Genomic DNA, 56,699 nt, shown 5'->3' with positions numbered 1-56,699 from the left:
CGATATACTGCGTAAGCCTGGTCCGCAGGTCGTCTAATCTTGCCATCATCATCACCTCATATCTGTATTCCTTTGTTCGCTACGCCTTTCTTTCTGACCGGCGCGGCGGCCGCGGCGATTACTTCGGAGCAGTATGGTTGCATCTCGTCCAAATTTGGCTGCAGGATCTCGATTGCCGCCCGATTGTAAACCGCCAAGTCAAGCGGCTCGTTTCGGGCCCGGACCTTCACCCAAACTTGGTACGGCACGCCCATTTTTTTTCTGGTATGCAGCGCCTCCGCCGTCAGGCCTTCGAAATATTGCCGTTCATAGCCACGGTTACGCTCGGGCGTAGAGAGTGGGAAGTGGCAATACCCCCGCCGCTTATCCCCGTTTTCGTCCACCTGTGATATTTTCAAAGCGCTTGTGACTTTGGACTTCCCCTCGTCAACCCCGAGCCGTACAACGGTTGCCTTGTACCGGTTATTGGTTGATGTGCCTATAATCAGGGGCAGCCGCGTACCGTCACCGGTACCTTCGCCTTTGATGGCAAACAAGCGTCGCCCAATTCGTTCTTTGCAAAACCCATAGACTTCATTGGTAAAGTGACCGCCGGAGTCCATGCATGTAAATGCGATCGGGAACTTCCTGCCCTCGGCATCCTTCCATGTACGTTTCAGGTACTCATCCAAATCAGCCCATACCTGCGGCTGCTTTAGATCGCCGCGAATGACGTGGTACTGTATATGCCAGTTTTCATGACCAGCGCCCCAGCCTTGGACCTCAACCTCGAACCGGTCGTCCTGGGTATCTACGGCGGCCGTGAGGACTTTTACGCCCTCCGGCACATCAGCATGGTACGTTTCGCGGCGGTTCAACAGGACATCTTCGTCAAGTTTCTCGCCTTTCTCTTCCCATGATTCCGCCAGAACCGTGTTGAGAAATGTTTTAAGCAGTTCGGGTCCGCCCCGATTCGCCTTATACCAGTCGTTAACGATATCCTTCCATGTAACATTTATGGTTGCGTAAAGGGTGCTCAGTTTAAATCCGCGCACCGTCGCATGCTTTTTCTGCGGAATCCAAACTGCATTTTTTTCATAGTTCCTTTTCCACTCATGCTCTGCATGCAAAGCGCCGCAAAATCTGCAGGCGTGTTCAACCATGACGCATTGATTCGTTTCCTTGTCGTATTCAAATTTTAGTTGGGCCCATTCCAATGTCTGGAGTTCGCCGCATGAAGGGCACGGTAGATGTAATTGCTCCATGGTGCTGTCTTCATACAGTTCTTCGATCCGTGACGCGCCTTTGATAGTCGGGGTGGATACCAACACCAGTTTTTTGTTGTAAAATGTCTTGGTTCTGGCCGTAACCAGCGAAACAGGGTCACCTTCTTTGCCCGCGGACACTGGGAAACGGTCGATTTCGTCAGCGATAACCACCCGGATCGGCTTTGATGCCAACGACGCCGGAGAATTTGCCCCGGCAATGTTGATTCTCCCGCCCGGGAACGACTTATACAGGATCGTATTCCGGCTGTCCCGGCTCTTATCTCTTACTACCAGCTTTGATAATTGGGGCGAATCACGATACATCGGGGTCAAGCGGTCATTTGAAAAGTCTCGTGCAACCATTAAATCCGGCTGAATTACCATGATTGGCGCCGGATCATGGCCTGTAAAATAACCGATCGTGTTGAGTTGCAGGTCTGTTTTGCCCAATTGGCTCGCCCACATCAGGACAACTGACTCAACGTTCGGGTCAGAAATAGCTTTCATAGGCTCCCGCTGGTACGGCGCCCGTGATGTTCTCCAAGGCCCCGGCTCTGCCGATGCTTCAGCTGACAAGACCCGGTGTTCGTCTGCCCATTCATCAATGCTTAACGGCGGCGGCGGAGCAACGAGCTTTACAGTGTCACGCAGAAGCCGGAGTGTCTGGCGCTTTTGCTCTCTCATGAACTATCACTCGCCAAAGGATCGTATTTCGCCAGTTCCCGGAGGGCGTCGTCGATTTTCCCTTCAAGCAAAATCCGGATCTCTTTTTGATCCGTCATATGCGTTAATTCGCTCGCTAATTTAGGCGGCAAACTCGAAAGTCTTCCTCGGAAATCTACCAGCAGCTCTCCCCATGCGTCCTGGACATCGGCCGTAGTGTGAAGGTTATTTCGTTTTTCCTCAAGTTCCAGCATGGCGATTTCTTTTTTGACCCGCTCATGCTCCGCTTTTTCATCCCGAAAGCTGATTTTTCCGTCCGATGACTCGCCCTCGATGTGCTTTATATAAGCTTGCACCGCATCGGCGAGCGTATATTTTCCCCGGCCGACCTTTTCTAAAATACCGTCACGGGTTAATTGGCTTATCCATTGCGGAGTTTTACCGACGATTTCGGCCAGTTCAGATGTGGAAACTTCTTTTGTTTTCAATGACTCGGCCTTCGCTTTTGGTTTCACCAATTTCACCCACCTACTTTCATTTCGCCTATGAAAATTGCCGAATTGGAATTTTCAGGCTTAATTCGAAGCTAAAATAAAAATCGCCCTCTTATGACTGCCTGCCAGTAGAAAGCGAAAGTGATTTTCAAAATTAAAATCTAGCGGGTTTTCGGGCTCGCCAGCACCCGCAGTCTTCCGACCCCTCCGGAAGTACCTACGCTTTCGAGGTTGCCTCCTGTGCCATCCTATTACCTTATCCATGTATTTGCTCGTCTTATATCTTCGACGCCTATACAGTGCCTTTCTGTGCGTCTGATAGCATGCCCATCATTCGCCATCATCGATTGGTATTGCAAGTCCTTCCTTCACCATGTATTCCATCTCCAGATCGAGTATGGTTAGGATATCTTCTCGGTTGACGATGATCCCCTTCTCTACCAGCTTATCGAATATAAACTCTACCAGTTCTTGTTCGTTCACTTCTTCCACAACAATCATCCTCCCGTTCTATTCCATGCCATCCAAACACATCTCTTGCTTGGCTATCTCCAGCAGTCCTATGATCTTATATCTATCGTCTCCGCTGTAGCATAGTGTCATCTCATTGTTGTCATCAACGGTTATGAATAGCGCTGTTGTAATGTTCTCAGCAACCACGGTCGTATTAAAGTCAGCAGCTACGAGCATGGGTGTACGTATATCCCTGCGCTTCCCCCGCTCTTTCTCCAGGCTTACCAGGTTTGGCACTGGTAATATTGCAGGCGGTCTATCTCTTTCCATATGCTCACCCTCTAATTATCAGCGTAGCTATAGCTAAGAGAGCCAAGTCAAAGAATGCCCTTGGATAGTCTTTAGCCCTCATTGCTTTTTCTGATTGCCAAACAACTAAAACCCCAAGCGACACATATGCCAAGTCGAATAATAATCTCCATTCCATGCAATCACCCTTTTCTATGCAATATAAAAAGGCCACTCTGTATGAGTGACCTTGGCTTGCCGTATTCAGTTAAAACTGATCGTACATCCCTATATCAAAGCGCCTGTGTGAAGCATACAGGAACGCTATAATATTCCCATTATTCTTCTTGGAGAGAGTGTCGAAGTGATCTTTGACTTGCTCTTCCCATTGCTCATGGCTTATGTCGTATGATCTTAAATGCTCTATCTGATTGATTATCCATTCTCTCTGCTCTTCTGTGACTTCTGAGTGCTGTTTCTTCTTTTTCAGAGAGAAGTATTTCAGATAGGTTTTTATATAAGGATCATCATCTCTTTTAAGAGTGATGTATCTTTTAAATCTTTTATCATTCGTTATTATATAATCATTCGTTATTAGTGTTGGATTTTCCACAACTGGAAAACCCGATTCTGGACGTAATGACGGGGATTCGTAAATATCGAGTTCCCAGGATACTATTTTCCCCCGTTCATTTTTGACCGAATAACGATGAACATACTCCAGTCGTTCGAGCTCCTTCAGGCCGGCACGAATGCTGTCTTTGCCCTCGGTTGTGTGTTTGAGCAGCTCGTCGATGTAAAAGCGGAAATTGTCCGGCTTGGATAGCATGTAGGAGAGCAGCCCGCGGGCCTTAAATGAGAGACGTTCGTCCTGCAGCGGGTCATTCAGGATCCGGGTGAACGGCGGCGCATGCTTGCCTGATTTGTTGACTCGATATGTTGCCACCTCACTCCCCTCCGCTTGATCAAACTGCAAATAAAAAAGCCGCTTCTCAGCGACTCTTCCATTCATTCTGTATCTCATGAACGTCAATAATTTCGTAATTCCCGTGAGCTCTCGAGGCAAAAGCTGCTTCTAATTGTTCAGCGGAAATTTTACCGTCACTATTGACGACATGAAGGCTTATTTTTCTGCCTGGTTCAATCTCCAAATCATCTTTAGGTTTGAATCCCAGTGAGCTTTCATATTCACTTTCACATTCCTTAACGGCAGCAATCAGCAGGTCACGAGCAAATACAATTTTAGGCTTGATTTGGACACTAAACGATTTCAATAACTATCCCCCCTTAGCATCACACTTCGACACCAAGAGTCTGCTTCCTGCTGTTCCCAATGGGAAGGCGGTAATTATTCGGCTACCGCCAATCCGTCCGGTTCAGGCTTTTTGTTGAGGGAAAACAGCACCGACCAACGCGAAACCCTCATAGTATTAAGATGTGGACAAGGATTTGCACCTTGTATAGCAGCATTTTGTCACGGGCAGCAGCCTAACTGACTTCCCCAAATGTTTCCCCTGGCCTTGTTCCGGTTCTACGCCCTTCAGTGGGAGCTCGGCGTTCTCTCTCCGCGCCTGTCGTTTGTGCCGGGGCTCGCCGAGTCGTATCTGCCTTAGCTCTAAGCGTCTACCTATTCCGCCACCACATCATTGGAGAATCGGATCGGAGCTTTGCACCGTACGTGTATGCCGGCCTCTATCCGGCAATTTGTAGGGCGTTCACGCCCCTGCGGTGTCCTCTCTCAATTTCTCCATGGTACAAGAATATCACGGTAAAATCCTAACAACACACACGCATGCCCCATAATTCCCGCTTTTTTGCCATATTCAACCCATTCGAGTAAAAAGGCACGCAAAAGCTTTTAGAAAAACAAAAAAAAGCCCAGCACGACGGCTGGGCTTTTGGCGATGGATCGTCAGGGACTCGAACCCTGGACCAGATGATTAAGAGTCAACTGCTCTACCAACTGAGCTAACGATCCATATTATGAGATTGGTGGAGAATAGGGGGCTCGAACCCCTGACCTCTTCGCTGCCAGCGAAGCGCTCTCCCAGCTGAGCTAATTCCCCGTAAAAAAAGACTGCCTTTGTATTATATAAAAAACAAAAACTAAACGCAAGCACAAATTTATTATTTGCATTTTTTCCTGAAAGTCATTAATTTTATGGTAGTATATTCAACTTATTCGGAGGCATTTTTTATGGTACTGATGAATTCTAAAAATCCAGACATAACCAGACCTTTAAGGGTTGCTTGTTTTTATAGGGTATCTTCGAAAGGGCAACTTGATGGCGAGGATATTCCTGCACAACGAAGATCCTGTACAAATTTCTATAAACAGAAGGGCTGGGTCTTTGTTAAAGAATATGTTGAGCAGGTATCTGGATTTAGGGTCTACGCAAGCGATCGTGACAAAATTCAAGAAGCGAAACGGGATGCAGAGTCTGGATTATTTGACGTACTTTTGTGTTGGATGTTCGACCGGCTTGGGCGTAAAGAGGCCGAAACTCCATTTGTAGTTGAATGGTTTGCAAAACGGGTACAGGTATGGTCTGTGGTTGAAGGGCAACAAAAATTTGAACAGCACACCGACCACCTTATGAATTACATTCGTTTTTGGCAAGCTGAAGGAGAGAGTAAAAAAACATCCATCCGGGTTACTGAAAACTTAGAACAAATGGCTGAGGATGGTTTGTTGACTGGCGGAAGCGCGGGCTATGGATACAAGCTAGTAAAGTCTGGCGTGTTCAATAAAAAGGGCAAAGAGTTGTTTCGGCGTGTAAAAGATACGGAAACAAACAAGTACGCATATATGATGTACGATTTTGTTTATTCATATGGTTATGGTTCTAACCGCATCGCCAAATATTTTAATGATCGTAATATACTTTCCCCGACCGGAAAAAAGTGGACTTCTGGAGCTATTAATTTCATTCTCAAAAACCCACTATACAAAGGTTATCCTACTTTTGGGAAACGCAGATCAGATGACGACGGTAAGAAGAAAAACACTTCTTCGGATACATGGGTAAAATCTAAAAAGCAAGTACCCGAGCTTATTACCGTTCCTGAGCCAATGTGGGATAGAGTCCAACAAATCAGAGCTTCCAAAAATCCGGGCAACACGAATAAAGAAGACATCGAAAAAATACTCGTTACGAAAAGTCCACTTTTATTTGTTGGAATGATTAAATGCGGATATTGTGGGTCTCCACTGACAACAACATACAATGCGAAAAAATACACTCTTAAAGATGGAAAAGAGCAAAAATGGAGGCAGGCTAAATATCGCTGTAGTGGGAAGGCTCTAGGTAGGACAAGTTGTTCCGGACAAACAACCTACTCCAAAGTTAAAATTGAGGAGACAGTCTTGGAAGAAGTGTTTGAATTTCTTGATCGATTAAGACAGGTCGACTTAACATCACAACTTCAAAAAATAGAAAAAGATGTATTCATAGAGGAAGAGTCACTGCTCAAAAAAATAAAGAAGCAATTGAGCCAACTAACGGATGAATTGGACGTATTGACTGGCGAGGTCGCAAAGAGCATCAGCGGGCAAAGCTCTTTCAAGCCTGATCTGCTTAGCAAACTCATCGAGCAAAAGGAAGGAGAGATTAAAACTGCCACAGATCAGTTTGATAGCTTAAGCCAAGCAATTAAAAATAAGAAAATTGAAAAAGCTGAAATGGAAGGATTAGTAAAGTCAATCCCTGTCTGGAAGGAAGTATTTCAGGATGCACCACCTGAGAAGCAAAAAATGATGCTTAATAGTGTTATTGAGAGCATCACAGTGTTTCGGGACTTCATTGACGTCAAAATAAAGGTGAAGATTCAACAAATGATCGATTCAACAAATGGGAGTGAAGCCGACTCATTCGGGAGAGCGCATCGCTGGCAGCGATGAGGTCAGGGGTTCGATCCCCCTAGGCTCCACCAATCTCAAATTTGGATCGTTAGCTCAGTTGGTAGAGCAGTTGACTCTTAATCATCTGGTCCAGGGTTCGAGTCCCTGACGATCCATAAATTAAAGAAACGGCAGAAATGCCGTTTTTTTGTTTCTGCTTTTTGAACGCTTTCGTCTCAAAAAAAACACCGGGATCCTATCGCTTACACGATACAATCCCGGTGTTTCTATGTCCGGCTAACCCCGGTTATTTGGAAGCCGTATCGCTTTGTGATTCAATAGGAGTCAATGTGATTGCGTCCGGCTTGAAGATTGAACCGTCATCCGTAACATACTTGTATTCGTCTGAGCTCGAACTGAAAAGCTTAAACGTTCCGGTTGAATCCTCATAAAGCTCTTCCTTCACCGGGAGTCCGGTATCCTGATCCAGAAACTCGATGAGTTGCATATTAGCCTGTGTGGTGTCGCTGATATAAGACTGGTAGCTTTCCATGACCTTATTCAGAGTTTTCCCGTCAGGTGTTTGCTCGGTGCCGATGGAAGTCCAACTGCTGCCCTTGTAATAATCCTTGGTGACATTAAAATCCAAGTTGCTTTCGAGTTTTTGGAATGTTTCCGGACGGTCCGCTCTCTTGATCACTTGTCCGCTCAGCGGATTTCCATTTTCATCTCTTTGAATGATGATCAATTCGCTGCCACCGTTCACATAAAAAGTGCTTTGAAAACGCGTCAGCTTGTTATCGGTTGAATATTCTTTTAAATCCGATCTGGAGTCTTTCGTTTTCGGGTCAAACCAACGCTCCGAAGTAAAATTCTGGCTGCCGTCCGTTCTTGTGTAAACGTTCTTGCTGTATTGGATCGTGCCCTGCGCAACGTCCGATGTAACCGACGTATCCGCGATTGCTGGTGCCATGATCGCCGTATTTTTCGGAACTGCGTCGTTCCCGTTTGCGGCAAATGCAGTGATTGTACCAAGGCTTCCAATGACTAAGGCCGACGCCACGATGGTTCCAACGATTTTCTTGCGTTTTCCGTCTAAGTTAAGCTGCATGTTATTTTACCTCCGATATTGTTTTTTTCAATCAGGAATGCGCAATTCCAACTTACATACCCATTTTAAAAAAACAATATTTCATAATTATCGGCAAGTTGTAAATAAGTTGCAAATTCAAGGAAGAATAATCCTGACCATTGTTCCTTCATTCAGCCGGCTTTTTATCTCAATCCTTCCTTCATGCATCTTGACGATATCCGCACATATGGCAAGTCCCAACCCGGCTCCGTGATTGGCCCGCGAGTAAGCCTTATCTACCGTGAAAAACGGTTCGAACACGTTCGGGATATCCTGTTCAGGAATACCGATTCCCTCGTCCTCCACTTCAATGACGTAATGACGATCGTCCATTCTGTAGCCCCGGAAATAAATGAACCCCCCAGATTTTGAAGCTTTGACCGCATTGTCGATTAAATTGGTGCACAGGATTTTTATCAAGTCTCTTTCGATCATTCGCGTGGCCGGCTCGACAGATACGGACAGTTTAATATTCGAAGTTTCCATGTGCGGCTTCAATATCCGCTCAATCTCCTTAAAAACCGGCTGAATCTCCTCATTTTCCAGATGCGGCTGTCCGTTTTCGATAAGAACCAGGTCCATCAGCTTGAAAGAAAGGCTTTCCAAACGCTTTCCCTCGCTGTAAATGTAGTTTATGGACTTAAAGAACACGTCTTCGTTGTATTTCGTAGATCTCAAAAAGTCAGCGTAGCCGATGATCGAGGTAAGCGGCGTCTTCAATTCGTGCGTGAGGTAATGGATAAAATTCTCCCTGTTCCGTGCGGCGGCCTCCAGTTCATCGATCTTTTCCTCTACGGCGTCAGCCATCTTGTTGAAGTTTTCCGAAAGCATGCCGATCTCGTCTTTCGAAAAAACCCGGACTCGCTGCGAATAATCGCCTGCGGCGATCGTCTGCGTGGACGTTGTAAGCATACGGACCGAGCGCGTAAGAAACCAGATCAAACCATAAAGGCCGGCGGCCAGAACGATAGTGATGACCAGGTTAATTTTTATAAAATTTCCGATCTGGGCTGACTTATCCATGTAAATGTCCGTAATGTCTCTAACGAAGGAGAGTTTGTCATCGGTGTCATTCAAATGAAGACCGCTTGCAACAAACAAATAGCTCTTGCGGCCGAAATCTCGAATGATATATTTTCTGGTCCCGGATACCTCCAGCTTCAGCTCCTGCCTCGGGCCGGCTATGCTTTCGGCGAAATTGGAAAAGATCGTTTGATCACGCGTGTTCAAGATTTCGATATATACCTTATTGGAATCAAAGTATTTCAGGTATTTCTGAGCGTTGTTTTTAACGAAATCATCCGCATTATTTTTTGTTGCGTTCTTTAGAAAATCCAAGTTATTGATATAAGCCCAGTCGGTCTCCATTTTCGATTTCAACATCAGCTGTTCCGATAATCCCCTATCGATCTCCCTCTTCAAATTCTGATTAAAATTATGCTCAATTAAGTAAAAAGAAGCGGTGTTGAACAGCAGCTCAAACAGGATAAAGGTACCGAAAAAAACTTTCTGCCAGAGTTTCATGCATTGACCTCCAGCCTGTACCCGTATTTATAGACAGTCTTAATCTGATCTTCCCAACCCAATTTTTTTCGTATCTTTTGGATATGTATGTCAACCGTCCGTGTCTCACCGAGATAATCGTAGCCCCAGACGAGCTCAAGGATTTTTTCCCTGGACAGGGCTTTGTTTTTGTTATTCATAAGAAGAAGAAACAGCTCGTATTCCTTTATGGTGAGTTCAATCAAGGTGCCGTTTCTTTTGATCGTGCGCTCCTCAATGTTTATTTCAATGCCCTCGCAATGGATCTGATCGCTTTTGCTGTTGTAACGGCGAAGCACGACTTCTATTCTGGCCAACAGTTCCATGGCTTCAAAAGGCTTTACGATGTAGTCTTCAGCCCCCATTTTGAGTCCTTTAACTTTATCGGCAAGGCTGTTCCGGGCAGTAAGGAATATTACGGGCACTTCGTTACGCTTGAACTGAGACAACAGCTCGTAGCCCTCAACGTCAGGCAGCGAGATATCCAGCAACACCAATTGCGGATTGAAATCCTGGAGGACGATTTGAGCGTCCCTTCCGCTATAAGCTTGTCTGCATTCGTAGCCCGCAAAATCTAAATTCAGTTTGATCAGGTCGGAAATCGCCTGGTCGTCCTCTATTATCACGATTTTCTCCATTTGATTGCTCCATTGAAAAATTCGGTTTTATTTTAATAATACATACTTAGGAAAGTATAGTTTATTAAAACGTACATCGTATCTCCAAGTTGTAAACAAGTTGTAATTTTTTGTGCCGGAGATTGAAGCAACAGCCGATTCGCGGAGCGTACTCGCAAGTACTATCTTCCATCCTACTATATAACGAAAGGTGTCCCAAAGTTGCCATTTCATGGCTTTGGGGACACCTCAATTAATTAAGTGACGCCAATGCTATCCTTATTTGACGGATGCATCGTTAATCGAACCGAAAGTCAGGAAAAGCGACCCGTTCCGGCTCGAAAAGCAGTTGGGCCTTCAACATAAGATGCAGGGCGTCAGCGAATGCCTTCCAATCAAAGGAGGAACTATCCATCGAGAGAACCATCATCGCCCCGCTGCACAGCATACGAAGCTGTTGGGTCAAACCAACAGGGTCTTCGGCACCCGCCTGACGGACAAGTTCGCGGATTTCATCCCACAATTCCCGGCGAGATTCAATTGCCTTGCGGTTCGCCGGATGATCCGGATCGGGGAACTCGACCGAGGTATTCAGATACGGGCATCCGCGGTAAAAATGATCAGGGCCAAGCAGACCGTCAATGACTTTGTACAACTGCTTTAAGGGGGAGTCAGGAAACTTTGTCCTGGCCTGACTATAACTCTGTCTGTTAATGTCCCGGCGGTGTTCCAAATAAGCGACGACGAGGTCATCCTTTGTTGCGAAGCTGCGGTAAAAACTCGCTTTGGCAACGCCGGACTCCTCGATGATCCGATCGATTCCGACGGCACGAATGCCTTCGCGATAAAAAAGTTCGGACGCAGTAGCCAAAATCCGTTCCTTGGCCGTACGTTTTATCTCCATGATTGATCACTCCTGTCATAAAGAAATATATTTAGCACCATTGACATGAGACAGATTTGTCTGTATCATTCAATTCACGAGAGACAGATCTGTCTCCCTCATTCTACAAAAAATCCCCCGCTGCGTCAAATTGGTTTATAGCCAATCCTCACGGGGAGATCTGGGTAAAGGAGAGATACCATTTTATGTCCGAAGTGTTGGATTCATACGAACTTGCCGGGAGCGCCGCAGCAAGCAGGAGCAAATCGAAACCACGGCCGCGGTTGATGCTTGCCGTCATGCTGTTGTCCGTATTTATTACTGTCTCGAATGTTTTCATTGTCAGTGTTTCGACTCCCGCTATCCAGAAATCCCTTCATGCGAGCTTTTCCGGAGTCCAATTCGTCGTTTCCGGCTATACGCTGGCCTATGCCGTTTCACTCATTATCGGCGGCCGGCTCGGCGATAAATACGGGCGAAAACGTCTGCTGTTCTTGGGAATAGCCGGCTTTACAGTCACTTCGTTCCTAGGCGGAATTGCGCCAAGCATCGGAATGCTCCTAGCCGCCCGTTTCATTCAGGGCTTCAGCGCCGCGCTGCTGACCCCGCAGATCCTTTCGCTCATCCAAGTCCACTATCCGCCTGAGAAGCGCGGACCGGTCTTCGGACTCTACGGCGCGTCCATTGGGCTGTCGGCTGCGACCGGACAGCTCATCGGCGGACTGCTGATCCATTGGAATCCCGGCGGTCTGGACTGGCGGACGGTCTTTTTCTTCGCTGTACCGGTCGGTATCCTCATAATGTCGCTGCTGCCATTCATCGGAGAATCCAGAGAGCCGTCAGACAGCAAGCTCGACTGGAGCGGAGGCATTCTCGTTGCACTGGGGCTTCTCATGCTCGTTTATCCGCTCGTGCAGGGACCGAAGGAAGGCTGGCCGGCTTCTCTCGTTACCATTTTGATCCTGGCGCTGCCCGTTCTTATTGTTTTTGGCTTATTCGAACAGTCGCTTAAACGCCGGGGACGCGTTCCACTTATGAGCGTCAGCCTATTCGGGCAAAAAATGTTCATCATGGGGATGGGTGTCGTTTTCCTTCACTACCTCCTGTACGGGTCTTTCTTCTTCGTCAGCTCCTTTCTGATGCAAGTGGGTTTTGGCTTCAGCCCGTTGAAAGCCGGCTTGACCGTCTTGCCAATGGGTCTTGGGATTTTCATATCCTCCCTGTTTTCGGCTAAGGTTGCAGCCAAGATTGGCTCCCGCATCTTGCTGCTCGGCTCCATCCTTGCAGCGGTCGGATTTCTGGCACTGGCCTTGTCGGTTCACCTTGCGGGGATACAGTTTGCCGGTTACGAATGGATTCCGGCGCTTGCGGTGATTGGTGTCGGCTTAGGATTCATCGGCGCTCCCATTACCAACATCGTACTGTCCAAGGTGCGGAGTGACGATATCGGCTCCGCTTCCGGCATTCTGGCGACGGGGGTACAGGTAGGCCTGACCATGGGTATTGCCCTCATCGGCATCGTTTGGCAGAATGCGCTCGGTCAGCCCGCTCCTGCCCTGACGGCGGCGCATATGCAAATCTACGCCGATGCCTTTATGCTCTGTCTTTATTCACTCGCGGCAGCGAGCGCAATTATGCTGGTTCTCTCCCTGATATTGTCGAATAGAGTTAAAACAGGCAGCGAGCAATAAGGCTGATGTTGGACGGAGATTAAATGTTTTCGAAGGGTTACGATGCGAGGAGATGCGAATATGAACGAATTATTGGAATTGGCAGTAAAAGCACATGGGGGCTTGAAACGATGGGAGCAGCTTTCGAGTATCCGCGCTCGTATCAAAATTGGCGGAGCGTTCCTGAGCCTCAAAGGAACCCCGGGCGTATTGGATGACTGCCTGATAGAAGCCAGCCTATTCGAGCAAAACATGGCTATTACTCGTTTCTCGGCCGTTGACCGACGCAGCGTATTTACCCCGGACCGGGTTGCGATTGAGAATATCAATACCGGTGAAATTCAGATGAGCAGAGAGAATCCCCGCGATTCATTTCCCGGTAATGTCCAAAGGCAATGGGATATTGTGCATACGGCGTATTTCTTTAGCTATGGGCTTTGGGGATATCTGACCGCGCCGTTTCTTTATACGAGTCCACGTTTCGTTACGGAGGAATTGTCGCCGTGGCAAGAAAATAGCGAGACCTGGCGCCGCCTTAAAATCATATTTCCCAATGATATTGCCACCCACTCCAGGGAACAAATTTCGTATTTTGGGGAAGACGGTCTGCTGCGACGACAGGACTACAATGTCGATGTCAGCGGCGGAGCAAGTACCGGTGCGGCCGCCGCAAATTTCGCTTTTGATTACCGGGAATTTAACGGCATCATGGTTCCGACAAAACGCAGGGTCTACCCAAGACAAGATAACCATATGATTCCGGAGCCACTATTAATAACGATAGATATGAGCGAAATCTCTTTTACTTAACTCATTCAACAGAGAGTATTCTAAAATAAAAAAACGGCATCTCTGCCGTTTTTTTAATATTCATTTAGTTATCGGCCGGGTTTCTCTCATTCGATGGATGCGTCGTAAATGGCCTTGATGGATTCGGAGAGAGTTTCATCGAATTCTTCGTCGGTCTGCCCCGCCGACAGCCCTTCCGATAAGGCGCGCGAGAAGCTGGCGATCAATCCGTGATTTCGCCGGAGCCTGTCGTTGGCTTCCGCCTGACGGTAACCGCCCGACAAAGCCACGACCCGGATGACACGCGGATCCTCCATCAAATCGCGGTAAAAATCATCTTCGGACGGAATGGAAAGCTTAAGCATGATTTTGACGTCCTTGTCCAAGGTGGATATTTGTGAAAGAAGCTCGTCCTTCAGCCGTTTTTCCGACTCGCTCTTATCCTTGCTGTAAATATCAACCTCCGGTTCGATAATCGGCACCAGCCCTCGTTCTGCGATCTGCTTGCCGAATGCAAACTGCTGCTCCACTACTTTTCGAATTCCGGCAGGATTGGCCTCTTGGATAAGCGAGCGCATTTTCGTCCCGAATATATGACGCGTAATCGCCCGATCCAAAAGATCGTTCAGGTCCGGCATCGGTTTCATAAGCTGAACGCCGTCTTCCTGCTCGGCAAGCCCCTTGTCGATTTTCAGGAAAGGAACGACGCCTTTTTTCTCCCACAAATAATCGGCCGTCAGTTGCTCGTCAATTGTGCGGTCCATGGTGTTCTCGAACAAGATTGCGCCCAAAATGTAGCGGGAATCAAATGCGGGACTTTTAATAATGCGCGTCCTCATCTCGTGAACCAGCAGAAACATCTGTTCTTCGGTCGTATAGCTGTTTTCCGGAATGCCGTAATGCTGCAGAGCCTTGGGCGTGCTGCCGCCGCTTTGATCCAGAGCCGCGATAAAACCTTTTCCCTTACGAATCCGTTCCACTTGCTCGGTATTCATAAAATGATCCACCCATCCTTTCGCAAACTAAAATGGCGCCTTTATCCTTTTATTATAGCTCTTAATGGGTTTGTTAATCATCAAAGATCATTCGGCAGAAAGGGATTTTTCGGGATTACTCTCCGTTTAATTTTTGGAAGTAACGAAGGGTTTCACACTGTCTTTCAGTTTGGTAATCGGACGGTTCAACAACCGTTCCAAATCGCCGGAAGTCGATGAGCAATCGATGTTTCTCAGAAAGCCGTAAATCCAATGTTGAACGTCAGGGTCCCGGCGAAGCGTAATTGTTTTGCCCGAAAGGTCAGTGAGCACGTCCACCAATGCTTCAAATGTCCAGGGTACCGCAGCCGTAAGCTCGTATATTTGGTTCTCATGCACGTGTTCAGACAGCACGGCCGCTATCGCTTCCGCCAAATCAATCCGCGTGACGGAATTGAACTTCCATTCTCCCGGGGAAACGCGGAGTTCTCCGCTCTCTACGGCGGATTTTAAACCGAACGTTTCTATAAAATCCATATATAAGCTGCAGCGAAGAAATGTATAGGGCAGCCCGCTTGCCAGAATGCCGTATTCCGTAGCCAAATGAAGCCGGGATAGCGGAACATTGCCGCGTTCAGGAAAAGCGAAGCCCGTGTATAACAACTGCCCGGCCTTCGCCTTTTTTGCCGCCTCGATGACATGAGCATGCTGTCTGAGACGAACCGAATCGTCTTGATGTGGGCTTGATATGAGCAGCAGACGCGAAGCATCGGCAAAAGCGGGCTCGAGTGATTCCGGCTTATCGTAATCGCAAAACCGCACGTTGATCCCCCGCTCCCTATAATAGCTCGCTCGCTCCGATTCAAGATTCCGCACACACGCGACAATGAGATTGGCCGGTATTTTTTGAAGCAAATGTTCGATGACCAAACTTCCTAACTTGCCGCTGGCTCCCATAATTATCGTGTACATATATGGACTCCCTTCGTAATTTTTATATTAGTTAATCGCTTAACTAAATGGATACAAAAAAATGAAAGTAAAAATAGTTAGGCTTTTTTTAGCTTAATTAACAACGCCAGAAGCTGCTTTAACTCCGGCTCGGTTAATACCTGCATTTTTTCTGCGATGCCTTGCCGGTTCTCGGGTAAAAAATTCAGCAGGACATTTTGGCCTTCGGGGGTAATCGAAACAACCGATTTTCTGCCGTCCTTCGGATGCGAATCGCGCCGAACCAGCCCTTCGTTCTCCAGCGGACTCAGCAGCAGGCTGATGTTTGGTTTGGTTACTCCGATTTTTTGGGCCAGCATAGAGGGGAGAATTGTGCCGCCTTCCTTCATGATTTCCACCAAAATGCGGATGCGGGCTCCATTGGTTCCTTTGGACTGCCAGTATTTCTCCGACACATTGACCAGCTTCGCCGTCGCTTCCACCAACGCGAAAAAAACCTCCGAATCCAAAGGCAAATCAAGAACATATTCCTGCAGTTCCTTCATAAACCGTTCACCGCCATCAAATAGTTAAGCACTTAACAAAATATAATGTACTAAAAAACATGCCGGTTGTCAAAGTCCGTTTCCTCATCCCGCTTATTTCCAAATTAATACCTTTTCTCGCTTCGGTTCGTCCAGGCGATTAACATCATGACATTTTGTTGGGCCAACCTCGCACTCCGCCTAAGTTCTAAGTTGGTATGTACGGTACCGCTTATTGCCGCTAGCCGCGACTAACATTTGCTTGTCCACTAAATCCCGTAGAATTCGCCGAGCATGATGGTCCGTAATTTTCAGATGAACGGCAAGCTCAGACGGGTTATACGGCCGAAGCAACCGCCGCGAGAATCGAACCGTCTCCGCTTCCAGCCAAGACAAGTCGGACGGCAATTCCGTCGACAGGAATTTTCCGATAAACGTGAGAACTAGCTGTTGGCACTGCTTCGGCTCATCTTCAATCGACAAATAAGCAACGGGCAAAAACGTCCAACCATCCAGCGCCAATAGGCAGTGACGCAGGCATAAGTCCTTGAACCGCTTTACATCGAGATCCCGGGCATGAGGTCCATACCCTTGAATTTCGATTCCCCCCTTTGCCCCGCCCGGCATATAGGCCAAATCCAAATACCTATACCGATTACTAAAATCGCGCACCTCCCATTCCGGATACAAATGATCCAAATTTCCGACTGCAGGAAACCATATCTCCCGCAAGAACTCGATCGTTCCGTGCCCCAGTCCCTTCTCCAAGATCTCCAATCGCCGGGGATTGCCCTCCTGCGCTTTATTTCGCCGCATCCATTCCTCATAGATTTGATCAAAACGGTTCATGGTCCCAGCTCCTATCGCTCGAAAATTAAACTATCTCAAAAATGCAAAAGCCGCCTCCATCCCAAGCCCCAAAAGGCTAACGGATAAAAGGCGGCGTGTGCTTCACGACCGAGTAACCATAGTGTAACTTAAAACTGCATGTTCCTGCAACAATTTTCCATTTTGAGATGAAAGATGCCGGTTTATTAATTGTAACGGATCGTATAGTCCTTATTTGTGTCTTTTTGCTCCTTGCTCAATTCTAACGGACTCCAGAGACGTTATTTGCCCCAAATTAGAGTGAAACCATTAATACTGAGGCAAATAACGCCATCTGAGTCCGTTAGCGAAACAAAACGGTCATTTTGAGGCAAATAACGAATTCTGAGTCCGTTAGGACTACTTGAGACGGCGGGCAAGTCGTACGGCTTCGCCCTTCGTGCTCTTCATGCTCTTCATGCTCTTCATGCTCTTCATGCTCTTCATGCTCTTCATGCTCTTCATGCTCTTCATGCTCTTCTCCCCCCCCCCGCGCGCAACTTCACCACATCGCGCATCCCACGAATTTCACGACCTCATCCACCACCACACACGTTACGTACCCCACACACCCCGCGAGCCCCACGCTCTTCCCACATATCACGCACTTCCCCACACATCATGCTCTTCATCCGCTCCGTACACTCCCCCTATCAACTTCCATACTCCACACTTTTCACGCACTTCCAACACTTCACTCCCACTTCCTACGCCTTACGCACATTCTGAGTTTTTCGTATGGTTCGTGCACAATTCCCGTTCTCGCGTTATCCGGAAATTATGCGTAGTTCCACTCCGGTTCAAACACACCAGACCCCAATGGAATCGTTTTCTTCAAAATCAGAATAATTATTTCTTCTCCCCAGTATGTTTAACTAAACAGATGAAAGCGGATTCAGGACAGGGGCACGGTCATTCGACTTGCCCGCTGCTTGGACTCGCTCATTGTTGTCAGCCGCATTTAACTTAGGGAGGGGAAAAAATGCGATTGGGGAAAGGGAAAATCAGAATTGTTACATCGATCGTATTATGCTTGGCTTTGTTCGGCACATTGCTCATCGGTTGTTCCAGTAAAGACGGGGGGGCCGATTCGTCCAAAAAAACAACCGTCACAATTACTTATAGAGATGACGGAGCGGGCGAAACAGGATCGTTTTACAAATGGATCAAAGAGGTATCCGCCGCTTATCCGAACAAAAATATCGAAATCAAACCCACGCCGATCCAAGCTTCGGAAGGGGATTATTTTGCCAAGGTTGCCTTGGCCCTGAAATCCAAGGATACGGCCCCGGATATTGTGACGGAAGATACCTTTATTCTCAACTCGGACGCCAGCGCCGGTTACCTCGAGCCGCTCGACGAGAAGCTGAAGAACTGGGAAGACTGGACCAACGGATCTTTTATTGAAGCAATGAAGAAAGGCGTCACCGCGAGCGACGGCAAATTGTATGGCGTCCCCTATAATACGGACTCCCGCGGGCTTTGGTACAACAAAGAAATCTTCAAAAAGGCCGGGCTTCCCGAGGACTGGCAGCCCAAGAACTGGGATGAAGTGCTGGCTGCGGCAAGAACCGTCAAACAGAAGGTCCCTGAGGTGGTGCCGATTTGGATGAACATGGGCAAAGCCACCGGAGAAGCCACTTCGATGCAAACGTACGAAATGCTGCTCTATGGAACGGGAGAACGCCTTTACGACGATGCCGGCGGCAAATGGATCACGCAAAGCCAAGGCATCCTCGACGCACTGAGCTTTATTGAAACCATAAACAAAGAACAGCTTGGCCCGCCGCTCTCCAAAGTGCTCAACGGGCAAGCCGGTAACACCTCTTCCCGCGAATATCTGCCGCAGGGCAAGCTGGCGATTTCCCTCGATGGTTCCTGGATTCCGGGGAACTATCTGGAAGGCGGCGCCTCCCCTTGGCCGGAATACAAGGACGTGCTGGGTTTCGCTCCCATGCCTACGAACAAAGGGCAAGCTCCCGGCTCCATCACGCTGGCGGGAGGATGGGCTTTGTCCATCCCCAGCAATGCCAAACATAAAGACGAAGCGTGGGAGTTTATCAAATTTGCCCTGAACAAAGAGAACAGCCAAAAAGTGGTCATCGCCCAAGGCAACATCACGGTACGCGCCGATGTGGCTAAAGATCCCGGTTATACCAAAATGCCGTTTAACGAAATCGCCACCGAATATTTGAAAAACGCTGAATTCCGGCCCGCACAGGACAAATATCCGGAGGTGTCCACGCAAATTCAGACCATGGTGGAATCTGTGGCAAGCGGTACTTCACCTGCGGACGCGATGAAAAAATACGCTCAGGACGTCACCCGCATTGTCGGTGAAGATCATATCCTCGAAAAATAACGGCCCATATACCAAGCCGGCGAGAGGAGTAACATTCAATGAGCAGCTTGACGGCTACCGCGTCCTATAAAAAGAGAAAAACGTGGACCTGGCTATATTTCCTGCTTCCTTCCATTGCGATTATGCTCGTATTTTTTATATACCCGGTGTTTTTGACGTTCTTCTATTCCTTTACGAATCTTGCCTTAACCGGAGAATCCGCCAGGGAACTGAAATTCATCGGATTCGAAAATTACGTCCGAATGTTCGAGGACCCGACGGTTCGGGTCAGCATCTGGAATACGCTTATCTTCCTATTTGGCTCGGCCGTGATCGGCCAGCAAATACTCGGATTCTTCATTGCGCTCCTCATGAAGCATAAGAACAAGCTGTTCCGGCGGATTATCGGCACCATTGTGCTGGCCGGATGGGTTACGCCCGAAATCGTGTGCGCCCTGTGCCTTTACAGCTTTTTTGGCGATGAAGGCACTCTGAATTCGATTATCACCTTTTTCGGAATTCCAGCGGTGACTTGGCTGTATACAGTGCCAATGCTGACGATTGTCCTGGCCAACATCTGGCATGGTACTGCGTTCTCCATGCTGGTGTTTCAAGCGGCGCTTGACGATGTGCCAACCGAAGTCGAGGAGGCGGCCGTCGTCGACGGCGCCTCCAGATGGCAGGTGCTGACCCGGATAATTATTCCGTACATCAAGGAGACATTCACCACCAACATGATGCTGGTGACTCTGCAAACGCTTGGCGTGTTCGGACTGATCTACGCGATGACCGGCGGCGGACCGGGCAACTCGACAACAACGCTGCCGATTTTTATGTACAACCAGGCCTTCGTCAATTACCAGCTTGGCTACGGAACGGCGATATCCCTGCTTCTGCTGCTGATCGGCATCGTGCTGAGCCTGTTTTATATCCGTTCGCTGAAATAGTATATTCTTCACAAGGAGACTGACTCCGTATGAATGCTAAACAACGCAAAATCATATATCGGATTCTGCCCTATGCGATTCTTGCCTTCATCGGTATCTGCTTTGTCCTGCCGCTCTTATGGGTTGTTGTCGCTTCGGTCGATCCGAATGCGATGCAGTCGCTGAAAATGCCGCGCCAACTGACGGCGGACAATTATGTTGAGGTCATAACCAGCAGCGAAAATCAGCGCGCCTTCTTGATCGGGCTGATTATGTCCCTTGGTCAAGCCGCTCTTGTCGTTCTGATTGCGCTGCTCGCGGCGTACCCTTTGTCGCGGTATCAGATGAAATACAAGCGTCCCTTCATGCTGACAATCCTGTTTATGACTTCCCTGCCGATTACGGCCGTAATGGTCCCCGTATACCAACTGTTTCTCAGTCTGAAAATGTACGACCATATTTACGGAGTTATTTTATTTTACATCGCCTCCTCCATGCCTTACGGCATATGGATGTTGAAGAACTTCATGGACTCCGTTCCCCATGATCTGGAGGAAGCGGCATGGGTGGACGGCGCTTCGGTATTCACCGGAATTCGTAAAGTCATCGCTCCTTTGATGATTCCGGGTATTTGTACAGTCGCGATTTTTACGTTCTCGGGCAGTTGGGGGAACTTTTTTGTCCCGTACATTCTGCTCCAGTCTCCCGAAAACTTCCCGGCTTCGCTTAAGCTCTACCAGTTCTTCGGACAATACGGCATGGTCGAATACGGAAATTTGGCCGCATTCTCCATTTTATATGCGCTTCCTTCCGTGCTTTTGTACATCCTTTCCCAGCAGTTTATGTCCAAAGGATTCGGACTTCAGGGCGGAACGAAGGGATAACGCCGGAGTCATCCCATACCCGGTCGGTCATATCATAAGGCCAGGTGGCTGCTTTTTGTTGTTCGTCGAATCATTAACGACCGCGAAAAATTGCAAGCCTCTCATCCGTATTCCTGTGTGCTCCATAAAAAATCACCGGCGCGAAATGCGCCAGTGATTTTTGCAGCAAGCCCTCATATCGAGATGATTAGAATACGAAAGCCTTAGAAACAATAACCAAAAGGATGAACAACACCAAAATAACGCCTGTAGAAGTCCACAGACCTCCAACCGGTCCAACCGGACCGCCGTTTCCTACATCATATCCCGACATGGTTTCGCCTCCTTTTTGAGTATACGACATCATATTGTCGCCCTTTGTTTTCAGTCACGGCTTTAGCTCAAATTTAAACAAAATGAATGCCCGGTTGTTTTTCAGGCCACTGTAGATCCTTTGAAATTGCCTAATCAAGCTATTTATTGGCTGCATATGATACTGCAAGACGATTCGGAGTAGGTGGTGTGCTTGGCAAGGAAAAAAAATACACAGAAAATTGTGCAGCAATATGCAGATGCCGAGTTAGGTTCAGACGATTTGGCAATTATCGGTGCCGGATTTACCGTTTTGGGCGATCTCTTCGAGCTGCTCTCCCTGCTCAGACTTAAGCAAGAGGGTCTTGAAGCCACGCCCGAGGAGGAACTTGACATCGAAGACCTTTTGTCCAGATCGTATCTTACTTCCACTCGAAAAAATAAAAAAAGACGCTGAGGTAACCTTACCCGGCGTCTTTTGATTATCATCAAATCTTAATATTTCGCCACTTTCAACCGCCACTTGCGCCACTTGACGAAGAGAAAAACCGCCACTATCACGCCCAGGCCGATAAAAAAGTATTTCAAATATTTGTTGATTAACGTAAATGCAAACTGCCACTGCTCGCCAAAAACATAACCTACGCTGACAAACACAATGACCCATAAGGCAGCCCCGGTATAAGCATATAGAGCGAACGACCGGAAAGGAACCCGTATAATTCCGACAAAATAACCGAAAAACTGCCTGACGCCCGGCACAAAAAAGCTGATCAGCAGCATCCGGTTGCCGTATTTTTCATAAATGAATTTGGTCTTCTCCAAATGAGCGGGCTTTAAAAAGATCCACTTGCCGTAACGCTCGATCAGCGGCGCTCCGAGCCTGTAACCGATCAGATAGGTTACCGTAACGCCGATGATAGAGCCCGCAAGCCCGGCGAGTATCGCCGGCAGCAAGCTGAGCACACCTTTATAAGCCAAATATCCTGTATAAGTCAACGTCGTTTGCCCTGGAGGAAGCGGCAATGCGATAAAATCGACGGGCAGTCCGAACACCAGCACGAAATAACCGTAGTGCTCGAACATCCGTTCAATCCAGCCCAGCACGTTCATGATCTGTCTCCTTTTCCCTGATACCAAGGCGCTGCCATGAAGCACCTTAATTACATGTTAACAGTATAATCAAGGAAACTCCAATTCAAAAGAGGCCCAGGCCCAGTTCGTTGCCTGGACTATCGTCCAGGCAGGGATTTGGAGAACAAATTCGTCATATTTCAAGACAAGGATTAGCCGAATCTTCCGGAGATATAGTCATCCGTTCTTTTCTCCGAAGGGTTTGTAAACATTCTGCTCGTATCGTCGAATTCCACAAGTTCGCCCATGAGGAAGAAGGCGGTTTTTTCGGATATCCGGGCAGCCTGATGCATATTGTGAGTCACGATAATAATGCAGTATTCGCGTTTCAGCTCGGCGATCAGCTCTTCGATTTTGGCGCTGGACACCGGGTCGAGCGCCGATGCCGGTTCATCCATTAAAATAATGCTTGGGTTCACGGCAATCGATCTTGCTATACATAAACGCTGCTGTTGCCCACCCGACAACGAGAGGGCGGAATCGTGCAGCCGGTCTTTCGTTTCGTTCCAAAGCGCAGCCTTGATTAAGGACTCCTCCACAATCTGGTCGAGCTTTTTCCTATTGCGAATGCCGTGATAGCGCGGGCCAAACGCAATATTTTCATAAATCGATTTATGAAAAGGATTGGGGCGCTGCCAGACCATCCCGATCTTTTGGCGGAGTAAAACCACGTCCGTTTTCGGATCGTTGATATTATCCTCGCCGATCCAGATATCGCCGGTGATCCGGGCTCCGCTGATCAAGTCGTTCATGCGGTTCAAGCTGCGCAGAAACGTCGATTTTCCGCAGCCGGACGGACCGATCAGAGCCGTAACTTGACGTGACGCAAAGTCCAGAGATATATTTTTGACCGCTTGCTTCTCCCCATAGAAGACGCTTAAGTCCTTGGTCGACAATTCGATGTTTTGCACTTCCAGTCCTCCTATTTCGTAGCCGTGAATTTCTTATGCAATCTGCGTCCAAGCCAGCGGGCCAGCAAATTGAACAGCAGTACCGTAATGATCAGCACGGCGGAAGCGCCCGCGGCAATTTCCGGGGCATCCGGAGCCAGACCCTCGGAATTGATTTTCCATATATGGACTGCCAGCGTTTCTGCCGGACGGAAAGGATTTAGCGGAGACATCGGGCTAAGCGGGTTCCAGTTGGTAAAATCCAGTCTCGGACTGCTCATCCCGGCGGTAAACAGCAATGCAGCGGCTTCGCCAAATACGCGGCCGGCAGCCAGAATTGTCCCCGTCAAAATGATCGGCAGCGCGATCGGCAGCATGATCGATACGATGGTTTTCCATTTGGACAAGCCAAGCGCCAAGCTCGCTTCTTTTTGCGCCTGGGGAACGCTCGCCATCCCTTGTTCCGTAATCCGCACCATCAGAGGAAGGTTAAATACGGTCAAAGCCAATGCGCCCGAAAACAAAGAAAAACCGAAGCCGAAAATATTAACAATAACCAAAAGTCCAAACAAGCCCACCACGATGGAAGGGAAGGAGGACAACACTTCAACCACCAAACGGATAAAATCCGTAACTTTACCGGGCTTGGCATATTCGCTCATATAGATACCTGCTCCCAGACCAAGCGGAATAGTGATGATCAAAGTCAGCACCAGCAGGAAAATCGAGTTGAACAGCTGCGGGCCAATCCCGCCGCCTGCCTTGATCGTTTCCGGCGAAGAAGTCAAAAAGTGAAAACTTACATGGCCCAGTCCACGAACCAAAATAAAGCCGAGCAATCCTATCATAATGGCGACAATCAGGCTCGCGAGACCGATAATCACCGCAGTTGCAATTTTATCCGCTGTTTTAGCGCTCATCGTTTTGCTCTCCTTTCAAGCCAACGTACAACAAACACAAACACAAATGTCATCAGCATGAGAATTAGCGCAAGCGTCCACAGCACATTATTCTGCGTAGAGCCCGTAACGGTATTCCCCATGCTCAGCGTGATGACGCTGGTCAGTGTGGAGGTTGACTCAAACAGGGAGTGCGGAATATGAGGCGCGTTCCCGATCACCATTTGTACGGCGAGCGCTTCTCCGAAGGCACGGGCCATCCCGAGGACTACCCCGGTCATCAGGGAAGGCATCGTAGTAGGAAGCACGGTTCGGGATAACGTCTGCCATCTTGTCGCACCCAAAGCATAAGAGCCTTCCTTCAGGCCCGGCGGCAAAGCGGCTAAAGCATCCGTTGCAATCGAGGTAATCGTCGGCAAAATCATGATCGATAAGACTGTAGCCCCGGCGAGAATACCAAGACCTTGTCCAGGAAAAATTCCTCTGTAAAGCGGCACGATCACCGTCAAACCGACAAAGCCGTATACAACGGACGGGATACCGGCCAAAAGTTCGATAACCGGCTGCAAAAATCTTTTACCAAAGCCCGGCATAATTTCAACCATAAACAATGCGGCTGAAATTCCTAGCGGCGCAGCGATCAACGCCGCAAGGATGGATGTGCTGAACGAGCCGAAAATAAACGGAAGCGCGCCAAATACCGCGGGCTCTCCATCCGGTCTCCAATCCGTTCCCCCAAAAACCTCACGAATCGATATGCCGTCTTGTATAAACGAACTTAACCCTTTAGTTGCAACAAAATAAACCATTGAAAAAATGGTCACAATTAACAAAACAATACATAATGACGTATATATTTTCCCGGTCCATTCTTCAATAATATGCGGCTGTACTTTTTTTCTGTCGCCGGACTGAGCCAATGAAACCTCTCCCTTTACACAGCACAGAAAGAGGCAGAGAAATCCGCCTCTTATCCTGCGCGTTATGATGTTAGCGTGTTATGTGGATTACTTCGTAATAGCTCCGGAAGCATCACGTTTTACTTGCATTTTGCTGGCAGGGATGTAACCCAGGTCAACAACGTCTGCGTTTTGCACTTCATCGGAAGCCAAGTAATCAAGGAATGCTTTAACAACATCATTCGGTTCGCCCTTGGTGTACATGTGCTCATAAGCCCAAACCGGATAAGTTCCGTTTGCGATGTTGTCTACCGTTGCATCTACACCTTCATATTTCACGGTTTTAACCGTATCGTCGAGGTAAGACAGTGCCAGATAACCAATGGCTCCCGGAGTTTCGCTTACCAGTTTTTTAACGGTACCGGATGCGTCTTCTTGAATCGAACCTTGAAGGTCTTCGGTTTTTTGGCCAAGCGCATATTTTTCAAAAGTAGCGCGAGTACCGGAGCTGGAAGGACGGTTTACGATTTGAATTTTTTGATCAGGACCGCCAGCATCTTTCCAGTTTGTAATTTTGCCGGTGAAGATTTGAACCAGTTGGTCTTTAGTCAAGTTGTCAACATTTACATCCGGATTTACTACAGCAGCCATACCAACTACAGCCACTTGATGGTCAACCAATTCACCGGCAGGACCTGCATCCAATTTTTCTTCAGCGAATACGTCGGAGTTACCGATGTCGGCCTGACCGCCGGATACTTGAGTCAAACCAGTGCCGCTGCCGCCGCCTTGAACCTGTATAGAAACGTTAGGGTTTTGATCCATAAATTTTTTGGAAACTTGATCCACGAGCGGTTGAAGCGCCGTAGAACCTACCGCTAAAATTGAACCGGACAAATCAGAGCTTGCCGCATTGCCGCCGTTACCCGTTGCTTCGTTGGACGAGCCGTTGTTCGATGCGCCTTGGTTTGCCGTGTTATTAGCACTGTTATTTTGACCGCAGGCAGCCAAGGTGAATGTCAAGATGAGAGTCAAAACTAACAATAAACTTTTCTTCATGATCGGTTGTTTCCCCCTTGTTTGTTTGTACATAATGATTATAGGCACCTTTTATCAGACCTATGTTTTAGTTTTGTAAAATCTGTGTAAAATAAAAACGCTCCTGCGAGTATTCCCGCAAGAGCGTTTTTATATCCAGAAATGAAAAACCAATGCAGCTTATTGTTCCTCGCCCGTATTTTTTGACAATAGTCCTTTCAATTCCTTCATGAACATATTGATATCTTTAAATTGGCGGTACACCGAAGCGAAGCGTACATAAGCCACCTCATCCACCGGGTATAATTGTTCCATCATTAATTCCCCAATCTCTCGGCTTTCAACCTCCGCGTTGGCCGAATGCCGGATCGACCGCTCGACTTCCGATACGACGGACTCAAGCTGTTCCACGGATACGGGCCGCTTCTCGCAGGCTCTTATCAGTCCCCGAAGCATCTTTTCACGGTTGAATTCCTCACGGCTTCCATCCTTCTTAATGACGATAAGAGGCATTTCTTCGACCATTTCAAAGGTGGTAAAGCGTCGGCTGCATCTTTCGCACTCCCTGCGGCGGCGAATGGATCGATTCTCGTTAGCTGGCCTGGAATCAAGCACTTTGGTTCCCAGGTAGTCGCAGTACGGACATTTCAAGTGTAAAAGCCTCCTTTCATCCTCTGATACTCTTTTGCAATCAATTCCAATATATAACTTAAAAAATTCGTAATGAAGTTGCGGGTCCCGGTACATAATACTGTTACCAACCACAAGGAGGTGAACAACATGGCCCAAAACAGCAACTCTTCGAACAACCTAGTGGTTAAGCAAGCTTCCGGAGCTCTCGAACAAATGAAATATGAAGTAGCTCAGGAACTTGGCATTTCTTTCCCACAAGACGGATATGCTGGTAACCTGACTTCTTACGAAAACGGTTCGATCGGGGGTTACATTACAAAACGTTTGGTAACCTTAGCCGAGCAATCTTTGGCAGGTCAATTTAAATAACAACCGATCATAACCGGAGGGCATTGGCAAGCGTAACCCGTTTGTCAATGTCTTCTTTTTATGAAAAGATCAAAACTGATCGTAGATTTCGGAATATTGTTTGTAATAATGGGACACCCTCTGGACATAATGCCGAGTTTCTCCGAATGGGATATTCTTGGCGGTTTCAAGACGGCCATCCCAAACTCCGTTCTGAAGCCAATTTTTCACATTGGCCGGCCCTGCGTTATATGCGGCAATCATAGCGATCTCGTTTCCGTCAAATTGGGCAGACAACAGTTTCAAATACGACGTGCCGATTTGCAGGTTCGACCCGATTTCATTCTGGACCTGATCCAGAGTCATATCGGGAAGTTTAGCTTTGCCGATAACCCATTGTGCCGTATCCGGCATGATCTGCATAATGCCAAGCGCGCCTTTTCTAGACTGGGCCCCTGGTTTATAATTGGTCTCCACCTTAATAATAGCGGCAACCATGAAAGGATCAACGCCGTTTTTTTGCGAATGATAGCGAATTTCCTCTTTATAGTATATCGGATAAAAAAACGACAGCCACGTGGAATTAAAAAATATCATAACCGTAAATCCCAGAAGCAGCAAAAGCAGCACCCTTTTTTTCCGCAGCCACCTCATAATCCAACCATATCCCGCCAAAAACTGTCGATTTGCTTCTCCGTCTCCTCTACTCCAAGACTGTTGTCAATCAATATGTCGGCCATCTCCTTTTTCCGTTCAATATCCATTTGGGCATTCAGCCTGCTCTCCGCCGCCTCCTTGCTTAGTCCGTCCCTATGAATCAGCCTTTCCATCTGCAGTTCCCTCGGAACGTATACAACCATAATGGCTTCATACAGGCTCTCAAGTCCCGACTCGTACAAAAGCGGGATATCGGCGACAACGAGTCTGCGCGGGTCGCTCTCTTCAAGTCTGGAAAGGCGCTCGGCCATTTCCTGGCGAATGGCCGGATGTGTGATATTTTCCAGCGATTTGCGCTCCTCCGGATTCTTGAACACGATTTCACCCAATTTCTTACGGTCCAGCCTTCCATCCGGCAGCAGGATCGTCCGTCCAAACCGCTCGGTTACCTTATCCAATACCGGATGCCCCGGCTCCATGATCTCTCTTGCAATCACATCCGCGTCAATCAGAGCCGCCCCGCGCCGCACGAGCATTTGGGAAACGGTGCTTTTCCCGGTAGCGATTCCTCCGGTTAATCCGATATTCATCGCTTGAACACCTCACTGTTTGTCTTTGGGACTTTTGGCGGAGGAACCAGCCGATTTCTTCCGGACGCCGCTTGTCCCGTATGGGGGTTGGCATGAAGGACAAAAATGGGTTCCCCGCCCACCGACCACCGTTTTCTCCACCGGATGCCCGCAGTTTACGCACGGCTCGTTTTTTCGGCCATAAATGCGCAAGGAGTGCTGAAACATCCCCATCTCCCCTTGACCGTTAACATAGGATTTAACGGAAGATCCTCCCGCTTCCACCGCTTCCGCCAGCGTTTCGATAATCGCATCGTAAAGCTTGTCCAGTTGGGAAGGCGATAGACGGTTCGCCGGATGCTCCGGATGAATGCCTGCCCGGAACAAAGCTTCATCCACATAAATATTCCCCAGTCCTACGACATATTCCTGGTTCAGCAAAGTCGGCTTGATCTTGGTGGTACGTTTGGAGATGACCTCGCGAAAACTTTCGGAAGTAAAGGAAGGATCCAGCGGTTCGAGACCAAGTTGGACCAATGGCTTATGGATGAATTCCTCGCCAGGCAAAAACAGATGCATCGTCCCGAATTGCCGAACATCCTTGTAACGCAGCTCCTTGCCATCCGTAAAACGGAAAATGACATGGGTATGCTTTTCCACCGGATCTCCTTTATCGTAAACGCCGTATCGGCCTTCCATGCGCAGATGGGAAACAAGCACCAGCCCATCCAAGATAATGCGCAAAAACTTGCCCCGGCGCGCGACCTCCAATATTTGATGCCCCGCAAGTTCAGTCTCGAAACGACGAATATCGTCCGGCCGCTGAATGATCCGCGGCAGCGACACGATGACGGACTCGATCGTTTTGCCGACAATCAAACCGGTCAGCGTTTTTCTGACCGTTTCTACTTCGGGTAGTTCCGGCATGATGTCTCACCTCTTGTTCTTGAAGTCGGATTAGGACTCATAAAAATTAAAACCTGCCAATGTTACAGCAAAATGGCGGAAAATTAAGCCTCCGTCAATGATCCGGCTACACTTGGGCCATCTCAAATTACTTCGCTTCGTACCAATTTGTCCCGCTGCTGACTTCGGCTTTGAGAGGCACGGACAACGCAAGCGCCTTCTCCATCGTTTCGGGGACAAGCTTGGTCATCATCTCCAGTTCCTCCGGCGGCACCTCGAAGACCAGTTCGTCATGCACCTGCAGCAGCATGCGGCTCTTCAAGCCGTGCTTATGCAAAGTTTCGTCCATCAGCACCATCGCGAGCTTGATAATATCGGCGGCCGTGCCCTGAATCGGCGTATTCATCGCCGTACGCTCGGCGAAAGAACGCAGGTTAAAGTTGGAGGCGTTGATTTCCGGCAAATACCGCCGCCGTTCCAGCAGCGTTTTAACGTAACCGCTCTTTTTCGCTTCTTTTACGATATCGTCCATATAACGGCGAACGCCCTGGAAGGCATCGAAATATTGATCGATGAATCTTGCCGCTTCTTTTCTCGTAATGTTCAGGTTCTGAGATAAACCGTAATCGCTGATCCCGTACACGATACCGAAATTGACCGCTTTGGCGGAACGGCGCATGTTCGCGTCTACCTGATCCGGTCCGACTCCAAAGACGTCCATCGCGGTTTTCGTATGGATATCCATATTATGAAGGAAAGCTTCCTGCAAGCCTTGGTCGCCCGAAATATGGGCAAGCACCCGCAGTTCGATCTGCGAGTAGTCCGAAGCCAAGATAAACCAGCCTTCTTCCGAGGGAACGAACGCTTTACGGATCTTGCGTCCTTCTTCAAGGCGTATCGGAATGTTTTGCAGATTCGGGAATTGGCTACTGAGTCTTCCCGTCGCGGCCACTGTCTGGCGGAAATACGTATGCACTTTTCCCGTTTCCGGAGAAATTTCCTTCAATAAACCTTCGATATAAGTGGACTGAAGCTTGGAAAGCTGGCGGTATTCCAAAATGAACTGGACGATCTCGTGATAAGGCGCCAACTTCTCAAGCACTTCCGCATCGGTCGAATACCCGGTTTTGGTTTTCTTGATCACGGGCAAACTTAACTTGTCAAACAAAATTTCTCCCAATTGTTTGGGCGAATTAAGATTGAATTCCGTTCCGGCGATTTCATAAATGCGCGAAACCAGCGAATGGATCTGAGTCTCGAATTCGCTTCCGAGCTCTTTCAGCGTTTCTTGATTTACCAATACGCCCTGTTTTTCCATGTCCGCCAAAATTCGCGACAGCGGCATTTCCAGCTCATAAAACAGCCGGTTCATTTCATATTTCGCCAGATCGCTGCGCTGAAGCGGAATGATGCGCAGCAGCGCATCCGCTTTGCGAGCCATATGGCAGCTTAATATTGCCTGGTCGGGCACTTTAAATTTGGCGCCTTTTCCGTACACCTCTTCATCGGCAGGCAGATGCGGCAAGCCGTATTTATCCGCAAGACCGTTCACGGATTGGTCATTCTCCGTCGGATCGAGCAAATAGGCGGCTAGTTGAACGTCATGCTCCGCGCCCGCAAACGCGATACCATGCCAATGCAGAGCCAAATCCGCCCGATGCAGATCGTAACCCCGTTTCGGCATGGTTTCGTCTGCCAGCCAAGCGGTGACAGGAGCGGCCTCTTCAAGCTTAAGCAGTTCAAACGGCAAAAAATAATGGCGTTCAGGGTTCGAAAGCATGACTCCCATCATGCCGGCACGGTGAGGATTTTCCCCATACGATTCAACAACGATACATTCGATCGTAGGCAGCAGTCCGATCAATTCCGGCAATATCGCCGAATCCGCGATCGTTACATCAACCTCGCTCACCGCAGACGTCTGCTCTTTTTCCCCACTTTCGTTTCCGTGAACCCCGGATGCGAAAGTCAACCGATCCATAAGCGATTTGAATTCGAGCTTGCGCAGCATCGGCAGAGCTTTATCTCCCTCGATTCCCGCAAAAGTCATATTCTCCCATGACCGATCCACGGGCACCTCGCGAAAAATCGTTGCGAGCCGTTTGCTCATCCGGGCGTCCTCGGCATGGTTAACGAGATTTTCTTTCATCTTCCCTTTCAGTTCATCCGTGTGAGCGAGTACTTCTTCCACAGAACCGTATTGATGGAGCAATTTAAGCGCCGTCTTCTCCCCGATTCCCGGCACGCCCGGAATATTGTCGGAGGTATCGCCCATCAGTCCTTTCAGGTCGATGATTTGCTCCGGCTTCAGACCATACCGCTCTTCGATTTCTTTCGGGCCATACGGCTCCACTTCACTGACGCCTTTCCGGGTTAACGCCACCTTGACGCGATCCGTAACAACTTGAAGCATGTCTTTGTCACCCGTGACTACAAGCACCTCGCGTCCGGAATCCTCCGCCTGCTTGCTCATGGTTCCGATAATGTCATCGGCCTCGTAACCTGACAGTTCAAACCAAGCGATGCCGAAGCTTTCTAGCAGTTCACGCAGAAGGGGAAATTGTTCCGACAATTCGGGCGGTGTCTTGTCCCGTCCGCCTTTATATTCCTGATAGCCCTCATGGCGGAATGTAATTTTCCCTGCGTCAAACGCCACCATAATATGACTTGGATTCTCTTCCTGAATTAACTTAAGCAGCATATTTGTAAATCCGAAAACGGCATTGGTATGCAGACCGCTTGAATTTGTCAGCGGCGGCATGGCAAAAAAAGCACGGTAAATAATGCTGTTTCCGTCTATTAGAATCAATTTATCCATACGGCACCTCGTCCCCCGCGTCTTTTCTTCCTTTTAATAATGATAACACAGGCGTCCACGTATTACACAACCGGCCTAAATTTCCTAAATCGTGCAAAAGATTGAACCTGATCTATTGTCGCATAATTCAACCTGTGTGTTAAGGAAAAAATAAACCGTCCCTGCTTGCCGGCATGCAAACAGGGACGGTATGCGAAAAATTAAGGGGTTGGTTAAGGGATTATTGATTCAAATCCGGGCGTTCACCGGTTACGAGGTATACGGCGCTTTCACCGATATTCGTAGCATGGTCGGCGATCCGCTCAATATAGCGGCCCACCAGTGTCAGCAGCATCGCTTGCTGCAGAGAGTCCGGATGCTCAATCATAAATTGATACAGCTCATGGATCGTTTGACTGTAAAGGTGATCCACTTCGTCGTCGTCTTTGGCCATTTTAAAAGCCAAATCCGTGTTTTCATCCAAATAAGATTGAAGCGACTCTTTGATCATCGTAATGACCAAATCCGTCATTTTCGGGATATCAACGAGCGGTTTAATCAACGAATGTCCTTCCAGACGCATTGTGACCTTCGCGATATCTACGGCCAAATCGCCCATACGCTCCAAGTCGCTGGAAATTTTGAAAGCAACGATAATCCGGCGCAGGTCCTTAGCCACCGGCTGTTGGGTCACGATCAAACGAGAACCGATCTCCATAATTTCTTCTTCCATCCGGTTCAGTTCAATGTCGCGCTCCACAACTTCCTTAGCTTTATTGGAATTGAGCATTTGCAGGGCCACGATAGCTCCCTTAAGCTGCTGTTCCACCTGCTCACCCATTTGTCTAAGCAGCTGACGAAGCTCCTCTAGATGCTGATCGAATTCTCTTCTTTGAATCATTAACCAAGTGCCTCCTTGTATTATCCGAAACGGCCGGAAATGTAATCTTCGGTACGTGCATCCTGCGGCGTCGAGAACAGCTTTTTGGTGTCGTCCGCCTCTACGATTTCGCCATTTAGGAAAAAGACGGTACGCCCGGAAATACGAGCCGCTTGATGCATGTTATGCGTAACCATAACAATGGTATACCTGTCTTTTAACTGTTGCACCAATTCTTCAATTTTAAGTGTCGAAATCGGATCCAGCGCCGAAGTCGCTTCGTCCATAAGCAGGATGTCCGGCTGCACGGCAATCGCCCGAGCAATACACAAACGTTGCTGCTGTCCGCCCGACAAGCTAAGTGCCGAACGTTTTAGAAAATCCTTCACTTCGTCCCAAAGGACCGCCTGACGCAAGCTTTGTTCTACGATCTCATCCAGTTTCGCTTTGCTTTTGATCCCATGCAAGCGAGGACCGTACGCTACGTTGTCGTAAATCGATTTAGGGAACGGGTTTGGCTGTTGGAATACCATGCCAACCTGTTTGCGCAGCGCTTCAACCTGAACGTCTTCCCCATAGATTTCCGTTCCGGCGATTTGCACGGAGCCTTCGATCCGCGTGCCGGGGATCATATCGTTCATCCGGTTAAGCGTCCGCAGCAGCGTCGATTTCCCGCAACCGGACGGTCCGATAAAAGCGGTGATAGCCTTCTCGGGAATTTCAAGCGATACGTCTTTCAACGCATGGAATTGATTATAGAACAAATTCAATTTTTCAATATGAATGATTGAGCTCATGTCAGTTCTCCTTCACTAATAAGTATCCTTCCTGAAATCACCGGGATACTATTCAAAACGGGCTGTATAACCATAAACAATATTTTATCTTTATTATGTAAAACCAATTGGGCAGTAATGTTAACGCAATGTAAAAATTGAATTTCTATAAATCAATTCGTTTCGGCCAAACGGCTCAGTTCATGCAATACAAGCGTGGTTCTGCGAGCCGCAATGTCGGACGATTGATACATTTCATTCCCTCTTTGCTCTACCGAATGGGCGGATTCCACCAAGGATTCAAACGTATGATCGGCCTTGCCTACCCGGACATGGCTGTCCTCCATTTCCGAGGCGGTGGACGAAGCCGTACCGGCCGTTTGCTTGACCAGACTGTTCACGACTTTCAGCGTCGAGCCGATCTCTTCCGAAAACTTTTTCGTCTGCATGGCCAACTTTCTGACTTCATTCGCCACCACTGCAAATCCGCGTCCGTGCTCGCCTGCATGGGCCGCTTCGATGGAAGCGTTCATGGCCAGCATGCCGCTTTGATCCGCCAGCGTTTGGATTTGTCCGGCAAACGACGAAATGTCTCCGGCACGCGCCAGCAGCTCCGCTACTTGTTTTTCTTGGGAACGTGTCATTTCAAGCACACGCGCAAAAGAGGCTTTTACTTCTTCAAGCTCAAGTCTCCCCGCCGCAGCCAGTCCGGTCATTGTTTCGGACTCGCGCAAATTGCGCTCGGCCGCCATGGAAACCTCGGAAACCGCATTTTCGATTTCAACCACACGGTCACGGCTCTCTCGTACGGTCCCTCTGCGCGATTCATCCGCTTCCCGCTGTAAATCCCGGGACATAAGCATTAAATCCTGCACCGTCAAAATACCGTGAAATTGTCCTTCAACGGTAATTACCAACGAATCATAGAAATGAGCTTCCTCCCGTCCCAGCGCGGCATCCAGCAATTCACGCGCCGGCGTGGACAATTCGCATACGAGCGGCTTCTCGCTCGCGAATCTTTGCGCCGACTGCTCATAAAACAAATCGGCGGCAAATCTTCCCGCCAGTTGGCGATAGAAAGCGTCTCTCATCAAAAGGCCAACAGGAATGTTATTTTTGTCACATACCACGATACAAGGCAGATCCCGTTCCTTTTGAAACATCTGCAAAACAATGCGGCAAGACTCTTCAGGGCTAATCACGGAAACCGTTCTGCTGTATAAATTCGTATGTACTGTACTTTCGGCTTCCTCATTCCGGGAGGTCTCCTGCACCATTTCAATTTTCTCTGTGTCCACGGCAGGATTGCCCTCCGTTAAGGGCCGTTCTAGAACGGCGATTGCCTGTTCACTCACCAATACCACTCCCCGATCGAAATATGCCTGTCTCTGTTAAAATCATAGAGTGGATGTATTCGATTAATGTTTTCCGCAATGGCGGACTGTGTAAAATTTATTTTACGAAATAGAAAAACGCCCATCATCTCAAGATATATGATGGACGCTTTTTTTCTTGTTAACGACCAGTTTGTACCCAACACCGCGAATGGAATCGATATGGACCGACTGAGGGTCGAGCTCAAGCTTTTTGCGCAATGAGCTGACATGCACATCCACCGTCCGCTGGCCTCCGATATAATCGAACCCCCATACGGCGTTCATGAGGTCATCTCTCGTCATAACCACTCCGGGCTTGCGGGCAAGATAGAGCAGCACCTCAAACTCTTTCGGACGCAGCGTGATCGACTCTCCGCTCAGAGTAACTTCATATTTCTCAGGAAATATCGTTAATGCACCCAGAGAAATCTGAGTGTTTTCTTGCGGAGCGACAACTTCCCGGTCATCTTGTCCACTGGATCTTCGAAGTACCGCAGCCACCCGGGCAAGCAGCTCGGCTACGCCAAACGGTTTGGTGATATAATCGTCCGCGCCGGATTTCAACCCTTGAACCACTTCTTCCTCCGCATTTTTGGCCGTAAGGATAATTACCGGCGTTTTAACGCCTTCGGTTCGAAGCTTGGACATAATTTCAAAACCATTCATTCCCGGCAGCATCAAATCGAGCAGAATCAGATCAAACTCTTGCTTGAGCGCCGTATCGCAGCCGCTTTGTCCATGCTCTTCCACAACCACTTCGTATCCTTCGCTCGAAAGATTGTAAGATAGAAGTCTGGACAATGTTGGCTCATCCTCAATTACCAATAAACGCTGTGTCATAGAACCCCCCATTTTTTGTAACGTACGAACTCAAACATGGAACCGTTACATCATGACATGCACAGCATAGCACTATTTTGTTAACGGTGTGTAAAAAATTCAAAAGTATATCTTCGCTCCGTCAAGAAAAAGTCTATTCATCCATATTATGCATAAGTGGAAGCTCTAATATAAATGATGTTCCCTCGCCGACTTTGCTCTCGACGCGGATGGTACCGTGGTGCAGATCCACAAGATGCTTCACGATGGAAAGGCCGAGTCCGGTTCCGCCCGAACTGCGCGATCTCGCTTTATCAACCCTGTAAAAACGCTCGAAAATTCGCGGCAAATCTTTTTTGGGAATGCCAATTCCCGTGTCGCTCACAATAAAGCGAACCCGCTCATCTTCCCCTCCCTCATTGACGATGTCGGCATCGACCCGCACCTTTCCGCCTTCAAGCGTATAGCTGATGGCATTGGAGAGCAGGTTCATAAAAATTTGCCGCAGCCGGTCTTCATCGCCTTCGATAAACATGTGCTCGGGAATTTCATGCGCCATCGTAATCGATTTATTATCCGCCGCGGAATGGAGCACCTCGAAAATTCTGTCGAACAGCTCTTTCAACTGCACCGGGGCATATTCGAGCGGAATCCGCTTCGATTCGATTTTGGACAATTCCAGAATATCGCCGATCAGCCGATTCAACCGGTCGCCCTCATCATAAATGATTTGCAGAAAAGAACGCGTAGTTTCCTCATCATTGACACCACCATTCAAAAGCGTTTCCGCGAACCCCTTGACTGCGGCAATCGGTGTCTTTAATTCATGGGAGACGTTTGCCACAAATTCGCTCCGCATGACCTCCAGACGCCTGATGTCGGTCACGTCCTGTATGAGAAAAAGCATTCCCCTGTAGCTTCCGTCATCTTCAAACATCGGCACTCCGTCAAAAGATAAAATTTTCTCCTCGGGATCGTATACATTACGCTCTTCCTGCATGGATTCCTTACGCGAAATGCCCTCTTCAACGAACTTCGTAAACTCGTAGTTTCGTTTCAGGTTCTGGTATGATTTTCCAAGTAGCAATCTCGCTTTCATGCGCAAAATCCGTTCCGCCCCGCGGTTCATCAAAGCGACGTTGCCGGAGGCATCCACCATCAAAATGCCGCCGATCATGTTGGCCAGAACGCTTTGCATCAAATCCTCATTGTCCCGAATCAGCTTGAGCTGCCGCTGCAGGCTGTCCGCCATGCCGTTGATGGCATACCCCAATTGTCCGATCTCATCGCCGCGGTTCAGCTTGACCCGCGCATCGTAATCAAGATTGGAGATCCGATTCGCAACCCGGGTGATTCGCTCCAGCGGTTTCGTCAATCCCGCCGCAACGCGATAGCTGATCAGCGCGGCAACCAAAAACAGGAGGACGAGTCCGCCGGCCATAAGCAGCCAGCCTTTATTGAGTCCCTGCTGCACCGCTTCAAGACTCATGGATAAGCGGATGTATCCGTCAAACCCCGCATCCGTAGTCACGCGATCCGCTACATAAAGCATGTCTTCATGAATCGTGTCGCTGAATCGGATCGCGCTGCCGATCTTCCCTTGGCTCGCCGATACGATTTCTTTACGTTTCGAGTGATTGTCCATCTGCCGGGGGTCCATTTCGGAATCCCCGAGGACCGTTCCGTCGAGCTGGACAAAAGTGACCCGCGAATCGATCAAACTTTCCAATTTGCGAGCCTCGGCCGTGTAATAGCTTCTCGCTTCCGCGAGGTCATCCACCGGCACAAACTTCATTGTACTTTGAAGCAGATTAATTTCCCGCTCCATATTCACTTCCAAAGCCTGGATGTGGGAATCCTTAAATACTTGGGCCATGGTAATGCCCGCAGCAAGCATGGATATGCCGATCAAGCCCATCAATATGAGCGTCAGCCTATTTCGAAAGGTTTTCATTATGATTTGAACACCGCTTCTTTAAACTCGGCCAGTTTTTCAAGCGATGCTTTTTCCACTCCTTCATGCAAGCTGTCTCCGTGAGAATCCATAGTGACGATCGCCGCAAATCCGTCGACTTCCAAGTGCCACATGGCTTCAGGAATGCCGAACTCCATAAAATCCGCTCCACTCACCTTCGTGATGCATTCGGCATAATATTGGGCTGCACCGCCGATAGCGTTTAAATACACCCCGCCGTGCTCCTTAAGCGCCGCCAAGGTTTTCGGACCCATTCCTCCCTTGCCGATGACGGCCCGAATCCCGAACTTTTTGATGATATCGCCTTGGTATGGTTCCTCGCGAATGCTCGTTGTCGGACCGGCCGCCTTAACATGCCAGCCCGCTTCGTCTTTTAGCATAACCGGACCGCAATGGTAAATAACCGCTCCGTTCAAATCCACCGGAGAGTCATGATCCGTCAAATATTTGTGAAGAGCATCGCGGCCGGTGTGCATTTCGCCTTTTATGACCACGACATCTCCGACTCGCAGCTCGCGGATTTGCTCTTCCGTAACCGGGGTATGCAGCACAACTTCCCGTCTGTCCGGAGTCCCAGGCTCAGCCGCCGGATCGTCCGGCAATTCCGCATCCGGCTCCATCGCAACGTCGCTCCCCCGCTCATACAACCATTCGGAGATTTCTCCCGTAGCGGCATCAATCGCCACCCCATGACGGCGGAAAGCCCAGCAGTTATAAGCTACGGAGACGAAGAAGCTGGCCGGCAACCGATTCGCAACCCCGATTTTACAGCCCAGCAGCGTAACTTCCCCGCCAAACCCCATCGTACCGATCCCCAGCTTATTGGCGTTTTCCATCACGTAACGTTCCAGACGATCCAGTTCGGAAACGGGATTGATGTCATCCGCGGAACGGAACAGCTGCCGCTTCGCCAGCTCGTATCCCGTCGTGCGGTCGCCGCCGATGCCAACACCAAGAAACCCGGCACTGCATCCCTGCCCCTGAGCCTGATAAACCGCATGCAGGATGCATTTGCGGACGCCGTCCAAATCCCGTCCGGCCCGCCCGAGCCCTTCCAGCTCCGCCGGAAGGCTGTACTGGATATTTTTATTTTCGCAGCCGCCGCCTTTGAGAATCAGCCGCAGATCGATGTAATCTTGTTCCCACTGCTCGAAATGAATCACCGGGGTGCCTTCCCCCAGATTATCGCCGCTATTCTCCCCCGTCAGCGAATCTACGGAATTGGGACGAAGCTTGCCTTCTTGGGTAGCCCTCTGGATCGCCGCATGAATGCCGCGCTTCATCTCGATCTGATTGGCGCCCACAGGGGTGTGAATGATAAATGTCGGCATGCCGGTATCCTGACAAATCGGAGACACTTGCTCCTCCGCCATTTTAATATTCCGCGATATGGTCGATAACGCCAGACCCGCCCGGGTCGCTTGATTTTCCATCGCTTTTCCCCGGTTGAGCGCGCGCCGGACATCCCCCGGCAGATTTGTAGAAGTTTCCACAATCAATTGGTATACGCTTTCTTCAAACCGCTGCATGACCCACGTACCCCTCTCTAGCCCTCGAATGGACGTATCTTATTTACATCAACGCAATGTTAAGATGGCATTATTCTTCAATAGATTTATAATAACATAATAAAGACTACAGGTAGATCAATTCCATGTAAAATCCATCCATAGCACAAGTGAGGTCAACCGTTCATGAGTTATCATTTTTCCGCTTATATGTACCGTCTTCGCTCCATTCAAAGATGGAGCCTGATGCGCAGCACCGCCGCCGAAAATGTCGCCGAGCACTCGTTTCATGTCGCGCTGCTGGCGCATTTGCTGTGCGAAATCGGCAACAGCTTATTCGCCCGGAATCTGAACTCGGAGCGGGCCGCAACGCTGGCCCTGTTCCATGATGCGACGGAAGTGTTTACCGGCGACATTCCGACGCCCGTCAAGCATCATAATCCCAAGCTGCTCGCGAACTTTCGGGAGATGGAGCATATCGCGGCTCAGCGGCTCATTTCCATGGTTCCCGCCGAGTTGAAGCCGGTTTACGGCCCATTGCTGTCCCCAAGTAGCGATAGCCCCCTAACCGACAGGGAGCTGATGAAGTATGTCAAAGCAGCCGACAGCCTCGATGCCTATTTGAAATGTACCTGGGAGTTGACCGCCGGGAACCGGGAGTTCGCCGTTGCCAAAATGCAGCTTCTGGAAAAGCTAACGCTGCTCAAACTCCCTGAGGTCGACTACTTTTTGGAGCACCTCGCCCCAAGCTTCGAAATGACGCTCGACGAATTGTCCGGTCCCGAAGAATCCTGAAAGACGGGAATGCGGAACCTCAAAAAACCTTTGCAAAACCCAAAAACGCGAGTCGCAGGCCTTAAGGCTACGCACTCGCGTTTTTGGGTCTGATTTTTAACCGTTAACGATCTCGCCGCCGTTGATATGAAGGACCTGTCCGCTCATATAGGACGAGTCGTCGCTGCCGAGATATACGTATGCCGGCGCCAGTTCCCTAGGTTGTCCGGGCCGCTGCATAGGCGTATCCCCGCCAAATTCGGAAACCTGCTGCTCATCGAAAGTGGATGGAATCAGCGGCGTCCAGATCGGTCCGGGTGCAACCGCGTTGACGCGAATCCCCTTTCTGGGAACCAGGTTCATCGAAAGGGCACGGGTAAAGCCGACCACGGCCCCTTTGGTGGAGGAATAATCCAGCAGCGTCGGATTGCCTTTATAGGCCGTAACCGAAGCCGTATTGATGATCGAGCTTCCTTTTTGCAAATGAGGCATCGCAGCTTTCGTCATATAAAACATGCCGAAAACATTTGTTCGAAACGTTTGTTCCAATTGCTGCGCGGTAATATCGGCAATATCCTGCTGCGGATGCTGCTCCGCGGCGTTGTTGATCAATATGTCCAGCTTGCCGAGCGTTTTGACCGTTGCGTTTACGGCATCCGCGGCGAACGCCTCGTCACCGACGTCACCGGGAAGAAGCAGGCATTTTCTTCCTTCCTGCTCCACCTCGCGTTTGGTCTTCTCCGCATCGTCGTGTTCATTTAAGTATACGATCGCGACATCCGCGCCTTCTTTCGCATAAGCCACCGCCACGGCCCGGCCGATGCCGCTGTCACCCCCGGTGATTAACGCGACTTTACCCTGCAGTTTGCCGGCGGCCTTGTAATCACCTTCGTATTCGGGACCGGGATGCATGATCGACTCAATTCCGGGGCGCTGATTCTGATGCTGTGGAGGCAGCGTTTTGGGGGTTTGCCCATTGCCTGACATTTTATCGCATTCTCCTTCCTCGTCATTTGCTTTAACCCTATGCGCATAAAATGAACTCTTCGGTTCATCTTCATAGGATGGCATTAATCGTGAAGGTTATGCCGGAAATACAAGCATTGAGCCGTGGAAGCGCCGCTCGTTACACTCCAATACCGAAGCGCTCGATAAACCAGGAATCGTCGTTTTGTCTGAGAGCCGCGTACTTTTCTCTGGCTAAACGCAATGCCTCGCTTAACCTTAAATCGGATCGCTCACTGCCGAATGCATCGCTCACAACTTTCCGGCAAAGTTCGATTCTTTGTTCGCTAAGATGCAAATGGGCCATAGCCAGCAAATCCCCGCCCCATTTCTCTCCGCTATCGTCGTAAGGGAAATTTTGCCTGAACACCTGCATCAGAGAGACCTCCGGAACATACCGGCAAATCCCGCCAAACAACCACATCCGCAGGGAAAATTCCGCAGTTTCCAGCTCCTTGCTGACAAATCCGTCTTCAAACCCGTCGATCTCATGAAACTTGTCCCTGCTGATTGCAAAGCATTCCCAGGACAGCCATGGAATATCTTTCGTATCATCGTCTCCCGGATAATTTTGAATCGATTTCATTAAGCCCTCGGCTTGATATTCCTTCGGCTTCATCATGGAGCGCTCATGAATTTCGAAGGAAGGCGAGGTGCAATCCGCTTTTCCTTCCATGATCGGTTTCAGAAGCGATTCCATCCAATCGTCGTCGTAATACAAATGAGCGCCGCAGAAAATTAGATATTCTCCGGAAGCGTGGGCAGCGCCGATGTTTCTGGCCGTAATTCCGGGTTCTCCCTTAAAGCGCTTGATCGGATGGTCGAACCTGTAGCTCATGAGAAAATCGCAGCATCCGTCCACGGAATTCTCATCCACAATAATCACTTCGTAGGGCAAAGAGCTTCGCGACACTTTCAAAGATTCCATCGTGGTGTAGAGATCGATTCCATTGTTTTTCACAGTGATAATAAGTGATGTGGATAGCAAATCTGATGACATGATAATACTCCTTAATTATGAATATAATAGAGGCGCATGAATATTTTAGAAAATGCTTAATCCCATAATAACCCAATTCATACTTATAGTAAAGAAAAACAAAACCAGTAGTTTATTATCTTTCCCTCTACTTCTCACTATGGTAATTAAAGGAGGGGTGTTATGGATTACGAGGCTTTGGGTAAAAGGTTACGGCAGGAACGGCATAAACTGCACCTAACCCAGGAGAAACTCGCCGAAAAAATTGATGTTTCTGACGCATACATAGGACAAATAGAGCGCGGCGAGCGCAGTCTGTCCCTTGAGACGCTTGTACGTCTGGCCAATCAATTAGGCGTAACGGTTGATTATCTGCTTCATGATTCCATTGAAATTGACGATGAGCATTTTACAAATCAAATCAGGCAGATTATGATCAATCGTTCCCCTAAAGAAAAACAACTTGCGCTGGACATTATCAAATTGATGTTCACTCATCTGGATGAATTGCAGCGGGATGAGCAGGACATCTAGTGTCTCCTGTTATTGAAAAATCGAAAAGAAAGACCTGTCGGATAACTCCAACAGGTCTTTGTCATATTTTCGGATCAAATAATATTCGAATATACCATGAAGAAAGAGATGATCAGAATCGTTACGGCGTTAAGCGCGCTAAGCGTACGAAGCTTGCCTTCTTCGGCCGTAATGTGCTTGCTTTGGCGAATTCCATCCTGAGCCAGACGCAGCGGTTTGCCCATCATTCCGCTAAAAGCCCCCACCAGCAAAAAGAGTACAACCACCACGATCATCCACGGAATTGAAAAATCCCCTTTTCCGACCATATACCCGCCGGTAATCAGTTGGATGACCAATCCGATTTGAGCATACGTATTCAGGGACTTCACCGCCGAGACGGTTCCTTCCTGGGCGGCAAGGGACAATTTACCCAGTCTGCCCAGAACAAACGGTAACACCAGATAAAAACCAAGCGCTAAAGATCCAATAATGTGCAAAAAAAGCATAGCTTTCCACATAACACAACCGCCTTTCAACGTCAATTACATATGTTATAAATCTATTATACCAATCGTTGGTAGCAAAAGAAACCGCCGGGGCCAAACCAAAAAAAACGCAGACGGACGGAGACAGGTTTTCCTATCCCCTCCGCTTGCGCTTTACGTATTATCGAAATCTAGCCTTGAACCACCGAAATCACGCTGCGTACGGATGATGCCGATTTATCCAGCGCGGCTTTTTCGTCGGCCGTAAGTTCAAGCTCGAATACTTTCTCAATGCCGCCTCCGCCTAAAATAACCGGAACGCCCATAAACAGGCCGTCATAGCCGTACTCGCCTTCCAGCAGGGCAATCACCGGCAAAATCCGCTTCTTATCCTTCAGAATGGCTTCGGCCATTTGCACAAGCGAAGCCGCCGGAGCGTAATAAGCGCTGCCATTGCCAAGCAGGTTGACGATCTCGCCGCCGCCGACGCGGGTACGCTGGACGATTGCATTGAGGCGCTCCTTGGAAATCAGCGTGTCGATCGGAATGCCGCCGACGCTGGAATAACGAACAAGGGGAACCATATCGTCTCCGTGACCGCCAAGCACGAAGCCGCGGACATCTTCAACGGATACGTTAAGCTCTTGGGCAATAAATGTGCAGTAGCGGGCCGTATCAAGCACGCCGGACTGACCGATGACGCGGTTTTTGGGGAAGCCAAGCGTTTGGTAAGCCGCAAAGGTCATGGCGTCTACCGGATTGCTCAGAATGATGACCGTGGAATCCGGGCAGTATTTCTTGACGTTTTCGCATACCGAGCGGACGATACCCGCATTGGTATTGACGAGATCGTCCCGGCTCATGCCGGGTTTGCGGGCGATACCGGCCGTAATGATGACGATATCCGAACCGGCGGCTTCCTCATAAGAAGAGGTGCCGACGATCTTGCTGTCGAACCCCTGTACCGGACCGGCTTCCAGCATATCGAGAGCTTTGCCCTTCGTCGGATTTTCAAGCTGCGGAATGTCAAGCAGAACGATGTCGCCGAGTTCTTTTTGCGCAAGCATCAGCGCTGTCGTTGCGCCGGTAAAACCGGCGCCGACAACCGTAATTTTTTTGCGTTGAATAGCCAAGTCGGTCAAGCCCCCTACATATTTTTGATTACTTCATCGGCAAATTCGGAACATTTGACCTCGGTGGCACCTTCCATTAGACGGGCGAAATCGTATGTTACCGTTTTACGGTTAATTGAAGTTTCAAGGCCCTTATAAATCAGATCGGCAGCTTCCTGCCAGCCAAGATGCTCAAGCATCATGACGCCGGACAAAATGACGGAACCCGGATTGACGACATCCAGATCGGCGTATTTCGGCGCCGTGCCGTGCGTCGCTTCGAAAATCGCATGGCCGGTAACGTAGTTAATGTTCGCTCCCGGAGCAATCCCGATCCCGCCGACTTGGGCAGCGAGGGCATCGGACAGGTAGTCCCCGTTCAGATTCAGCGTAGCGATGACGTCAAAATCGGTAGGGCGCGTTAACACCTGCTGCAATGCGATGTCGGCAATCGCGTCCTTGATGATGATTTTGCCTGCATCCTGCGCGGCTTTTTGCGCCTGGTTCGCCGCGTCGGTCCCGGACTGTTCCTTGATCCGGTCGTATTCGGCCCAGGTAAACACTTTATCGCCGAACTCGGCTTCAGCGACTTCATACCCCCAGTTTTTGAAGGCGCCTTCCGTAAATTTCATGATATTGCCTTTATGGACGAGCGTCACACTCTTGCGTTCATGCTTGACGGCGTATTCGACGGCGGCGCGGACAAGGCGTTTGGAGCCATCCTCCGAAACGGGCTTAATGCCGATGCCGGACGTTTCCGGGAAGCGAATTTTCGTGACGCCCATTTCATTTTGCAGAAAGGCGAGCACCTTTTTCACTTCATCGGAGCCTTCTTTATACTCAATCCCCGCATAAATGTCTTCCGTGTTCTCGCGGAAAATGACCATATCCACGAGCTCGGGGCGTTTAACCGGAGACGGAACCCCTTCAAAATAACGTACCGGGCGCAAGCAAACGTAAAGATCAAGCTCCTGGCGAAGGGCAACGTTCAGGGAACGGATTCCGCCGCCAATCGGCGTGGTGAGCGGACCTTTGATCGCTACAATATACTCGCGGATCGCCGTCAGCGTATCCGCCGGCAGCCATTCGCCATATGTATTGTAGGCCTTCTCTCCCGCAAAAACTTCGTACCAGGCGATTTTCTTCTCGCCGCCGTAAGCTTTGTCGACCGCAGCGTCAAGCACCCGTTTGGATGCTTTCCATATATCGCGGCCGGTGCCGTCACCCTCGATAAAAGGGATGACGGGGTGGTTCGGCACCAGCAGCTTTCCGTTCTGAATTTCAATTTTTTCGCCCTCAGTGGGAAGGTTGAACTTTTCAAGCTTCAGCATATTTTTCGATTTCCTCCTCATTCGGTCTAAAGCTGTGCCAAAACAGCCGTGTTTTCTATTCTATCATATGTCGCGATGCGGTTTCCTCCGCATCTGCCGCTTTATCTCAACTCGATCGGGATATATTTTTGATTACTGGCACCCGTGTATTCGGCGCGAGGACGAATCAGGCGGTTGTCGTCAAGCTGCTCCAGGATATGCGCGGTCCAGCCGGAAAGACGGCTGATGGCAAAGATCGGCGTGAACAAATCGCGCGAAATGCCCAGCAGCGTATAAACGGAAGCGGAATAAAAATCAACATTGGGCTTCAGCCCCTTTTGGGAGGTCACCAGCTCATCGACCTTGACGGAAATTTCGTACAGCGAAGTATCGCCTTTGAGCAAGCTCAACTGACGGGACATCTTCTGCAAATGCTTGGCGCGCGGATCGCCGTTTTTGTATACGCGGTGTCCAAAGCCCATCACTTTTTCCTTGTTCGCGAGCTTACGCATAATATAAGGTTCCGCTTGATCCAGAGTGCCTATTTCGCTCAGCATTTTCATCACCGCTTCATTCGCCCCGCCATGCAGCGGGCCTTTTAAAGTGCCGATGGCCGAAGTTACGGCGGAATAAATATCCGTCAACGTGGCGATCGTCACCCGCGCCGAAAACGTCGAAGCGTTCAGCTCGTGGTCGGCGTGCAGCACCAGCGCTTGATCCAGCGCGCGGATCGCGATCGGGTCCGGTTGTTCCCCCAGCAGCATATAAAGAAAATTATGAGCAACGGAAACTCCCTTCAGCGGAGCCACCGGCTCCTTGCCTTCCCGGATGCGGGCAAAAGCGGCAATAATCGTAGGAATGCGGGATTGCAGTTTGATCGCCTTTTCCTGATTGCCGACCCGCGAATTTTCATTTGCGGTTTCATCGTACAAAGCAAGAGCCGATACGGCGGTGCGCAAAACCGCCATCGTGTTTGCATCATGCGGATACAGCTTCATTTGATCCAAAATGGCCTGCGGAACTGCCGCGTAGTCGCTGAGCTTCCGCTGCAAATCCTTCAGCTCGGTTGTCGAAGGCAATTTCCCGTACCAGAGCAAATAAGCCGTTTCTTCGAAGCTTGCGTTTTCAGCCAAATCATCAATATTGATTCCACGATAAGCAAGCACACCTTCGTGGATAGAACTGATCGAGGAAGTAGCCGCCACAATACCTTCAAGGCCTTTCGTAGCTGTCATCATACATCTCTCCTTTGTTAACAAATTGTGATCAATCCGAAATGAAACCATTTTCAATTTGGAAGTTTAAAATTTTCTCTAGTTTACAATTATACACCCTAAAATCCAGAAAATAGAGCAGTGTTGCTTATAAATTCATCATACTGGATTTAACGTGGCATGGGAACTACTTGAGAGGCTTATCAAACATCAAATGATTTTATCACAATAATAAAGAATTTTTGTAAACGATTGCAGTGACGCAATGATAAACGTCACATTGTCCTGAAAATTATATTCCGGTCATACCCGGGGCGGGAAAATAATAAGGTAGAATGAGGACTTGTACAAAGGGAAGTGGGTGAACATCCGTCTTGGATAACGTATTCGTAAAGCGCGTGCTGCGCGGAAGCTGGATCTGCACGGTTTTGATCCTGATCGTTGCCGCAATGTATTGGCTCCTTCCCCTCCTCTATCCTTTCCTGATCGCCTGGTTGATCGCCTATGCCATGAATCCCTTCGTCCGCTGGCTGCAGCAGACCTTGAACCTGCCGAAATGGCTGGCCGTTACGTTATCCCTGCTCGTCTATTTCGGAGGGGCGGCCATCGTCCTCTCGGCGGCTCTGACGCGGCTGGTAAAAGAACTGCTGCACATGGCCGAATCTTTCAATCTCAGCATCGAGGAATGGCGAAGCCTCTTTATTGAGTGGACCCAAAGCGAGGGGATTCAAAAAATCATCAATGATATCAATTTATTTATCGCCAACAATCCGGGATATGAAAACACGATTCATAAAAATATAGGGGATACAGCGGAAACGATCGGCGCCGCCATTTCCCGTCTCGTAAACAGCTTTCTCGGGATCATCGTGAATCTGCTGACATCGCTGCCCAATCTTGGGATCATCCTGGTTGTCGTTCTGCTGTCCACATTTTTTATCAGCACAAGATGGGAACGGCATATGTCGTTTCTCGCCGGAAACATCCCGACTCCATTTCGGAAAACGGCCGGAAGCATCTGGAGGGATCTGCAAAAAGCCTTGTCCGGCTTCCTGCGCGCCCAGTTTATCATGATCTCGATTACCGCGTTTATCGTGCTGATCGGGCTTCTCATCCTGCACGTCGACGCCGCCCTCACTTATGCCCTGCTGATCGGGCTTGTGGATTTGCTGCCCTACTTGGGAGTTGGTACGATCATGATTCCCTGGCTTATCTACGCGTTCATGACAGGAGATATGGCCTTCGGAATCGGCTTATCGATTCTCTACGGCGTTATTCTCGTCTCCAGGCAGGTGATCGAACCCAAAGTGCTCTCCAGCAGCGTTGGCCTTGAGCCCTTGGCCACGCTGATCGCCACGTTCGTCGGACTCAAGCTCTTCGGCGTGCTTGGCCTGATCATTGGCCCTGTGACCTTTGTGATCATCGGTGCAGCCATCCGCGCCGGAGTGCTGCGCGACCTGCGCAATTATATCGTCCACGGCAGGCTGCGGTGAGTGAATGGAGGGAAGCATTGTCGAAACCATCCGCTTTTCTCTATTGAATAGTTAGTGGATTCAGGCATTCTTTTGCCAATCGAATAAACAATTCCATAGCGGGACTTACCCACTTGTTTTTATGGTAAGCGCAAATCGCCGTGATTTTTTGACCGGACATTCCGGTTGCAAGCTCAACGAGCGACCCGTCGGCTAATTCATCTTCGGCCGTAAAAGTCGGCAAAAAGGCAACCCCAAGATTACTGGCCGCACTCCGTTTGATCGTTTCAATCCCCCCTAGTTCAATTGAGCGGCCCAGACGAATGGATTTATTGGTTACATATTCATCAAAGATTCCTTTATAAATACTGCGACGGTCATCAATAAGAAGACTTGCGTGCTTTCTTTGGGCAGGTTTAATGAAGTCGCGTTCATCGCTGCTCAGCAAAGGGGAGGCAAGCAATGACAGCGAGAATGCTCCCAAAGGCTCTGTAATAACGGTCTGATTATAGGTTTGAACATCATAGTGAATCGCTAAATCCGCCTCTCCATTCAAAATATGCTCGCTAATCACATAGCAATTGTGAGAGCGCAAGGCCAGTTGTACATTTGGCGCTTTCTCCCGAAACGCCTTGATTACCGGCTGCATCTTATAGGTCAATAAAGATTCGGGAATGGCGACTCTTAACTCGCCCGCTATTTCGGAATCGTTTCTTCCGTAGTTCACGATTTGGTCCAGGGATTCCATGATTTTGTCTATGAAGGGAACGATATCTTTGCCGGCCTGGGTTGGCACCATTTTCCTTCCAATTTTCTCAAACAGCTTGATGGACAACTCCTGCTCCAGTTGCTGCATTTGAAAGGTAACCGTGGATTGGGTATAATTCAACCTTTGAGCCGCGTTTTGGAAGCTGCCTTCTTCCAGTATGGTCTTAAAAGTCACGAAATTCCGTAATTCCATGTCTTCACCTCTATAGTTCAAAAAAATCGAATTATTATATTTCATATTTCGATTTTTTTGCTGTTTTCGATTATGTTATTGTAGTCTAAGCGGGAGGTGATGACAAGTGACTTACGGGATTTTTTTATCTTTTTTATTAAACTTGGTGATCACGGCTTTTACTCCGGGCCCCAACAATATCCTTTCTCTGAATGCGACGAGCCGATACGGGTTGAAAAAGAGCAGACATTTGATCATGGGGATATGTTCCGGTTTCTTTTGCGTAATGCTGTTATGCGGCATTCTGAGCTTTGAATTGTCAAAGCTGCTTCCGAATGCAATTGAGTATACGAAATATGCCGGCGCCGCCTATATACTGTGGCTGGCTTGGCATATTGCCGTCAGCAAACCGATCGAAACTTCCCAAGACGGGAAAATTTACTCTTTTAAGGTCGGATTTCTTCTGCAGTTTATCAATTTGAAAATTATCCTCTATGGGATCACCGCATTGACGAGTTTTGTTCTTCCTTACTACCAGTCATTGGGGATGATAGGACTGTTCGTATTACTGCTGAACTTCATTGGCTTCGCCGGCATATTTACTTGGGCTTTCGCCGGGTTTGTGATGCAGAGACTCATCTATAAATATTTTCGTCCTGCGAATATCATAATGGCCCTGCTTCTTTGCGAGTCTGCCGTTAGCTTGATATTGAAAGAAATATAAAGGAACAATGAAAGGGAAGATTAAAATGAGTTTTGATACGAAAATAGCGCTCGTCGTAAGAGAGGATTTGCAGACCTGGCAAAAGCTTAACGTTACGGCCTTTTTGATGAGCGGAATCGCGGGAACGCAGAATATTGTCGGAGAACCTTATTTTGATGGAAATAATAAGTCATTTCTGCCTATGTCCCAGCAACCGGTTTTAATTTTTACGGCAAATCATGATGAAATGCAAAGAACTTTCGATAAAGCAGTAAATAGAGAAATTGAGATGGCGGTTTTTATCGATGCACTGTTCCATACCTTCAACGATGAGGATAACAGGTTGACTTTCCGGCGGTCCGGCACTGACGAATTAAACTTAGCGGGGCTCGGATTCAGGGGTATTAAAAAAGATATCGACAAAGCCTTAAAGGGATTGAAACTGCACAAATAATCGTTTTACAGAATTCTTACGCTTTTCACACCTACAATAAAAAGCTTCCCGCCAGATCATTATTGACGGGAAGCTTTTATTCGGGACGGCAGGATTCTCGGACATCCCCGTTTAACGGCGGAAATACGTGATGGAACCGTCCTTGATTTTTTTGCCCACCCATCTCATCAGGGTTACGCGGTAAAGCGGGCGCGTAAGCGGGAAGACCATCGTAAACCCGATTATATCCGTGAAAAAGCCGGGGATCAGCAGCAGGATGCCGCCAATGAACACGCAGAGCCCATCCAGAGCCATCCGCCCGGGAATTTGGCCACCGTTCATTTGAGCTCTTGCGTCCGCAAGCACCTTTCGGCCTTCAAACTGCATCATCAATCCGCCGATGACCGAAGTCGCCAGCGTGAGAAAAATGGTTTTGCCGAGGCCAAGTCTCTCTCCGACCTCCACATAACCCCAAAATTCTATGATCGGAACCAGTACAATCAAAACGGCGATCCATTTGCGCATATGATAACTCCTTTAGACATTCAACATATCAGGCTTAAGTGTATTTTAACGCTTCGCCGTTCGATAATCAAAAAATCATTCCTTGCCGGCTTCATCAAAAGCCGCATGCCACTCGGGGAAAACCTTCTTGAACTGCACCGGCTTAAAATCTTCCCGCCGCACCACATAGTGAGTGGACGAGCCGGCTACGCACAATGTTCCTTCCCCGTTATACACCTCGTAGCCGTACACCGTTTTAACGCCGCCGTTTTCGAGAATGCGGGTTTTCAGCAGCACCTCGTCGCCATAGCGGATCCCTTTCTTGTACTCCACCTTCATCTCGTGAACGGGAGAAATGTATCCCGCTTTTTCCATATCGATATATTTGAATCCCAAATCCTCGCACAGCTTCGACCGTCCCGCTTCAAACCAGCCGAGATAGTGGGCATGGTAAACAATCCCCATCATATCGAATTCAAAATATTTGGGCTGTATGGACAATTCACTTACGTACATGCGGACTCCCGCTCCTCTCCTGCAGTTAAAATGGCGTCGCCGTCTATCCGGCAAAAAAAGCAATGGTTCCCGCGAGCGGGTGCCCATTGCCTTTTTTATAAGTTCATGCCGCTTAATTTTAAGTTGAATCTACTTGCGGATTTGGCCGATTTTCACCAAATTCGTCGATCCGGAACTTCCAAGAGGAACGCCTGCCGTAATGACAACAAGGTCGCCTTCTTTAACCAAGCCGGAATCTACTCCGCCCTTCATCGCTCTGTCGAACATTTCGTCCGTCGTCGATGCCACCGAGCCTTTAACCGGAGTTACGCCCCAGTTCAGAGCCAGACGGCGAAGCGTTTGATCTTCGGTGGTTACTGCGATGATCGGCGCTTTTGGACGATATTTGGATACCATGCGAGCCGTATATCCGGTTTCCGTAGAAGTGATAATGGCTTTGGCATTCAGTTCAAGCGCAGAGTTGGCTACAGCTTGGCTGATCGCTTCGGTAACGGTCGTTTGTTGCGCATTGGATTGCTTGATGAAAATTTCGCGGTATTCCAAAGCGGATTCCGCTTTTTCAGCGATGCGGGCCATGGTGAGTACCGATTCGACCGGATATTTCCCGGCAGCCGTTTCGCCGGACAGCATGATTGCGTCAGTACCGTCGAAAATCGCGTTGGCTACGTCACTCGCTTCAGCGCGGGTAGGTCTAGGGTTGCGTTGCATCGAATCCAGCATTTGCGTAGCGGTGATAACCGGTTTGCCTACGCGGTTGCATTTTTCGATCATGCGTTTTTGCACGAGAGGCACGTCTTCGGCAGGGATTTCCACGCCAAGGTCCCCGCGGGCTACCATCAAACCGTCGGAAACTTCCAAAATTTCATCGAGGTTTTCAACGCCTTGTTGGTTTTCGATTTTGGAGATGATTTGGATGTGAGCAGCGTTGTTTTTCTCAAGCAATTGACGAATTTCAAGCACGTCGCTAGCTTTACGAACGAAGGAAGCCGCAATAAAATCGATGCCTTGCTCGATCCCGAACTTGATATCGTTAGCGTCTTTTTCAGTGATGCCTGGCAGGGAAATGTTAACGCCGGGAACATTTACGCCCTTCTTGCTCTTGATGGTACCGCCGTTCACGATACGGCATTTGATTTCCGTACCTTGAATTTCAACGACAGTCAGGCCAATCAATCCGTCATCGATCAAAATGGTCGAACCGGCTTCCACATCTCCGGGAAGATCTCTGTAAGTAATGGAGATGCGATCCTTGTCGCCCAAAATTTCTTCGGTCGTCAAGGTAAGGATTTCATCCTGTACAAGCTCAATCGGTTCTTCTTTCAATTTGCCGGTACGGATTTCTGGACCTTTGGTGTCCAACAGTATGGCGACTGATTTCCCCAGCTCTTCGCTCGCTTTACGAATCGTTTTGATCCGGTTGCCATGCTCCTCAAAATCACCGTGGGAGAAGTTCAGGCGAGCGACGTTCATTCCAGCCAAAATCAATTTCTTGGTGTTTTCTAACGACTCACTGGAAGGACCGATGGTACATACGATTTTTGTTTTGCGCATTTGGGTTTCCTCCGTTTTTTTGTTCTCTCTATATATGATCTTTTCCAACAATTAAATTTACTATAGTTTGGACGATTTGTATAGGAAGTTTATCATATTGTAAAGAACATTTGCTCTATTCAATCTTTAATCATTGCCCGAAAGCGAGGAATCCATCATAGAGTCTTGCTCCTCGGTTCGCTCGGCTTCGGAATTTTCAGAATCCGCATGGTGCACAGCGGGTTCCGCCGCTGGTTCGGTTTCCGGTTGGCTAACGGGAACCGGCTGTTTGCCCGTCTCGGCAAATTTGCCGATTTTCCGGAATTTCCGGTACCGGTCTTCCAGCAGCTCGTCCGGATTCATGATGCTCAATTCCTCCAAGTGACGCAGCAATGCGCTCTTGACGGCGGCTGCCGTGGATTCGTAATCGCGGTGAGCCCCGCCGCGAGGCTCTGGGATAATCTCTTCGATAACCTCCATCTCAAGCAGATCCTGGGAGGTAATTTTCATCGCCTCGGCCGCCTGATCCGCCTTGGATGCGTCTTTCCACAGAATGGATGCCGCTCCGTTCGGCGAAATAACGGAATAAATCGCATTCTCCAGCATCAACACGCGGTTGCCGACGCCCAACGCAAGCGCCCCGCCGCTTCCGCCCTCGCCGATAACGACGCAAATGACGGGCACCCGGAGCATCGCCATATCCCGCAAATTGCGGGCGATCGCTTCCGACTGGCCCCTTTCTTCCGCCGTAATACCCGGATAGGCCCCTTTAGTATCGATAAACGTCACGATCGGACGGCCGAACTTGTCCGCCTGCTGCATCAGACGCAGCGCTTTGCGAAAACCTTCCGGATGCGGGCTTCCGAAGAAACGCGCGATATTATCCTTCGTGTCCTTGCCCCGCTGCTGTCCAAGCACGGTAACGGGAACCCCGTTAAGCTTGGCCAATCCGCCGACGATCGCAAGGTCATCCCCGAATACACGGTCCCCGTGCAGTTCGATAAAATCGTCAAAAATAAGCCCGATGAAATCGAGCGAAGTCGGACGCTGATGGTGCCGGGCCAGATGCATTTTCTGAGACGGCGAGATACTGCTGTATATTTCGTCCTCGAGTTGACGGTAACGCTCCTCAAGGCGCGCAATCTCATCGGTGAAATCGATGCCTTTTTCGGCACCGAATTGTTCCAATTCCTGAATTTTCTCGCGAAGCTTGACGAGAGGCGTTTCAAAAGGCAATTCGCCTGCCATTTTATACTCCTCCCTTCACACTGTGCAAATCCAGCAGCTTGGACAATGTGGCTTTCATTTCCTTGCGGTTAACGACAAGATCAAGCTGACCATGCTGCAGATTGAACTCAGCCGTCTGGAAGTCGTCAGGCAGCTTTTGACGGATCGTCTGTTCAATAACGATTCTGCCGGCAAAGCCGAAGACCGCCCCGGGCTCGGCCACGATAATATCTCCGAGCATGGCAAAGCTCGCCGAGACGCCACCTGTCGTCGGATCCGTAATTACCGAAATATAAAGTCCGCCAAGCTCGCCGTAACGGGCCAGAGCGGCACTGGTTTTCGCCATCTGCATCAAGCTGAGGATGCTTTCCTGCATACGGGCGCCGCCCGATGTAGAAAAAATGATGATCGGAAGTCTTTTTTCTCCCGCGGTTTCAATCGCCCGGGTGATTTTCTCCCCAACGACGGAACCCATGCTGCCGGAAAAGAAATCAAAGCTCATTACCGCAACAACGGTCGGAAAACCGCCAATCGTACCTTCACCGGTAACAACCGCTTCCCGGAGTCCCGATTTTAAAGCCTGCTGCTCCAGCTTGCTCGCATATCCCGGAAATTCCAGCGGGTCGACCGATACCAAATCCTCGTCATACTCTATGAAACTGCCTTCATCCAATGTGAATTTGATCCGTTCCATCGCACTCAGCCGCATATGATAGCCGCAGGACGGACAAATCTTGAAATTCTTCTCCAGCTCTTTACTGTATTGAATGCTGCCGCAGCGGCTGCATTTATTCATCAGACCTTCCGGAATCTCGCGTTTCGGCCGGTCCGCCAGCTGTGTTCCGTCTGCGTCCACTCTTCGTTCCGAAGGAATGGTCGCGTATTTTCGCTTTTTCTGAAATAAATCTTTAAACACTAACTACACCTCTTCAGCCGTTAATTTAAAGGCCGCATCTACAGTCAAGGATCTAAGGATGCAAAATCGAATTCAACACTTCTTGAACCTCTTCGAGCTCCCCGGAAGGAACCAGAATCTCAAACTGCTGCTTGGATAAATTAACAGGACGTGTTTGGACGAGAAAGCCTTCTTCTGTAAGTTTCGTTTTGATCATATCGGCAACCTTCGCGGTTGGCGCAATATACATTACAGTCCACATGCCCTTTTCAAAGCCCCCTAACCTAACCTTTTCACTCGAACCTGTATAATAGAGTAATGATAACATAATTTTCAAATTTCCCGCAACAAAGGGGATGTCCAGCGTCGCCGCGATTCATTCAGGTCCGCTCTCCAGTCAATGCACCTACATCCGGTTAGATTTCAAAAAACTCAGAATCAAGACGATTTATCATCCAAATAAGCCGTTGCACCCTTATCCTTATGGGCGATGCGTGCCGAAGCTGCGGCCGCCAGGCCTGCAACCAGATCGTCGAGGAACACATGAACGTTTTCTTTAAGCCCGTTCAGCTTCCCGATAATTTCGGGCTTGACCTTGTCCAAGTAACCGAAACTCGTCAAACCGATCATCCCGAACACGCTCGTAATTCCGAGCGCTACGGTTTCATCCACGCCGTACAGCGGTTCATCGGCTTCCAGAATGGACTGAAGCGGCTCGGGGAGAAGTTTTTGCTCCGCCAGCTCATCCAAAGCGATGCCGGTAAACAAAGTGTACTGCACCTCGCGTTTTTGCAGCACCGCCTTTACGCTATCCAAACATTGCTCCCGCGTCAGATCTCTTAAGTAAACGGACTGGAGCGAATAAACGATTTCCGCGATGGATTCCAGCGTAACTCCTCTGCGAAGCAGCTGCGCTTCTGCAATTTCATATGACAAACGGATTCCTCCCTTGCTATCGAGCTGGGACTTGTCGTCTCCCGCCGTGTTCCTAAGTCTATGCCGAATCCGTGAAAAATGTTCGTAAAATAACCCCGGGAAACTTATAAAATCTATAAGGCCCCGCCTGGAAAATGCCTGTTGGACGGCTGACCGGCGAGCAATCATGGTCCGTCTTCGTTTACCGAATTGTAGCTGCGCTTTCTTGTCAAATAGCCAAGCGCCGACTTCGGCATTGGGCTTTCTGCGATGCCAAGAGGGTGCCCCTCGTCGTTATCTGTGATAACGAGGGACACCCTCTTAAACTTGCGAACAGAAAGCCTCGCCACATTGTAACGGCGGTATTTCCTACCGGGTAGCTGCCGGCTTTCAGCAATCTGTCGATCGACCGCTCGGCGCGCACAAAAACTTTGCTCTTGAAATGAGATACGATGCCCCTAGCACAAATAGCGGTCTTCGTATTATCAGGTTAGCCAGAATTTTGGGTTGGCCTTTTTTTATGGTCGTTTTACGATGGAAGTAGCCGGGAGAACGTAGCGGTCTTAGGGGACTATACACCCCGTCCATAAAACTGTTCTCCCTCTACCTCCAATGACCATGTTTGAGCTGGTTGAGGCATTCGACCTCGAATCACAAGCGAAGCTGTGGGATTGGAACCATCGTGGGG

Annotated in this window: 59 protein-coding genes and 4 tRNA genes (1 of these 63 running past the window's edge); 15 read left to right on the top strand and 48 right to left on the bottom strand. The window is 49.0% G+C overall.

The window, feature by feature from the left end; all coding sequences use genetic code 11:
- The 9 genes from ACI48K_RS18700 to ACI48K_RS18660 form a co-directional block, all read right to left on the bottom strand.
- Positions 1-46, bottom strand: the 5' portion of a protein-coding gene (locus tag ACI48K_RS18700) for a DUF6148 family protein (RefSeq protein WP_475029135.1). 188 nt of this gene lie to the left of the window's left edge; the window shows 46 of its 234 coding nt (coding positions 1-46); the start codon lies at positions 44-46; the stop codon falls past the left edge of the window.
- A gap of 10 nt (positions 47-56) precedes the next feature.
- Complete coding sequence (locus ACI48K_RS18695; protein ID WP_475029134.1) at positions 57-1,931, bottom strand: phage terminase large subunit family protein; 1,875 nt, start codon at positions 1,929-1,931, stop codon at positions 57-59.
- Positions 1,928-2,425, bottom strand: a complete 498-nt coding sequence (locus tag ACI48K_RS18690; RefSeq protein WP_475029133.1) for a hypothetical protein — start codon at positions 2,423-2,425, stop codon at positions 1,928-1,930. Before ACI48K_RS18690 ends, ACI48K_RS18695 begins: the two co-directional genes overlap by 4 nt.
- 309 nt (positions 2,426-2,734) lie before the next feature.
- Complete coding sequence (locus ACI48K_RS18685; RefSeq protein WP_475029132.1) at positions 2,735-2,896, bottom strand: hypothetical protein; 162 nt, start codon at positions 2,894-2,896, stop codon at positions 2,735-2,737.
- A gap of 18 nt (positions 2,897-2,914) precedes the next feature.
- Positions 2,915-3,187 carry a hypothetical protein gene (locus ACI48K_RS18680; protein ID WP_475029131.1) on the bottom strand — a complete coding sequence of 91 codons (273 nt, stop codon included), beginning with the start codon at positions 3,185-3,187 and terminating at the stop codon, positions 2,915-2,917.
- A gap of 226 nt (positions 3,188-3,413) precedes the next feature.
- On the bottom strand, positions 3,414-4,157 hold the full coding sequence (locus ACI48K_RS18675) for a hypothetical protein (protein ID WP_475029130.1): 744 nt from the start codon (positions 4,155-4,157) through the stop codon (positions 3,414-3,416).
- Entirely contained in the window at positions 4,138-4,419 is a 282-nt protein-coding gene (locus tag ACI48K_RS18670; RefSeq protein ID WP_475029129.1) for a hypothetical protein, read from the bottom strand. Before ACI48K_RS18670 ends, ACI48K_RS18675 begins: the two co-directional genes overlap by 20 nt.
- Before the next feature lie 631 nt (positions 4,420-5,050).
- A tRNA-Lys gene (locus ACI48K_RS18665) sits at positions 5,051-5,123 on the bottom strand.
- 12 nt (positions 5,124-5,135) lie between these two features.
- Positions 5,136-5,211 (bottom strand) — tRNA-Ala (locus ACI48K_RS18660).
- Between the two features lie 95 nt (positions 5,212-5,306).
- Between ACI48K_RS18660 and ACI48K_RS18655 the strand changes: the two genes are divergently transcribed.
- From ACI48K_RS18655 to ACI48K_RS18645, 3 genes are all read left to right on the top strand, one after another.
- Positions 5,307-7,046 carry a recombinase family protein gene (locus tag ACI48K_RS18655; protein WP_475029231.1) on the top strand — a complete coding sequence of 580 codons (1,740 nt, stop codon included), beginning with the start codon at positions 5,307-5,309 and terminating at the stop codon, positions 7,044-7,046.
- A tRNA-Ala gene (locus tag ACI48K_RS18650) sits at positions 7,005-7,078 on the top strand. Before ACI48K_RS18655 ends, ACI48K_RS18650 begins: the two co-directional genes overlap by 42 nt.
- Before the next feature lie 11 nt (positions 7,079-7,089).
- Positions 7,090-7,162: transfer RNA gene (locus ACI48K_RS18645), tRNA-Lys, on the top strand.
- Between the two features lie 131 nt (positions 7,163-7,293).
- Here the strand turns inward: ACI48K_RS18645 and ACI48K_RS18640 are convergent.
- The 4 genes from ACI48K_RS18640 to ACI48K_RS18625 form a co-directional block, all read right to left on the bottom strand.
- The gene (locus ACI48K_RS18640; protein ID WP_475029128.1) at positions 7,294-8,097 is read right to left on the bottom strand and encodes a hypothetical protein; all 804 of its coding nucleotides are present in this window, start codon (positions 8,095-8,097) and stop codon (positions 7,294-7,296) included.
- 117 nt (positions 8,098-8,214) lie between these two features.
- Positions 8,215-9,642 (bottom strand): sensor histidine kinase, encoded by a 1,428-nt coding sequence (locus ACI48K_RS18635; RefSeq protein WP_475029127.1) that lies wholly within the window; start codon positions 9,640-9,642, stop codon positions 8,215-8,217.
- Positions 9,639-10,298, bottom strand: coding sequence for a response regulator transcription factor (locus ACI48K_RS18630; protein WP_475029126.1), 660 nt, complete (start codon positions 10,296-10,298; stop codon positions 9,639-9,641). Before ACI48K_RS18630 ends, ACI48K_RS18635 begins: the two co-directional genes overlap by 4 nt.
- A gap of 277 nt (positions 10,299-10,575) precedes the next feature.
- Positions 10,576-11,181 (bottom strand): TetR/AcrR family transcriptional regulator, encoded by a 606-nt coding sequence (locus ACI48K_RS18625; protein WP_475029125.1) that lies wholly within the window; start codon positions 11,179-11,181, stop codon positions 10,576-10,578.
- Between the two features lie 185 nt (positions 11,182-11,366).
- On the opposite strand from ACI48K_RS18625, the gene ACI48K_RS18620 reads away from it, so the two are divergent.
- Both ACI48K_RS18620 and ACI48K_RS18615 read left to right on the top strand, forming a co-directional pair.
- The gene (locus ACI48K_RS18620; RefSeq protein WP_475029124.1) at positions 11,367-12,851 is read left to right on the top strand and encodes an MFS transporter; all 1,485 of its coding nucleotides are present in this window, start codon (positions 11,367-11,369) and stop codon (positions 12,849-12,851) included.
- Positions 12,852-12,911: 60 nt separating this feature from the next.
- The gene (locus ACI48K_RS18615; RefSeq protein ID WP_475029123.1) at positions 12,912-13,640 is read left to right on the top strand and encodes a hypothetical protein; all 729 of its coding nucleotides are present in this window, start codon (positions 12,912-12,914) and stop codon (positions 13,638-13,640) included.
- Positions 13,641-13,726: 86 nt separating this feature from the next.
- On the opposite strand, the gene ACI48K_RS18610 is transcribed toward ACI48K_RS18615, so the two are convergent.
- The 4 genes from ACI48K_RS18610 to ACI48K_RS18595 form a co-directional block, all read right to left on the bottom strand.
- A complete protein-coding gene (locus tag ACI48K_RS18610) occupies positions 13,727-14,614 on the bottom strand; it encodes a fructose bisphosphate aldolase (RefSeq protein ID WP_475029122.1) in 888 nt (295 codons plus the stop codon).
- A 126-nt stretch (positions 14,615-14,740) separates the two neighbouring features.
- Positions 14,741-15,565, bottom strand: a complete 825-nt coding sequence (locus tag ACI48K_RS18605) for an NAD(P)H-binding protein (RefSeq protein WP_475029121.1) — start codon at positions 15,563-15,565, stop codon at positions 14,741-14,743.
- A 77-nt stretch (positions 15,566-15,642) separates the two neighbouring features.
- The gene (locus ACI48K_RS18600; RefSeq protein WP_475029120.1) at positions 15,643-16,089 is read right to left on the bottom strand and encodes a MarR family winged helix-turn-helix transcriptional regulator; all 447 of its coding nucleotides are present in this window, start codon (positions 16,087-16,089) and stop codon (positions 15,643-15,645) included.
- A 180-nt stretch (positions 16,090-16,269) separates the two neighbouring features.
- A complete protein-coding gene (locus ACI48K_RS18595; RefSeq protein WP_475029119.1) occupies positions 16,270-16,917 on the bottom strand; it encodes a transcriptional regulator in 648 nt (215 codons plus the stop codon).
- Between the two features lie 1,000 nt (positions 16,918-17,917).
- Here ACI48K_RS18595 and ACI48K_RS18590 point away from each other — a divergent pair.
- Genes ACI48K_RS18590 through ACI48K_RS18580 form a run of 3 tightly spaced genes read left to right on the top strand, consistent with a single transcriptional unit; the run spans position 17,918 to position 21,086 of the window.
- Positions 17,918-19,297, top strand: coding sequence for an ABC transporter substrate-binding protein (locus tag ACI48K_RS18590; protein WP_475029118.1), 1,380 nt, complete (start codon positions 17,918-17,920; stop codon positions 19,295-19,297).
- A gap of 38 nt (positions 19,298-19,335) precedes the next feature.
- On the top strand, positions 19,336-20,223 hold the full coding sequence (locus ACI48K_RS18585; protein ID WP_475029117.1) for a carbohydrate ABC transporter permease: 888 nt from the start codon (positions 19,336-19,338) through the stop codon (positions 20,221-20,223).
- 29 nt (positions 20,224-20,252) lie between these two features.
- The gene (locus ACI48K_RS18580) at positions 20,253-21,086 is read left to right on the top strand and encodes a carbohydrate ABC transporter permease (RefSeq protein WP_475029116.1); all 834 of its coding nucleotides are present in this window, start codon (positions 20,253-20,255) and stop codon (positions 21,084-21,086) included.
- 187 nt (positions 21,087-21,273) lie between these two features.
- Here ACI48K_RS18580 and ACI48K_RS18575 read toward each other — a convergent pair whose 3' ends face one another.
- Positions 21,274-21,399 (bottom strand): sporulation protein YjcZ, encoded by a 126-nt coding sequence (locus ACI48K_RS18575; protein WP_475029115.1) that lies wholly within the window; start codon positions 21,397-21,399, stop codon positions 21,274-21,276.
- A gap of 192 nt (positions 21,400-21,591) precedes the next feature.
- Here ACI48K_RS18575 and ACI48K_RS18570 point away from each other — a divergent pair, with 192 nt between their 5' ends.
- The gene (locus ACI48K_RS18570) at positions 21,592-21,834 is read left to right on the top strand and encodes a hypothetical protein (RefSeq protein ID WP_475029114.1); all 243 of its coding nucleotides are present in this window, start codon (positions 21,592-21,594) and stop codon (positions 21,832-21,834) included.
- A 38-nt stretch (positions 21,835-21,872) separates the two neighbouring features.
- Here the strand turns inward: ACI48K_RS18570 and ACI48K_RS18565 are convergent, their stop codons facing one another.
- The 6 genes from ACI48K_RS18565 to nrdR all read right to left on the bottom strand — a co-directional run bounded on the left by ACI48K_RS18565 (position 21,873) and on the right by nrdR (position 26,888).
- Complete coding sequence (locus tag ACI48K_RS18565; protein WP_475029113.1) at positions 21,873-22,490, bottom strand: DedA family protein; 618 nt, start codon at positions 22,488-22,490, stop codon at positions 21,873-21,875.
- A 173-nt stretch (positions 22,491-22,663) separates the two neighbouring features.
- On the bottom strand, positions 22,664-23,422 hold the full coding sequence (pstB, locus tag ACI48K_RS18560) for a phosphate ABC transporter ATP-binding protein PstB (protein WP_475029112.1): 759 nt from the start codon (positions 23,420-23,422) through the stop codon (positions 22,664-22,666).
- Between the two features lie 11 nt (positions 23,423-23,433).
- Positions 23,434-24,321: a phosphate ABC transporter permease PstA gene (pstA, locus tag ACI48K_RS18555; protein ID WP_475029111.1), complete on the bottom strand. Its 888-nt coding sequence runs from the start codon at positions 24,319-24,321 to the stop codon at positions 23,434-23,436.
- Entirely contained in the window at positions 24,318-25,220 is a 903-nt protein-coding gene (pstC, locus tag ACI48K_RS18550; RefSeq protein WP_475029110.1) for a phosphate ABC transporter permease subunit PstC, read from the bottom strand. The genes pstA and pstC overlap by 4 nt, the downstream gene beginning before the upstream one ends.
- Before the next feature lie 87 nt (positions 25,221-25,307).
- On the bottom strand, positions 25,308-26,258 hold the full coding sequence (locus tag ACI48K_RS18545; RefSeq protein ID WP_475029109.1) for a phosphate ABC transporter substrate-binding protein: 951 nt from the start codon (positions 26,256-26,258) through the stop codon (positions 25,308-25,310).
- A 159-nt stretch (positions 26,259-26,417) separates the two neighbouring features.
- Positions 26,418-26,888 (bottom strand): transcriptional regulator NrdR, encoded by a 471-nt coding sequence (nrdR, locus tag ACI48K_RS18540; protein ID WP_475029108.1) that lies wholly within the window; start codon positions 26,886-26,888, stop codon positions 26,418-26,420.
- 129 nt (positions 26,889-27,017) lie between these two features.
- Here nrdR and ACI48K_RS18535 point away from each other — a divergent pair, with 129 nt between their 5' ends.
- The gene (locus ACI48K_RS18535) at positions 27,018-27,239 is read left to right on the top strand and encodes a small, acid-soluble spore protein, alpha/beta type (RefSeq protein WP_475029107.1); all 222 of its coding nucleotides are present in this window, start codon (positions 27,018-27,020) and stop codon (positions 27,237-27,239) included.
- 69 nt (positions 27,240-27,308) lie between these two features.
- Here the strand turns inward: ACI48K_RS18535 and ACI48K_RS18530 are convergent, their stop codons facing one another.
- The 10 genes from ACI48K_RS18530 to ACI48K_RS18485 form a co-directional block, all read right to left on the bottom strand.
- On the bottom strand, positions 27,309-27,872 hold the full coding sequence (locus tag ACI48K_RS18530; protein ID WP_475029106.1) for a lytic transglycosylase domain-containing protein: 564 nt from the start codon (positions 27,870-27,872) through the stop codon (positions 27,309-27,311).
- A complete protein-coding gene (gene coaE, locus ACI48K_RS18525) occupies positions 27,869-28,465 on the bottom strand; it encodes a dephospho-CoA kinase (RefSeq protein WP_475029105.1) in 597 nt (198 codons plus the stop codon). The genes ACI48K_RS18530 and coaE overlap by 4 nt, the downstream gene beginning before the upstream one ends.
- Positions 28,466-28,477: 12 nt before the next feature.
- The gene (gene mutM, locus ACI48K_RS18520; RefSeq protein ID WP_475029104.1) at positions 28,478-29,371 is read right to left on the bottom strand and encodes a DNA-formamidopyrimidine glycosylase; all 894 of its coding nucleotides are present in this window, start codon (positions 29,369-29,371) and stop codon (positions 28,478-28,480) included.
- Between the two features lie 127 nt (positions 29,372-29,498).
- Complete coding sequence (gene polA, locus ACI48K_RS18515; protein ID WP_475029103.1) at positions 29,499-32,168, bottom strand: DNA polymerase I; 2,670 nt, start codon at positions 32,166-32,168, stop codon at positions 29,499-29,501.
- Positions 32,169-32,388: 220 nt separating this feature from the next.
- Positions 32,389-33,048 carry a phosphate signaling complex protein PhoU gene (phoU, locus tag ACI48K_RS18510; RefSeq protein ID WP_475029102.1) on the bottom strand — a complete coding sequence of 220 codons (660 nt, stop codon included), beginning with the start codon at positions 33,046-33,048 and terminating at the stop codon, positions 32,389-32,391.
- 20 nt (positions 33,049-33,068) lie between these two features.
- Positions 33,069-33,824 (bottom strand): phosphate ABC transporter ATP-binding protein PstB, encoded by a 756-nt coding sequence (pstB, locus tag ACI48K_RS18505; RefSeq protein WP_475029101.1) that lies wholly within the window; start codon positions 33,822-33,824, stop codon positions 33,069-33,071.
- A 152-nt stretch (positions 33,825-33,976) separates the two neighbouring features.
- Positions 33,977-35,158: a methyl-accepting chemotaxis protein gene (locus tag ACI48K_RS18500; protein ID WP_475029100.1), complete on the bottom strand. Its 1,182-nt coding sequence runs from the start codon at positions 35,156-35,158 to the stop codon at positions 33,977-33,979.
- A 129-nt stretch (positions 35,159-35,287) separates the two neighbouring features.
- Positions 35,288-36,019 (bottom strand): response regulator transcription factor, encoded by a 732-nt coding sequence (locus ACI48K_RS18495; protein ID WP_475029099.1) that lies wholly within the window; start codon positions 36,017-36,019, stop codon positions 35,288-35,290.
- A 133-nt stretch (positions 36,020-36,152) separates the two neighbouring features.
- Complete coding sequence (pnpS, locus tag ACI48K_RS18490) at positions 36,153-37,952, bottom strand: two-component system histidine kinase PnpS (RefSeq protein ID WP_475029098.1); 1,800 nt, start codon at positions 37,950-37,952, stop codon at positions 36,153-36,155.
- Entirely contained in the window at positions 37,952-39,502 is a 1,551-nt protein-coding gene (locus ACI48K_RS18485; RefSeq protein ID WP_475029097.1) for a fumarate hydratase, read from the bottom strand. The genes pnpS and ACI48K_RS18485 overlap by 1 nt, the downstream gene beginning before the upstream one ends.
- A gap of 165 nt (positions 39,503-39,667) precedes the next feature.
- Here ACI48K_RS18485 and yfbR point away from each other — a divergent pair, with 165 nt between their 5' ends.
- Complete coding sequence (gene yfbR / locus ACI48K_RS18480) at positions 39,668-40,276, top strand: 5'-deoxynucleotidase (RefSeq protein WP_475029096.1); 609 nt, start codon at positions 39,668-39,670, stop codon at positions 40,274-40,276.
- Positions 40,277-40,372: 96 nt separating this feature from the next.
- On the opposite strand, the gene ACI48K_RS18475 is transcribed toward yfbR, so the two are convergent.
- A complete protein-coding gene (locus tag ACI48K_RS18475; protein WP_475029095.1) occupies positions 40,373-41,242 on the bottom strand; it encodes an SDR family oxidoreductase in 870 nt (289 codons plus the stop codon).
- A 139-nt stretch (positions 41,243-41,381) separates the two neighbouring features.
- Positions 41,382-42,260 carry a glycosyltransferase family 2 protein gene (locus ACI48K_RS18470; RefSeq protein ID WP_475029094.1) on the bottom strand — a complete coding sequence of 293 codons (879 nt, stop codon included), beginning with the start codon at positions 42,258-42,260 and terminating at the stop codon, positions 41,382-41,384.
- A 162-nt stretch (positions 42,261-42,422) separates the two neighbouring features.
- Here ACI48K_RS18470 and ACI48K_RS18465 point away from each other — a divergent pair, with 162 nt between their 5' ends.
- Positions 42,423-42,773, top strand: coding sequence for a helix-turn-helix domain-containing protein (locus ACI48K_RS18465; protein ID WP_475029093.1), 351 nt, complete (start codon positions 42,423-42,425; stop codon positions 42,771-42,773).
- Positions 42,774-42,847: 74 nt separating this feature from the next.
- Here ACI48K_RS18465 and ACI48K_RS18460 read toward each other — a convergent pair whose 3' ends face one another.
- From ACI48K_RS18460 to ACI48K_RS18445, 4 genes are all read right to left on the bottom strand, one after another.
- Positions 42,848-43,273 carry a hypothetical protein gene (locus tag ACI48K_RS18460; protein ID WP_475029092.1) on the bottom strand — a complete coding sequence of 142 codons (426 nt, stop codon included), beginning with the start codon at positions 43,271-43,273 and terminating at the stop codon, positions 42,848-42,850.
- A 158-nt stretch (positions 43,274-43,431) separates the two neighbouring features.
- Positions 43,432-44,373, bottom strand: coding sequence for a malate dehydrogenase (mdh, locus tag ACI48K_RS18455; protein ID WP_475029091.1), 942 nt, complete (start codon positions 44,371-44,373; stop codon positions 43,432-43,434).
- Positions 44,374-44,387: 14 nt separating this feature from the next.
- Positions 44,388-45,683, bottom strand: a complete 1,296-nt coding sequence (gene icd / locus ACI48K_RS18450; RefSeq protein ID WP_475029090.1) for an NADP-dependent isocitrate dehydrogenase — start codon at positions 45,681-45,683, stop codon at positions 44,388-44,390.
- A 101-nt stretch (positions 45,684-45,784) separates the two neighbouring features.
- On the bottom strand, positions 45,785-46,897 hold the full coding sequence (locus ACI48K_RS18445) for a citrate/2-methylcitrate synthase (protein WP_475029230.1): 1,113 nt from the start codon (positions 46,895-46,897) through the stop codon (positions 45,785-45,787).
- Between the two features lie 353 nt (positions 46,898-47,250).
- On the opposite strand from ACI48K_RS18445, the gene ytvI reads away from it, so the two are divergent.
- Complete coding sequence (ytvI, locus tag ACI48K_RS18440; RefSeq protein WP_475029089.1) at positions 47,251-48,369, top strand: sporulation integral membrane protein YtvI; 1,119 nt, start codon at positions 47,251-47,253, stop codon at positions 48,367-48,369.
- A gap of 40 nt (positions 48,370-48,409) precedes the next feature.
- Here the strand turns inward: ytvI and ACI48K_RS18435 are convergent, their stop codons facing one another.
- Complete coding sequence (locus tag ACI48K_RS18435) at positions 48,410-49,309, bottom strand: LysR family transcriptional regulator (RefSeq protein ID WP_475029229.1); 900 nt, start codon at positions 49,307-49,309, stop codon at positions 48,410-48,412.
- A 106-nt stretch (positions 49,310-49,415) separates the two neighbouring features.
- On the opposite strand from ACI48K_RS18435, the gene ACI48K_RS18430 reads away from it, so the two are divergent.
- A complete protein-coding gene (locus ACI48K_RS18430; RefSeq protein WP_475029088.1) occupies positions 49,416-50,012 on the top strand; it encodes a LysE family transporter in 597 nt (198 codons plus the stop codon).
- 25 nt (positions 50,013-50,037) lie between these two features.
- Positions 50,038-50,445 (top strand): DUF2000 family protein, encoded by a 408-nt coding sequence (locus tag ACI48K_RS18425; protein WP_475029087.1) that lies wholly within the window; start codon positions 50,038-50,040, stop codon positions 50,443-50,445.
- Between the two features lie 111 nt (positions 50,446-50,556).
- Here ACI48K_RS18425 and ACI48K_RS18420 read toward each other — a convergent pair whose 3' ends face one another.
- The 7 genes from ACI48K_RS18420 to ACI48K_RS18390 all read right to left on the bottom strand — a co-directional run bounded on the left by ACI48K_RS18420 (position 50,557) and on the right by ACI48K_RS18390 (position 56,032).
- Positions 50,557-50,949 carry an FxsA family protein gene (locus ACI48K_RS18420; RefSeq protein ID WP_475029086.1) on the bottom strand — a complete coding sequence of 131 codons (393 nt, stop codon included), beginning with the start codon at positions 50,947-50,949 and terminating at the stop codon, positions 50,557-50,559.
- Between the two features lie 75 nt (positions 50,950-51,024).
- Complete coding sequence (locus ACI48K_RS18415; RefSeq protein WP_475029085.1) at positions 51,025-51,444, bottom strand: acyl-CoA thioesterase; 420 nt, start codon at positions 51,442-51,444, stop codon at positions 51,025-51,027.
- Between the two features lie 129 nt (positions 51,445-51,573).
- Positions 51,574-52,995 (bottom strand): pyruvate kinase, encoded by a 1,422-nt coding sequence (gene pyk / locus ACI48K_RS18410; RefSeq protein WP_475029084.1) that lies wholly within the window; start codon positions 52,993-52,995, stop codon positions 51,574-51,576.
- Between the two features lie 126 nt (positions 52,996-53,121).
- On the bottom strand, positions 53,122-54,222 hold the full coding sequence (locus tag ACI48K_RS18405; protein ID WP_475029083.1) for an acetyl-CoA carboxylase carboxyltransferase subunit alpha: 1,101 nt from the start codon (positions 54,220-54,222) through the stop codon (positions 53,122-53,124).
- A 1-nt stretch (position 54,223) separates the two neighbouring features.
- Positions 54,224-55,117: an acetyl-CoA carboxylase, carboxyltransferase subunit beta gene (accD, locus tag ACI48K_RS18400; protein WP_475029082.1), complete on the bottom strand. Its 894-nt coding sequence runs from the start codon at positions 55,115-55,117 to the stop codon at positions 54,224-54,226.
- A 52-nt stretch (positions 55,118-55,169) separates the two neighbouring features.
- A complete protein-coding gene (locus tag ACI48K_RS18395) occupies positions 55,170-55,358 on the bottom strand; it encodes a hypothetical protein (RefSeq protein ID WP_036624401.1) in 189 nt (62 codons plus the stop codon).
- A 176-nt stretch (positions 55,359-55,534) separates the two neighbouring features.
- The gene (locus ACI48K_RS18390) at positions 55,535-56,032 is read right to left on the bottom strand and encodes a phosphatidylglycerophosphatase A family protein (RefSeq protein ID WP_475029081.1); all 498 of its coding nucleotides are present in this window, start codon (positions 56,030-56,032) and stop codon (positions 55,535-55,537) included.
- Between the last annotated feature and the right edge of the window lie 667 nt (positions 56,033-56,699).

The sequence above is a fragment of the Paenibacillus terrisolis genome (assembly GCF_056171975.1).
This window is presented reverse-complemented; position numbering and strand designations above follow the sequence as displayed.

What these genes read in the sequence shown, in the direction of transcription:
- ACI48K_RS18695 (WP_475029134.1), bottom strand. Translation starts at nt 1,931, where the DNA reads ATGAGAGAGCAAAAGCGCCAGACACTCCGGCTTCTGCGTGACACTGTA.
- ACI48K_RS18680 (WP_475029131.1), bottom strand. Translation starts at nt 3,187, where the DNA reads ATGGAAAGAGATAGACCGCCTGCAATATTACCAGTGCCAAACCTGGTA.
- ACI48K_RS18675 (WP_475029130.1), bottom strand. Translation starts at nt 4,157, where the DNA reads ATGAATGGAAGAGTCGCTGAGAAGCGGCTTTTTTATTTGCAGTTTGAT.
- ACI48K_RS18655 (WP_475029231.1), top strand. Translation starts at nt 5,307, where the DNA reads ATGGTAGTATATTCAACTTATTCGGAGGCATTTTTTATGGTACTGATG.
- ACI48K_RS18640 (WP_475029128.1), bottom strand. Translation starts at nt 8,097, where the DNA reads ATGCAGCTTAACTTAGACGGAAAACGCAAGAAAATCGTTGGAACCATC.
- ACI48K_RS18635 (WP_475029127.1), bottom strand. Translation starts at nt 9,642, where the DNA reads ATGAAACTCTGGCAGAAAGTTTTTTTCGGTACCTTTATCCTGTTTGAG.
- ACI48K_RS18630 (WP_475029126.1), bottom strand. Translation starts at nt 10,298, where the DNA reads ATGGAGAAAATCGTGATAATAGAGGACGACCAGGCGATTTCCGACCTG.
- ACI48K_RS18625 (WP_475029125.1), bottom strand. Translation starts at nt 11,181, where the DNA reads ATGGAGATAAAACGTACGGCCAAGGAACGGATTTTGGCTACTGCGTCC.
- ACI48K_RS18620 (WP_475029124.1), top strand. Translation starts at nt 11,367, where the DNA reads ATGTCCGAAGTGTTGGATTCATACGAACTTGCCGGGAGCGCCGCAGCA.
- ACI48K_RS18615 (WP_475029123.1), top strand. Translation starts at nt 12,912, where the DNA reads ATGAACGAATTATTGGAATTGGCAGTAAAAGCACATGGGGGCTTGAAA.
- ACI48K_RS18610 (WP_475029122.1), bottom strand. Translation starts at nt 14,614, where the DNA reads ATGAATACCGAGCAAGTGGAACGGATTCGTAAGGGAAAAGGTTTTATC.
- ACI48K_RS18605 (WP_475029121.1), bottom strand. Translation starts at nt 15,565, where the DNA reads ATGTACACGATAATTATGGGAGCCAGCGGCAAGTTAGGAAGTTTGGTC.
- ACI48K_RS18600 (WP_475029120.1), bottom strand. Translation starts at nt 16,089, where the DNA reads ATGAAGGAACTGCAGGAATATGTTCTTGATTTGCCTTTGGATTCGGAG.
- ACI48K_RS18595 (WP_475029119.1), bottom strand. Translation starts at nt 16,917, where the DNA reads ATGAACCGTTTTGATCAAATCTATGAGGAATGGATGCGGCGAAATAAA.
- ACI48K_RS18590 (WP_475029118.1), top strand. Translation starts at nt 17,918, where the DNA reads ATGCGATTGGGGAAAGGGAAAATCAGAATTGTTACATCGATCGTATTA.
- ACI48K_RS18585 (WP_475029117.1), top strand. Translation starts at nt 19,336, where the DNA reads ATGAGCAGCTTGACGGCTACCGCGTCCTATAAAAAGAGAAAAACGTGG.
- ACI48K_RS18580 (WP_475029116.1), top strand. Translation starts at nt 20,253, where the DNA reads ATGAATGCTAAACAACGCAAAATCATATATCGGATTCTGCCCTATGCG.
- ACI48K_RS18575 (WP_475029115.1), bottom strand. Translation starts at nt 21,399, where the DNA reads ATGTCGGGATATGATGTAGGAAACGGCGGTCCGGTTGGACCGGTTGGA.
- ACI48K_RS18565 (WP_475029113.1), bottom strand. Translation starts at nt 22,490, where the DNA reads ATGAACGTGCTGGGCTGGATTGAACGGATGTTCGAGCACTACGGTTAT.
- pstA (WP_475029111.1), bottom strand. Translation starts at nt 24,321, where the DNA reads ATGAGCGCTAAAACAGCGGATAAAATTGCAACTGCGGTGATTATCGGT.
- ACI48K_RS18545 (WP_475029109.1), bottom strand. Translation starts at nt 26,258, where the DNA reads ATGAAGAAAAGTTTATTGTTAGTTTTGACTCTCATCTTGACATTCACC.
- ACI48K_RS18535 (WP_475029107.1), top strand. Translation starts at nt 27,018, where the DNA reads ATGGCCCAAAACAGCAACTCTTCGAACAACCTAGTGGTTAAGCAAGCT.
- ACI48K_RS18530 (WP_475029106.1), bottom strand. Translation starts at nt 27,872, where the DNA reads ATGAGGTGGCTGCGGAAAAAAAGGGTGCTGCTTTTGCTGCTTCTGGGA.
- coaE (WP_475029105.1), bottom strand. Translation starts at nt 28,465, where the DNA reads ATGAATATCGGATTAACCGGAGGAATCGCTACCGGGAAAAGCACCGTT.
- mutM (WP_475029104.1), bottom strand. Translation starts at nt 29,371, where the DNA reads ATGCCGGAACTACCCGAAGTAGAAACGGTCAGAAAAACGCTGACCGGT.
- polA (WP_475029103.1), bottom strand. Translation starts at nt 32,168, where the DNA reads ATGGATAAATTGATTCTAATAGACGGAAACAGCATTATTTACCGTGCT.
- phoU (WP_475029102.1), bottom strand. Translation starts at nt 33,048, where the DNA reads ATGATTCAAAGAAGAGAATTCGATCAGCATCTAGAGGAGCTTCGTCAG.
- pstB (WP_475029101.1), bottom strand. Translation starts at nt 33,824, where the DNA reads ATGAGCTCAATCATTCATATTGAAAAATTGAATTTGTTCTATAATCAA.
- ACI48K_RS18495 (WP_475029099.1), bottom strand. Translation starts at nt 36,019, where the DNA reads ATGACACAGCGTTTATTGGTAATTGAGGATGAGCCAACATTGTCCAGA.
- pnpS (WP_475029098.1), bottom strand. Translation starts at nt 37,952, where the DNA reads ATGAAAACCTTTCGAAATAGGCTGACGCTCATATTGATGGGCTTGATC.
- ACI48K_RS18485 (WP_475029097.1), bottom strand. Translation starts at nt 39,502, where the DNA reads ATGCAGCGGTTTGAAGAAAGCGTATACCAATTGATTGTGGAAACTTCT.
- yfbR (WP_475029096.1), top strand. Translation starts at nt 39,668, where the DNA reads ATGAGTTATCATTTTTCCGCTTATATGTACCGTCTTCGCTCCATTCAA.
- ACI48K_RS18475 (WP_475029095.1), bottom strand. Translation starts at nt 41,242, where the DNA reads ATGTCAGGCAATGGGCAAACCCCCAAAACGCTGCCTCCACAGCATCAG.
- ACI48K_RS18470 (WP_475029094.1), bottom strand. Translation starts at nt 42,260, where the DNA reads ATGTCATCAGATTTGCTATCCACATCACTTATTATCACTGTGAAAAAC.
- ACI48K_RS18465 (WP_475029093.1), top strand. Translation starts at nt 42,423, where the DNA reads ATGGATTACGAGGCTTTGGGTAAAAGGTTACGGCAGGAACGGCATAAA.
- ACI48K_RS18460 (WP_475029092.1), bottom strand. Translation starts at nt 43,273, where the DNA reads ATGTGGAAAGCTATGCTTTTTTTGCACATTATTGGATCTTTAGCGCTT.
- icd (WP_475029090.1), bottom strand. Translation starts at nt 45,683, where the DNA reads ATGCTGAAGCTTGAAAAGTTCAACCTTCCCACTGAGGGCGAAAAAATT.
- ACI48K_RS18445 (WP_475029230.1), bottom strand. Translation starts at nt 46,897, where the DNA reads ATGACAGCTACGAAAGGCCTTGAAGGTATTGTGGCGGCTACTTCCTCG.
- ACI48K_RS18435 (WP_475029229.1), bottom strand. Translation starts at nt 49,309, where the DNA reads ATGGAATTACGGAATTTCGTGACTTTTAAGACCATACTGGAAGAAGGC.
- ACI48K_RS18425 (WP_475029087.1), top strand. Translation starts at nt 50,038, where the DNA reads ATGAGTTTTGATACGAAAATAGCGCTCGTCGTAAGAGAGGATTTGCAG.
- ACI48K_RS18420 (WP_475029086.1), bottom strand. Translation starts at nt 50,949, where the DNA reads ATGCGCAAATGGATCGCCGTTTTGATTGTACTGGTTCCGATCATAGAA.
- ACI48K_RS18415 (WP_475029085.1), bottom strand. Translation starts at nt 51,444, where the DNA reads ATGTACGTAAGTGAATTGTCCATACAGCCCAAATATTTTGAATTCGAT.
- pyk (WP_475029084.1), bottom strand. Translation starts at nt 52,995, where the DNA reads ATGCGCAAAACAAAAATCGTATGTACCATCGGTCCTTCCAGTGAGTCG.
- ACI48K_RS18405 (WP_475029083.1), bottom strand. Translation starts at nt 54,222, where the DNA reads ATGGCAGGCGAATTGCCTTTTGAAACGCCTCTCGTCAAGCTTCGCGAG.
- ACI48K_RS18395 (WP_036624401.1), bottom strand. Translation starts at nt 55,358, where the DNA reads ATGTGGACTGTAATGTATATTGCGCCAACCGCGAAGGTTGCCGATATG.